Annotated in this window: 54 protein-coding genes, 2 tRNA genes and 1 other annotated feature (2 of these 57 only partly in view); of the genes, 26 read left to right on the top strand and 30 right to left on the bottom strand. The window is 56.9% G+C overall.

Annotated elements, in window-relative coordinates; all coding sequences use genetic code 11:
* Positions 1 to 391, bottom strand: partial view of an ABC transporter ATP-binding protein gene (locus DOP62_RS12325; RefSeq protein WP_208674432.1) — the 5' end (the start) only. 1,376 nt of this gene lie to the left of the window's left edge; the window shows 391 of its 1,767 coding nt (coding positions 1-391); it begins with the start codon at positions 389 to 391; its stop codon lies beyond the left edge, outside the window.
* A gap of 242 nt (positions 392 to 633) precedes the next feature.
* On the bottom strand, positions 634 to 1,926 hold the full coding sequence (gene eno, locus DOP62_RS12320) for a phosphopyruvate hydratase (protein ID WP_208674434.1): 1,293 nt from the start codon (positions 1,924 to 1,926) through the stop codon (positions 634 to 636).
* A gap of 209 nt (positions 1,927 to 2,135) precedes the next feature.
* Between eno and gloA the strand changes: the two genes are divergently transcribed.
* From gloA to rplL, 8 genes are all read left to right on the top strand, one after another.
* Positions 2,136 to 2,549, top strand: a complete 414-nt coding sequence (gene gloA, locus DOP62_RS12315; RefSeq protein ID WP_222610298.1) for a lactoylglutathione lyase — start codon at positions 2,136 to 2,138, stop codon at positions 2,547 to 2,549.
* An 87-nt stretch (positions 2,550 to 2,636) separates the two neighbouring features.
* Positions 2,637 to 5,324, top strand: coding sequence for an ATP-dependent chaperone ClpB (gene clpB, locus DOP62_RS12310; protein WP_208674442.1), 2,688 nt, complete (start codon positions 2,637 to 2,639; stop codon positions 5,322 to 5,324).
* A gap of 104 nt (positions 5,325 to 5,428) precedes the next feature.
* Entirely contained in the window at positions 5,429 to 5,674 is a 246-nt protein-coding gene (secE, locus tag DOP62_RS12305) for a preprotein translocase subunit SecE (protein WP_208674443.1), read from the top strand.
* Between the two features lie 32 nt (positions 5,675 to 5,706).
* Positions 5,707 to 6,300 carry a transcription termination/antitermination protein NusG gene (gene nusG / locus DOP62_RS12300; protein ID WP_222610299.1) on the top strand — a complete coding sequence of 198 codons (594 nt, stop codon included), beginning with the start codon at positions 5,707 to 5,709 and terminating at the stop codon, positions 6,298 to 6,300.
* 7 nt (positions 6,301 to 6,307) lie between these two features.
* Positions 6,308 to 6,733: a 50S ribosomal protein L11 gene (rplK, locus tag DOP62_RS12295; RefSeq protein ID WP_011377656.1), complete on the top strand. Its 426-nt coding sequence runs from the start codon at positions 6,308 to 6,310 to the stop codon at positions 6,731 to 6,733.
* Positions 6,734 to 6,804: 71 nt separating this feature from the next.
* Entirely contained in the window at positions 6,805 to 7,518 is a 714-nt protein-coding gene (rplA, locus tag DOP62_RS12290) for a 50S ribosomal protein L1 (protein WP_208674448.1), read from the top strand.
* Between the two features lie 46 nt (positions 7,519 to 7,564).
* Positions 7,565 to 7,704, top strand: a sequence feature (ribosomal protein L10 leader region).
* A 42-nt stretch (positions 7,705 to 7,746) separates the two neighbouring features.
* Positions 7,747 to 8,274 carry a 50S ribosomal protein L10 gene (rplJ, locus tag DOP62_RS12285; protein WP_208674449.1) on the top strand — a complete coding sequence of 176 codons (528 nt, stop codon included), beginning with the start codon at positions 7,747 to 7,749 and terminating at the stop codon, positions 8,272 to 8,274.
* Positions 8,275 to 8,334: 60 nt separating this feature from the next.
* Positions 8,335 to 8,721, top strand: a complete 387-nt coding sequence (gene rplL, locus DOP62_RS12280; protein ID WP_338430097.1) for a 50S ribosomal protein L7/L12 — start codon at positions 8,335 to 8,337, stop codon at positions 8,719 to 8,721.
* Between the two features lie 281 nt (positions 8,722 to 9,002).
* Here rplL and DOP62_RS12275 read toward each other — a convergent pair whose 3' ends face one another.
* Positions 9,003 to 10,139, bottom strand: coding sequence for a DUF3747 domain-containing protein (locus DOP62_RS12275; RefSeq protein ID WP_208674450.1), 1,137 nt, complete (start codon positions 10,137 to 10,139; stop codon positions 9,003 to 9,005).
* A gap of 91 nt (positions 10,140 to 10,230) precedes the next feature.
* Here DOP62_RS12275 and DOP62_RS12270 point away from each other — a divergent pair, with 91 nt between their 5' ends.
* Positions 10,231 to 10,434, top strand: coding sequence for a hypothetical protein (locus DOP62_RS12270; protein ID WP_222610253.1), 204 nt, complete (start codon positions 10,231 to 10,233; stop codon positions 10,432 to 10,434).
* Positions 10,435 to 10,438: 4 nt separating this feature from the next.
* Here the strand turns inward: DOP62_RS12270 and speE are convergent, their stop codons facing one another.
* The 12 genes from speE to ahcY all read right to left on the bottom strand — a co-directional run bounded on the left by speE (position 10,439) and on the right by ahcY (position 24,744).
* The gene (gene speE / locus DOP62_RS12265) at positions 10,439 to 11,299 is read right to left on the bottom strand and encodes a polyamine aminopropyltransferase (RefSeq protein ID WP_208674451.1); all 861 of its coding nucleotides are present in this window, start codon (positions 11,297 to 11,299) and stop codon (positions 10,439 to 10,441) included.
* Between the two features lie 74 nt (positions 11,300 to 11,373).
* On the bottom strand, positions 11,374 to 12,114 hold the full coding sequence (locus DOP62_RS12260; RefSeq protein ID WP_208674452.1) for an HAD family hydrolase: 741 nt from the start codon (positions 12,112 to 12,114) through the stop codon (positions 11,374 to 11,376).
* An 18-nt stretch (positions 12,115 to 12,132) separates the two neighbouring features.
* A tRNA-Gln gene (locus tag DOP62_RS12255) sits at positions 12,133 to 12,204 on the bottom strand.
* 149 nt (positions 12,205 to 12,353) lie between these two features.
* Positions 12,354 to 14,213: a dihydroxy-acid dehydratase gene (gene ilvD, locus DOP62_RS12250; protein ID WP_208677105.1), complete on the bottom strand. Its 1,860-nt coding sequence runs from the start codon at positions 14,211 to 14,213 to the stop codon at positions 12,354 to 12,356.
* A 175-nt stretch (positions 14,214 to 14,388) separates the two neighbouring features.
* The gene (locus tag DOP62_RS12245; protein ID WP_208674453.1) at positions 14,389 to 16,155 is read right to left on the bottom strand and encodes a R3H domain-containing nucleic acid-binding protein; all 1,767 of its coding nucleotides are present in this window, start codon (positions 16,153 to 16,155) and stop codon (positions 14,389 to 14,391) included.
* Entirely contained in the window at positions 16,155 to 17,213 is a 1,059-nt protein-coding gene (gene ldpA / locus DOP62_RS12240; protein ID WP_208674454.1) for a circadian clock protein LdpA, read from the bottom strand. The genes DOP62_RS12245 and ldpA overlap by 1 nt, the downstream gene beginning before the upstream one ends.
* A 25-nt stretch (positions 17,214 to 17,238) precedes the next feature.
* Positions 17,239 to 18,600, bottom strand: coding sequence for a thioredoxin-disulfide reductase (trxB, locus tag DOP62_RS12235; protein ID WP_208674456.1), 1,362 nt, complete (start codon positions 18,598 to 18,600; stop codon positions 17,239 to 17,241).
* Between the two features lie 59 nt (positions 18,601 to 18,659).
* Complete coding sequence (locus DOP62_RS12230) at positions 18,660 to 20,657, bottom strand: ABC transporter ATP-binding protein/permease (protein ID WP_208674458.1); 1,998 nt, start codon at positions 20,655 to 20,657, stop codon at positions 18,660 to 18,662.
* A 21-nt stretch (positions 20,658 to 20,678) separates the two neighbouring features.
* Complete coding sequence (locus DOP62_RS12225; protein ID WP_208677106.1) at positions 20,679 to 21,857, bottom strand: hypothetical protein; 1,179 nt, start codon at positions 21,855 to 21,857, stop codon at positions 20,679 to 20,681.
* A 135-nt stretch (positions 21,858 to 21,992) separates the two neighbouring features.
* Complete coding sequence (locus tag DOP62_RS12220) at positions 21,993 to 22,697, bottom strand: SIMPL domain-containing protein (protein WP_208674463.1); 705 nt, start codon at positions 22,695 to 22,697, stop codon at positions 21,993 to 21,995.
* A gap of 78 nt (positions 22,698 to 22,775) precedes the next feature.
* Complete coding sequence (locus DOP62_RS12215) at positions 22,776 to 23,411, bottom strand: DedA family protein (RefSeq protein WP_208674465.1); 636 nt, start codon at positions 23,409 to 23,411, stop codon at positions 22,776 to 22,778.
* A gap of 52 nt (positions 23,412 to 23,463) precedes the next feature.
* Positions 23,464 to 24,744 (bottom strand): adenosylhomocysteinase, encoded by a 1,281-nt coding sequence (gene ahcY, locus DOP62_RS12210; RefSeq protein ID WP_208674467.1) that lies wholly within the window; start codon positions 24,742 to 24,744, stop codon positions 23,464 to 23,466.
* 132 nt (positions 24,745 to 24,876) lie between these two features.
* Between ahcY and DOP62_RS12205 the strand changes: the two genes are divergently transcribed.
* Positions 24,877 to 25,254, top strand: coding sequence for a hypothetical protein (locus DOP62_RS12205; protein WP_208674469.1), 378 nt, complete (start codon positions 24,877 to 24,879; stop codon positions 25,252 to 25,254).
* A gap of 11 nt (positions 25,255 to 25,265) precedes the next feature.
* Here DOP62_RS12205 and hrcA read toward each other — a convergent pair whose 3' ends face one another.
* Together hrcA and DOP62_RS12195 are read right to left on the bottom strand one after the other, a co-directional pair.
* Positions 25,266 to 26,327, bottom strand: a complete 1,062-nt coding sequence (hrcA, locus tag DOP62_RS12200; RefSeq protein ID WP_208674471.1) for a heat-inducible transcriptional repressor HrcA — start codon at positions 26,325 to 26,327, stop codon at positions 25,266 to 25,268.
* Between the two features lie 57 nt (positions 26,328 to 26,384).
* Positions 26,385 to 26,729 (bottom strand): rhodanese-like domain-containing protein, encoded by a 345-nt coding sequence (locus DOP62_RS12195; RefSeq protein ID WP_208674473.1) that lies wholly within the window; start codon positions 26,727 to 26,729, stop codon positions 26,385 to 26,387.
* A 162-nt stretch (positions 26,730 to 26,891) separates the two neighbouring features.
* Here DOP62_RS12195 and DOP62_RS12190 point away from each other — a divergent pair, with 162 nt between their 5' ends.
* The 3 genes from DOP62_RS12190 to DOP62_RS12180 all read left to right on the top strand — a co-directional run bounded on the left by DOP62_RS12190 (position 26,892) and on the right by DOP62_RS12180 (position 30,356).
* The gene (locus tag DOP62_RS12190) at positions 26,892 to 28,571 is read left to right on the top strand and encodes a DUF3352 domain-containing protein (RefSeq protein WP_208674475.1); all 1,680 of its coding nucleotides are present in this window, start codon (positions 26,892 to 26,894) and stop codon (positions 28,569 to 28,571) included.
* A gap of 3 nt (positions 28,572 to 28,574) precedes the next feature.
* Positions 28,575 to 29,063, top strand: a complete 489-nt coding sequence (gene sixA / locus DOP62_RS12185) for a phosphohistidine phosphatase SixA (protein ID WP_208674477.1) — start codon at positions 28,575 to 28,577, stop codon at positions 29,061 to 29,063.
* Positions 29,064 to 29,198: 135 nt separating this feature from the next.
* The gene (locus tag DOP62_RS12180; RefSeq protein ID WP_208674488.1) at positions 29,199 to 30,356 is read left to right on the top strand and encodes a citrate synthase; all 1,158 of its coding nucleotides are present in this window, start codon (positions 29,199 to 29,201) and stop codon (positions 30,354 to 30,356) included.
* Positions 30,357 to 30,367: 11 nt separating this feature from the next.
* Here DOP62_RS12180 and DOP62_RS12175 read toward each other — a convergent pair whose 3' ends face one another.
* From DOP62_RS12175 to DOP62_RS12155, 5 genes are all read right to left on the bottom strand, one after another.
* A complete protein-coding gene (locus tag DOP62_RS12175) occupies positions 30,368 to 32,758 on the bottom strand; it encodes an endonuclease MutS2 (protein WP_208674490.1) in 2,391 nt (796 codons plus the stop codon).
* A 38-nt stretch (positions 32,759 to 32,796) separates the two neighbouring features.
* Positions 32,797 to 34,578 (bottom strand): mechanosensitive ion channel family protein, encoded by a 1,782-nt coding sequence (locus tag DOP62_RS12170; protein WP_261789889.1) that lies wholly within the window; start codon positions 34,576 to 34,578, stop codon positions 32,797 to 32,799.
* Between the two features lie 136 nt (positions 34,579 to 34,714).
* Positions 34,715 to 36,205, bottom strand: coding sequence for an NADH-quinone oxidoreductase subunit M (locus tag DOP62_RS12165; RefSeq protein WP_208674494.1), 1,491 nt, complete (start codon positions 36,203 to 36,205; stop codon positions 34,715 to 34,717).
* A gap of 83 nt (positions 36,206 to 36,288) precedes the next feature.
* Positions 36,289 to 36,831 carry a 1,2-dihydroxy-3-keto-5-methylthiopentene dioxygenase gene (locus tag DOP62_RS12160; protein WP_208674496.1) on the bottom strand — a complete coding sequence of 181 codons (543 nt, stop codon included), beginning with the start codon at positions 36,829 to 36,831 and terminating at the stop codon, positions 36,289 to 36,291.
* 48 nt (positions 36,832 to 36,879) lie between these two features.
* Complete coding sequence (locus tag DOP62_RS12155; protein WP_208674498.1) at positions 36,880 to 37,194, bottom strand: hypothetical protein; 315 nt, start codon at positions 37,192 to 37,194, stop codon at positions 36,880 to 36,882.
* A 25-nt stretch (positions 37,195 to 37,219) separates the two neighbouring features.
* Between DOP62_RS12155 and aat the strand changes: the two genes are divergently transcribed.
* Together aat and DOP62_RS12145 are read left to right on the top strand one after the other, a co-directional pair.
* Positions 37,220 to 37,900: a leucyl/phenylalanyl-tRNA--protein transferase gene (aat, locus tag DOP62_RS12150; RefSeq protein WP_208674500.1), complete on the top strand. Its 681-nt coding sequence runs from the start codon at positions 37,220 to 37,222 to the stop codon at positions 37,898 to 37,900.
* Positions 37,893 to 38,876, top strand: coding sequence for a bestrophin family protein (locus tag DOP62_RS12145; RefSeq protein WP_208674501.1), 984 nt, complete (start codon positions 37,893 to 37,895; stop codon positions 38,874 to 38,876). The genes aat and DOP62_RS12145 overlap by 8 nt, the downstream gene beginning before the upstream one ends.
* Positions 38,877 to 38,959: 83 nt before the next feature.
* Here DOP62_RS12145 and rpe read toward each other — a convergent pair whose 3' ends face one another.
* Entirely contained in the window at positions 38,960 to 39,643 is a 684-nt protein-coding gene (gene rpe, locus DOP62_RS12140; RefSeq protein WP_208677107.1) for a ribulose-phosphate 3-epimerase, read from the bottom strand.
* 201 nt (positions 39,644 to 39,844) lie between these two features.
* Here rpe and DOP62_RS12135 point away from each other — a divergent pair, with 201 nt between their 5' ends.
* The 4 genes from DOP62_RS12135 (at position 39,845) to DOP62_RS12120 (ending at position 44,080) form a co-directional block, all read left to right on the top strand.
* Entirely contained in the window at positions 39,845 to 41,137 is a 1,293-nt protein-coding gene (locus DOP62_RS12135) for a glucose-1-phosphate adenylyltransferase (RefSeq protein WP_208674502.1), read from the top strand.
* A 4-nt stretch (positions 41,138 to 41,141) separates the two neighbouring features.
* Entirely contained in the window at positions 41,142 to 41,750 is a 609-nt protein-coding gene (locus DOP62_RS12130) for a hypothetical protein (RefSeq protein WP_208674503.1), read from the top strand.
* Between the two features lie 74 nt (positions 41,751 to 41,824).
* Positions 41,825 to 43,357, top strand: coding sequence for a serine/threonine-protein kinase (locus tag DOP62_RS12125; RefSeq protein WP_208674504.1), 1,533 nt, complete (start codon positions 41,825 to 41,827; stop codon positions 43,355 to 43,357).
* A gap of 123 nt (positions 43,358 to 43,480) precedes the next feature.
* The gene (locus DOP62_RS12120; RefSeq protein WP_208674505.1) at positions 43,481 to 44,080 is read left to right on the top strand and encodes a TetR/AcrR family transcriptional regulator; all 600 of its coding nucleotides are present in this window, start codon (positions 43,481 to 43,483) and stop codon (positions 44,078 to 44,080) included.
* 14 nt (positions 44,081 to 44,094) lie between these two features.
* Here DOP62_RS12120 and DOP62_RS12115 read toward each other — a convergent pair.
* Together DOP62_RS12115 and DOP62_RS12110 are read right to left on the bottom strand one after the other, a co-directional pair.
* Positions 44,095 to 44,166, bottom strand: a tRNA-Met gene (locus DOP62_RS12115).
* A gap of 175 nt (positions 44,167 to 44,341) precedes the next feature.
* A complete protein-coding gene (locus tag DOP62_RS12110; RefSeq protein ID WP_261789890.1) occupies positions 44,342 to 45,931 on the bottom strand; it encodes a peptidoglycan DD-metalloendopeptidase family protein in 1,590 nt (529 codons plus the stop codon).
* Between the two features lie 603 nt (positions 45,932 to 46,534).
* On the opposite strand from DOP62_RS12110, the gene menB reads away from it, so the two are divergent.
* Complete coding sequence (menB, locus tag DOP62_RS12105) at positions 46,535 to 47,392, top strand: 1,4-dihydroxy-2-naphthoyl-CoA synthase (protein ID WP_208677108.1); 858 nt, start codon at positions 46,535 to 46,537, stop codon at positions 47,390 to 47,392.
* Here menB and DOP62_RS12100 read toward each other — a convergent pair.
* Positions 47,389 to 48,321 (bottom strand): methyltransferase domain-containing protein, encoded by a 933-nt coding sequence (locus tag DOP62_RS12100; protein WP_208674509.1) that lies wholly within the window; start codon positions 48,319 to 48,321, stop codon positions 47,389 to 47,391. The genes menB and DOP62_RS12100 overlap by 4 nt on opposite strands.
* A gap of 97 nt (positions 48,322 to 48,418) precedes the next feature.
* Here DOP62_RS12100 and DOP62_RS12095 point away from each other — a divergent pair, with 97 nt between their 5' ends.
* The 4 genes from DOP62_RS12095 to DOP62_RS12080 are packed head-to-tail and all read left to right on the top strand — an operon-like array spanning position 48,419 to position 52,508.
* Positions 48,419 to 48,967 carry a DUF2808 domain-containing protein gene (locus DOP62_RS12095; protein WP_208674512.1) on the top strand — a complete coding sequence of 183 codons (549 nt, stop codon included), beginning with the start codon at positions 48,419 to 48,421 and terminating at the stop codon, positions 48,965 to 48,967.
* Positions 48,936 to 50,612, top strand: coding sequence for a CocE/NonD family hydrolase (locus DOP62_RS12090; RefSeq protein ID WP_208674514.1), 1,677 nt, complete (start codon positions 48,936 to 48,938; stop codon positions 50,610 to 50,612). The genes DOP62_RS12095 and DOP62_RS12090 overlap by 32 nt, the downstream gene beginning before the upstream one ends.
* A gap of 30 nt (positions 50,613 to 50,642) precedes the next feature.
* On the top strand, positions 50,643 to 51,398 hold the full coding sequence (locus tag DOP62_RS12085) for a DUF3887 domain-containing protein (protein ID WP_208674516.1): 756 nt from the start codon (positions 50,643 to 50,645) through the stop codon (positions 51,396 to 51,398).
* 27 nt (positions 51,399 to 51,425) lie between these two features.
* Complete coding sequence (locus DOP62_RS12080) at positions 51,426 to 52,508, top strand: ATP-dependent 6-phosphofructokinase (RefSeq protein WP_208674518.1); 1,083 nt, start codon at positions 51,426 to 51,428, stop codon at positions 52,506 to 52,508.
* 13 nt (positions 52,509 to 52,521) lie between these two features.
* Here the strand turns inward: DOP62_RS12080 and DOP62_RS12075 are convergent, their stop codons facing one another.
* The 3 genes from DOP62_RS12075 to DOP62_RS12065 are packed head-to-tail and all read right to left on the bottom strand — an operon-like array spanning position 52,522 to position 53,614.
* The gene (locus tag DOP62_RS12075) at positions 52,522 to 52,848 is read right to left on the bottom strand and encodes a TMEM165/GDT1 family protein (RefSeq protein ID WP_208674520.1); all 327 of its coding nucleotides are present in this window, start codon (positions 52,846 to 52,848) and stop codon (positions 52,522 to 52,524) included.
* 5 nt (positions 52,849 to 52,853) lie between these two features.
* Positions 52,854 to 53,201 (bottom strand): TMEM165/GDT1 family protein, encoded by a 348-nt coding sequence (locus DOP62_RS12070; protein ID WP_208674522.1) that lies wholly within the window; start codon positions 53,199 to 53,201, stop codon positions 52,854 to 52,856.
* A 47-nt stretch (positions 53,202 to 53,248) separates the two neighbouring features.
* Positions 53,249 to 53,614 (bottom strand): YkgJ family cysteine cluster protein, encoded by a 366-nt coding sequence (locus DOP62_RS12065; protein ID WP_208674524.1) that lies wholly within the window; start codon positions 53,612 to 53,614, stop codon positions 53,249 to 53,251.
* 259 nt (positions 53,615 to 53,873) lie between these two features.
* On the opposite strand from DOP62_RS12065, the gene psb30 reads away from it, so the two are divergent.
* A complete protein-coding gene (gene psb30, locus DOP62_RS12060; RefSeq protein WP_208674526.1) occupies positions 53,874 to 53,993 on the top strand; it encodes a photosystem II reaction center protein Ycf12/Psb30 in 120 nt (39 codons plus the stop codon).
* 96 nt (positions 53,994 to 54,089) lie between these two features.
* Positions 54,090 to 55,265 carry a formate-dependent phosphoribosylglycinamide formyltransferase gene (purT, locus tag DOP62_RS12055; RefSeq protein ID WP_208674528.1) on the top strand — a complete coding sequence of 392 codons (1,176 nt, stop codon included), beginning with the start codon at positions 54,090 to 54,092 and terminating at the stop codon, positions 55,263 to 55,265.
* A gap of 77 nt (positions 55,266 to 55,342) precedes the next feature.
* On the opposite strand, the gene DOP62_RS12050 is transcribed toward purT, so the two are convergent.
* Positions 55,343 to 57,212, bottom strand: the 3' portion of a protein-coding gene (locus DOP62_RS12050; RefSeq protein ID WP_208674530.1) for a valine--tRNA ligase. It continues 860 nt past the right edge of the window; only the last 1,870 of its 2,730 coding nucleotides appear in the window; its start codon lies off the right edge, out of view — the gene reads right to left on this strand; it ends in the stop codon at positions 55,343 to 55,345.

Here is a 57,212-nt window from a genome sequence, read left to right as displayed (position 1 = left end):
CGACATCGCTGGTGGCACGGTTGATCAAATCCCCCAGCGGCATGTTGGCAAAATAAGTGGGTTCTAAACGCAGCAAATGCTCAAATAAGCGCTGCTTCAGATCGAACTCAACCTTACGCCCCACACCAAACAGCAAGATCCGCGAGGCCATGCGGATCAGCCACATCACCGACGCTAAGCCCAAGATGAGGCTGCTGTACTTGATGACATCGCCAAAACCGAGGCCGTCTTGCACGTCATCCACGCAAGTCCGAATGAGCAAGGGCAGGACGACACCCACGCCATTGACGGCCAACAACGCCACCACCCCCAGCAGAGCAGGCCGCCAGTAAGGACGGATGTACTGCCCCAAGATGGCGAGGCGCTGGCGCGAAGAATACGAAACGGACATCCACAGCTCGGTGACGGCAACCTGTTGATCCTAGCGATCGCCAGCAGGGATGTTCCGAAATTGTGCCTCAGCACACTCGACAAAGCGCAAAAAATGCTATCAGAGCTACGTCAAGGCAGGGCAGTGACTTACTTGCGATCGCAGCGCCAAATGCCGTAGCAGGAAATCAACAGCAGGATGAATAGCGGAGCGACCCCCAAGAGATCGCTCCAGTTGCCATCCGTCACCGCAAGAAGCAGCACCTAGCGGCCTTTCGGTCCTAGCCCGATCGCGCCTGCGTAGACTGCGTTTTCACCTAGTGCCGCTTCGATGCGCAGCAAGCGGTTGTACTTGGCGATCCGTTCGCTACGGCTGAGCGAACCAGTCTTGATCTGCCCTGCACGAGTTGCCACCGCCAGATCCGCGATTGTGGTGTCTTCGGTTTCGCCAGAGCGGTGGCTGATCACCGAGCTGTAGCCGTTACGGGTTGCAAGGTCGATCGTGCGCAGCGTTTCGGTCAGGGTACCAATTTGGTTGAGCTTGATCAGCACAGAGTTACCAATGCCTTGATCAATACCCGACTGCAGGCGATCGGGGTTGGTCACAAACAGGTCATCGCCAACCAATTGGATGCCACTGCCGAGCTGCTGGGTCAGGGTTTTCCAGTTGCTCCAGTCATCTTCTTGCAGGCCATCTTCAATCGAGACGATCGGATATTGGCTGACCAGATCGGCCAGGATGCCGATCATGCCAGCAGGCTCGTGGCTGACGCCGTCGCAGGTGTAGAGGCCGTTTTTATAGAACTCGCTGGAAGCGACGTCCATCGCCAAGGCAACCTGCTCGCCGGGCTTGTAGCCTGCAGCTTCGATCGCGGTCAGCAGTAGTTCCAAAGCTTCTTTGTTGGAGCCGAGGTTCGGCGCAAAACCGCCCTCATCACCAACCCCCGTCGCTAAGCCTTTGTCCTTCAGAACTTTGGCGAGAGCATGGAAAACTTCCGCGCCCCAGCGTAGCGCTTCTTTGAACGTTGGCGCACCGACCGGCATGATCATGAACTCTTGGAAGTCCACGTTGTTATCGGCGTGGGCACCGCCATTGATCACGTTCATCATTGGCACGGGCAGCACGTTGGCCAGCGGGCCACCCAAGTAGCGATAGAGCGGCAGATTCAGGCTGGTCGCCGCCGCATGAGCCGTGGCCAAGGAAACGGCCAGAATTGCGTTGGCACCCAGATTTCTCTTATTAGGAGTGCCGTCCAGCGCGATCATGGCCTTGTCGATGCCTTCTTGATCCAGCGCGCTAAAACCGATCAGCGCGTCTTCGATCGCGGTGACATTGTCAACGGCTTTTTGAACGCCTTTGCCGCCATAGCGACTGGGATCGTCGTCCCGCAATTCATGGGCTTCGAAAGTCCCTGTTGAAGCACCACTGGGAACTTGGGCTAAACCGACGGAGCCATCTTCGAGTTGGACTTCTGCTTCAACCGTAGGGCGACCCCGCGAGTCGAGAATTTCGCGGGCTGTGATCGCGGCGATCTGCGTCCCGTAATCGTCTAGCATCGGCGGCAGTCTTCCTTGGCTATGTGACAGTCGAAGCAACAGGGGCACTACAAAAAGCGCATCCCGGAAGTGTGGCGATCGCCGACGTTAAGGACATCAACGAGGCCGTTACAAATCATACCGGCTTGCCTTTCAGGGTTTTGCGTCGCAGCGATCGCGGCGCACTTCCTTCCACAATGGGAAACGAATCTCAGCCGGAGGAACACCTGATGCGATTACTGCATACGATGCTGCGAGTCGGGAATCTGGAGCGATCGCTACAGTTCTACTGCGAGGTCTTGGGCATGCGATTGCTGCGCCGTAAGGACTATCCCGGTGGGGAATTTACCCTGGCTTTTGTCGGCTATGGCGATGAAGCCGATCACACCGTTCTTGAACTCACTTACAACTGGGGCAAGGATCAGTATGAGCTCGGGGATGCCTACGGTCACATTGCGATCGGGGTGGATAATATCTACGCCACTTGCGAAGCCATTCGAGCCCAGGGCGGGAAAATTAGCCGCGAACCGGGTCCGATGAAACACGGCAGTACTGTGATTGCCTTTGTTGAAGATCCCGACGGCTACAAGGTTGAGTTAATTCAAACCGGGACTTCTGGCGCCACTACCCAGCCAGCCGCCTAAGCTTTGAGTCGCGATCGCCAGTCTCAGCCAGCCTGAGATAGTGGAAGTAGGGCGATCGCTTGCCCATCCGTCAGTTTTAGAGCCTCCATGCAGCCCACCGACCCCAATCGTTTTACAGACCAAGCCTGGGATGCGATCGTCGAATCGCAAACTGTGGCTCGCCAACTGCGGCAGCAGCAGTTGGAGGTTGAGCACGTCCTGCTGGCCTTGCTCGATCAGGAGTCGGGGGTTGCGGCGGAAATTTTGGCGAAAGCAGGGGTAGCCGTTGCGAATCTGCGGCAGCCACTTGAGGATTTTGCGCGGCGACAACCTCGTAATGCCACAGGGACTCAGCTCTACCTCGGGCGCGGCCTCGATCGCCTGCTGGATTTAGCGGAACGGGCGCGAGAACTCTGGCAAGACGAGTTCATCGGCGTTGAACATTTGCTGATGGGCTTTGTCGAGGACGATCGGATTGGCCGCCGCCTCTGCCAAGGCTTCAAGCTCGATGCCAAAACGCTGGAGACAACCATTCAGGAGCTGCGATCGCCCGCTGCCGATGAGGCCGAAGCGGAAGAAAGCGAGCCCAGCTATCCTTTCCTCAACAAGTATGGTCGTGATCTGACGGCGCTGGCCGAGCAAGAAAAACTCGATCCGGTGATCGGCCGCGATCTAGAAATTCGTCGCGTCATTCAAGTGCTGTCGCGGCGCAGCAAGAACAATCCCGTGCTGATCGGTGAACCGGGAGTGGGTAAAACTGCGATCGCGGAAGGCTTAGCCCAGCGGATTGTCGCCGGTGAAGTACCGGATTCGCTCAAGCAACGGCGGCTGATCAGCCTCGACATGGGCTCGCTGATTGCTGGCGCGAAATATCGCGGTGAATTCGAGGAGCGGTTGCGGGCAGTTCTGCACGAAGTCACCCACTCCGATGGCCAGATGGTGCTGTTCATCGACGAGTTGCACACCGTCGTCGGAGCTGGCGCGGGTCAGCAAGGCAGCGCCATGGATGCGGGCAACCTGCTCAAGCCGATGCTGGCACGGGGTGAACTGCGCTGTATCGGGGCCACAACGACCGACGAGTATCGCCGCACGATCGAGAAGGATCCGGCCCTAGAACGCCGCTTCCAACAGGTCTACGTCAGCCAGCCCAGCGTCGAAGACACGATCGCGATTCTGCGTGGTCTCAAAGAACGGTACGAAGGCCACCACGGGGTCAAGATTACCGACGGTGCTCTGATGGCCGCAGCCAAACTCTCGCATCGCTACATCAGCGATCGCTTCTTGCCGGACAAGGCGATCGACCTAATCGACGAAGCTTCGGCCCAACTGAAGATGGAGATCACCTCTAAGCCCAGTGAGCTGGAGGATTTGGAACGACGGCTCCTGCAACTGGAAATGGAGCAGCTTTCCCTCAGCGGAGAGAACGGGCAGGCAACAGTTCACAGCGATCGCCTTCAGCAAATCCAAACAGAACTACAGACACTCCAGGAACAACAAGCCCGACTCAATCAGCAGTGGCAGCAGGAAAAACAACTGCTAGAAGAACTGGGCCATCTGCAGGAGGAAGAAGAAACTCTGCGTCAGCAGGTCAATCAGGCCGAGCGCGAACATGACCTCAACAAAGGCGCTGAGCTGAAATTTGGGCAACTGGAAGCCCTGCAACATCAGCGGCAGGCGATCGAGGAACAGATTCAAGCCCTGCACGCCAATGGTCAAACCTTGCTGCGCGAGCAAGTGGAAGAGGCTGATATTGCCGAAATTGTGGCGCGCTGGACCAACATTCCCGTGCAGCGCCTGCTGGAATCGGAACGCCAGAAGCTACTCCAGCTCGAAAGCTTCTTGCACCAACGGGTGATTGGCCAAGATGAAGCGGTCGTCGCTGTCGCTGCCGCGATTCGCCGTGCCCGCGCTGGCATGAAAGATCCCAGCCGCCCGATCGGTTCTTTCCTCTTCCTCGGGCCAACGGGCGTCGGTAAAACCGAACTGGCTCGCGCCCTCGCCAACTGTCTGTTTGATGCGGAAGATGCACTGATCCGCTTCGACATGTCGGAGTACATGGAGAAGAATTCCATCTCGCGGCTAATTGGTGCGCCCCCCGGCTACATCGGCTACGAAGAGGGCGGTCAGCTCTCAGAAGCCATCCGCCGCCATCCCTACGCGGTAGTGCTGTTCGATGAAGTCGAGAAGGCGCACCCCGATGTCTTCAACCTGTTGCTGCAGGTTCTGGATGATGGCCGGATTACCGACTCACAAGGCCGCACCATCGACTTCTGCAACGCCGTGATTGTGATGACTAGCAACATCGGCAGCCAGTTCATTCTGGAAATGGGCGAAGAAGACACCAGCCTCGAAGCTGTGGAGCTGAGAGTACTAGGGGCGCTAAGGCAGCACTTCCGTCCGGAATTTCTCAACCGAATTGACGACACAATCCTGTTCCAGCCACTCTCGCGCAGCCAGCTCCAGCAAATTGTTGACATCCAGTTACAGCGACTGAAACGGCTACTGGCAGAACAGGCGATCGCCCTCACGGTTACACCAGCAGCGGCGGCCAATCTCGCCGATCGTGGCTACGACCCGGTCTACGGGGCACGCCCACTCAAACGAGCAATCCAGCGTTTGGTCGAAAATCCGGTGGCTTCGTTGATTCTCGAGCAGCAGTTTGAAGCCGGCGACTCGCTAATTGTCGATGTGGATGCCGAAGGACAGTTGCAATTTCAAGTCAGTAAACCTGTTGCAGCGACTGTCGTTGAGCCGGATGATAGCCCCGCGATCGAAGTCGAAGCCATTCCCTCCTAGGGGATTTTCCGTTACTCTAGATCCTCGGGTGTTTGTCGGTTTTACCGGCATCCTCGCCGCTGAACTGCCAGCCGGATGCCGTTGCATCCGCAAGAGGACCTTCTGTGAGCAAAAACAACGCAGCCGAAAAAGTACGGAAGAGCAACGTCTCTGACGAGCCCTCTTCTGGTCTCAATCTGGTGAGTTTCCTACAAGAAACTCGGGCCGAACTGAGTAAAGTCGTCTGGCCATCGCGACAGCAACTCATCAGTGAGTCTGCTGCCGTTCTGCTAATGGTCAGTCTCTCGGCCACGTTGATCTACCTGATCAACGAACTGTTCAGTTGGGCGTCTAGTCGCGTATTTGGGTGAACTTCACTGTGACCGACCAATACGAAGAGCATTTGCTCTCCGAAGATGACAGCGTTGCCAGTGAGAAGGCTCGCTGGTACGCCGTTCAAGTGGCCTCAGGTTGCGAAAAACGCGTCAAAGCCACGCTTGAGCAACGGGTACAGACCTTAGATGCGGCTAATCGCATTCTCCAGGTGGAAATTCCCGAAACGCCAATCGTCAAGCTCAAGAAGGATGGCAGTCGTCAATCGGCTGAAGAAAAAGTCTTTCCAGGCTATGTGCTGGTGCGCATGATCCTAGATGACGACGCTTGGCAGATTGTCAGAAACACTCCCCATGTGATCAACTTCGTGGGCGCTGAGCAGAAGCGTCCCTATGGGCGGGGGCGCGGCCACGTCAAGCCGATGCCACTGAGCCCAGGCGAGGTCAGTCGCATTTTCAAGCGTGCTCAAGAGCAAAAACCCACAGTCAAAATCGACCTTGCCGAAGGCGATCAGATTTTGGTGCTCTCCGGGCCCTTCAAAGACTTCGAGGGCACTGTGATCGAGGTCAGTCCAGAACGCAGCAAGCTCAAGGCTCTGCTGTCGATTTTTGGTCGCGACACGCCAGTGGAATTGGAGTTTAACCAGGTTCAGAAGCAGAACTAGTTCTCAGATGGCAAAAAAAGTCGTTGCACTGATTAAGTTGGCTTTGCCCGCTGGCAAGGCTAACCCGGCGCCTCCCGTGGGTCCTGCCCTCGGCCAACATGGCGTCAACATCATGGCCTTCTGTAAGGAGTACAACGCCCGGACCCAAGACAAAGTTGGCTTGGTCATCCCGGTCGAAATCTCCGTTTTTGAAGACCGCAGTTTCACCTTCATCCTCAAAACCCCGCCTGCTTCGGTGTTGATCGCCAAAGCTGCTGGAATTGAGCGTGGTTCGGGTAACCCCAACAAAACCAAAGTCGGCAAAATCACGACCGCGCAACTGCGTGAGATCGCTGAAACCAAACTGCCGGACCTCAACACCAAAAATGTTGAAGCCGCCATGCGCATCGTCGAAGGCACCGCCCGCAACATGGGTGTCACGATCGCCGACTAGGGTCGGGTTCACTGTCGTTCATTCACAAGGAGTGGGGAGAGGCAAGGCCTCGCTAGTACCCCGAAAACACCATGACTCGTAAAGTTTCTCGTCGTCTGCAAGACCTGCAGAAGAAAGTTGAAAAGCGGGCCTACGAGCCCCTCGAAGCGCTGAATTTGCTGAAGGAAACGGCAACCGCCAAGTTTCCTGAATCGGCTGAAGCGCACATCCGTCTTGGCATCGATCCTAAGTACACCGACCAACAACTCCGGACGACCGTTGCGTTGCCCAAAGGCACCGGTCAAACCATCCGTGTTGCTGTCATTGCCCGGGGTGAAAAGGTCGCTGAAGCCAAGGCTGCAGGTGCTGACATTGCCGGTTCTGAAGAACTGATCGAAGAAATCAGCAAAGGCTTCTTGGACTTTGACCTGCTGATTGCGACGCCTGACGTGATGCCGCAAGTGGCAAAACTGGGTCGTCAGCTAGGTCCTCGCGGCTTGATGCCTTCGCCCAAGGGTGGCACGGTCACGTTTGACCTTGAGCAAGCGATCAATGAGTTCAAAGCTGGTAAGCTAGAATTTCGTGCCGATCGCACCGGGATTGTGCACGTCCTGTTCGGTAAAGCTGCCTTTTCGGCCGATGACCTCTTGGCTAACCTCAAAGCCTTGCAGGAAACCATCGATCGGAACCGTCCTTCGGGCGCCAAAGGCCGTTACTGGCGGAGCGTTTATATTTCGGCAACCATGGGACCCGCCATTGAAGTCGACATCAACGCCCTGCGCGACCTGAAGCTGGCTGAAGCCTAAACAGGGTTTAACACTCATTTCTGAGTTAAGAGTATTGCTCAACCGTTGTAACTGAATAGCATTGCCAGAGACAGCAGGTGTTGCCATGCAACTTAAATGTCCTGCCGAGGTAGTCCCCACAGTGTGAGCACTGTTGATCTATTCCGCTCTGGCAACCGAATTTGCCGGAGCTTTTTTGTTGCAAGAGCAAGATTCCATTCCGATTCCCGCCCAGGAGGTGAGATAAAGATGGGAAGAACGCTAGCCAATAAGCAAGACATCGTCACTGAGCTCAAAGGGCTCGTCGATGAAGCGCAAATGGCGTTTGTCGTCGACTACCAAGGTCTGACGGTCGCTGAGATCACTGATCTCCGCAATCGTCTCGAAGCCAGCAACTCTGTCTGCAAGGTGACCAAAAACACCTTGATGCGTCGCGCGATCGCTGATGCCGACGAATGGCAGCCTCTAACCGAATTGCTCAAAGGCACCAATGCCTTTGTGCTGGTCAAAGATGATCCCGGTAGTGCCATCAAGGCCTACCAAGCATTCCAGAAAGACACCAAGAAGACTGAACTTCGGGGTGGTCTGCTGGAAGGCCGTCTGCTCAGCAGCGACGAGCTGAAAGCCATTGGCGATCTGCCGTCCAAGGAAGTTCTGATTGCGCAAATTGCAGGCGCAATCAACGGTGTGGCCACCAAGCTCGCCGTGGGCATCAAAGAAGTCCCGAATTCTTTGGCACGCGGTATCAAAGCCGTTTCCGAACAAACCGACGCGTAATTTCTGCGCTGGTTTGTCTCTGATTGTTGTCCAAACTTAATTCCAACGGAGTGCGAAAGCATGTCTGCTAAAACCGACGAAATTCTTGAATCTTTGAAAACCCTGACCCTGCTGGAAGCAGCAGAACTGGTCAAGCAAATTGAAGAAGCCTTCGGCGTGAGCGCTGCTGCTCCTGTCGGTGGTGTAGTGGTGGCTGCCGCTGCTGGCGGTGCTGCTGAAGCCGTTGAAGAGAAGACCGAATTTGACGTTGTCCTGGAAGAAGTTCCGGCTGACAAGAAAATTGCTGTTTTGAAAGTCGTCCGCGGCATCACCGGCTTGGGTCTGAAAGAAGCCAAAGACTTGGTGGAAGCAGCTCCCAAACCGATCAAAGAAGGCGTTTCCAAAGATGACGCCGAAGCTGCCAAGAAAGAGCTGGAAGAAGCTGGCGCCAAAGTCAGCGTCAAGTAGTTTGGCTGGCTTGAGGTCGGCGATCGCTGGCCTCAGGCTTTCCGGATTAACTGCAATAAAAGAGGGACATGGTTTTCCATGTCCCTCTTTTATTGGTCGATTCGCTGTTAGCAGGAAACTGCGCTAGCGAATTAAAAACCTATACCTAGGAAAAACCTCCGGGCGTCTTTCCGTGTTTCGACTCCGGAGGCTTATTCCTTTCACTCCTCACCTGCGCTAATACTAGCGGGGAGATGACAGCTTGGCAAGTTTTTGCTGTGCCGGTTCACTGATTGGCCTACTTAACGACCAAATTCAACTCTGCCATTGAGTCCGCCCTGCTGACTGAGGTGACTTTGCCACTGTTCCGCTAAACTGCGGTTGCGGAAGGGGCCGAGAGCAACCTCGCGGGAGCCGCGCTCAAAGATATTGCTGGCAGGAACACCGAGCTGTTGAATCCGCTGGATCAGCTCTTGGGGGCTCCCTGAAGCCACCGGCACAATCACCAAAAAAGCATCACTGCTCAGCTGCCCTGTCCGACTAATGGTGAAGCGATCGGGAGTGCTGGGGTTGTTGCTGGGAGCTGGGCTAGTTGGAGCCAATGTGGTTGGGCGAAGAGGCCGCAGAGAAGGCGTAGAGGGTGTTGGTCGCAGCATTGCAGGAGAACTGGGCGATCGCAACGGGCTAGCTGCGGCAGGGGCAGGCGTGATCGGAATCGTAGGACTGGTTGTTGGGCTGGGGCTGAGATTCGGTTGGTCGAGGCGAACAACAGGAATCGGGATGGGTTGCTGATCACCAGAACTGGGCAGCAGCGACGGCGTTGCTGGTCGTAGGGAGGCTGACGGCGTCCGTTGCGGGGCGATCGCCACCAGACTAGGATTGCTGGCACTGTAGGCTGCCAGCGTCTGCTCAGCTGCGAAGTAATAGTGTCCGAGGGGTTGCCCTTGGTAGGTCCGGCGCGCCAGCTTCCAGTTGGGTAGTAAATCGACTTTGAGGAAATCTCGCGTCAAGCTGCGGGTGGTGCCTAGCGGAATGGTTGGACCGCGGCCATCGAAAGGCACTGCCACTAGCAGCGCTTGGCTCTCTTGCGTCCGAACTTCAAGCCGATAGCGTAAGCCGAGATCTTCACCCCCCATGCGCAGGGAATAGCCGTTGCTATCGGTGGCGCGATCGCAAATTCCTGTGAAATCAAAATTGAGCAGCAGCGGCTCCACTATGCCATTACCGCGATCGCGCCAACAGCGTTGACTTCCGACCTGTTTTTCTTCAATCACCAAAACGTCATAGCGACTGGAGCCCAGTGGACGCAGGACAACCACAGCTTGCTGATCAGCAATCGACTGCTGGCCGAACAACACGGCTTGGGCAGGTGGTATGGGTGTGGCAAGTAACCCTCCGGTGGTGAGGAGGGCAGCGGTGATGAGTGGATGACAACGCATTGGAAGAGCCTCCGGGCTATTCGCAGACAAGTTTTAGCAGATTGCCGAGGCGGACTGCTAGGATACGCCTGCAGAAAAGACGGAGTTGCGCGTGGACTGGATTCAGGCTGCTTGGCCGAACCCCCTCCTGGGGATTTTGATTGCTGCAGCAATCGTCCATTGCGTTGCTGGACTCTGGGCCACCGCGATCGCGACCCAGAAAGGCTACAGCACCCCTCAGTGGCTGGTGATTGGTCTCATTGGCGGCAGTTTTGCCGTGCTCTGGAGCCGACGACTCAGCGATCGCAACAGCTAGCCTTTTACCCCTGACGAGCGGCTAGGCCGCGACGCACAAAGTTCGGCTGGGCAAAGGCAGCCTGATGAATGTCGCGGTTATAGATTTCGACTTGCGGTTCAATCGCAGCGAGGCGATCGCTCTGGGGCTTTTGGAACTGTCCCAGCGCATCACTGGCGTAAAGCCAACTCCACCAACCACTCGGATACATTGGTACCCAGCCGTAGTAAGGCTTCGCCTCAGCAAAGACAGCTGAGAGGGTTTCAATCATTTCAAGGTGTACCGAGAGGAAGCTGTCCGGCGACTCCGCTTGGCTGGCAAAGACACCACCCGGCTTGAGCACGCGTCGGCAGTTTTCATAAAACTCGCGGTTGAATAATCCTGCCGCTGGACCTGCCGGATCGGAGCCATCAACAAGAATGACGTCGTAGCTTGCATCCAGTGCAGTTTGGACAAAGGCAATGCCGTCGCCAATTTTGACGTTGAGGCGCGGGTCAGCCCAAGCTGTGCCGATCGCCCCTAGGTATTGCTGAGACAATTCGACGACACGGCCATCGATTTCTACCAGATCGACCTGCTCGACCTCGGCATAGCGCAAGACCTCACGCACCGTACCGCCGTCGCCACCACCAATCACGAGCACACGGGTAATGCTCGCTGCTGTCGTCAGAGGCGGGTGGACGAGATATTCGTGATAGCAGACCTCACAGCGTTCGGCGGTCATCCAGCAGTCATCGAGCAGTAGACCCCGTCCGTAATGTTCGGTGTCAACGATCGTGATCTTTTGAAAGGAACTCGTCTCTTCCCAGAGGATCTGGCCGCGCAGACCGTAGCGAACGCGATCTTCAAAGACTTCGTCGATCCAAACAGGGGCGTCGGCGCTCACAGCAGTCCCTCAGGGCGGCAATAGGTCAGCCCTTGATTATACGAGGCACATCAGAGTGTGACGGGTGATGCCGCCTACGCTGGTGCCCTACCGCTGCTAAAGTCGGCCAAACTAAGCAACTGGATGCGATCGCTCTCCCTAGCCTGTTGGCGATCGCGATCGGTGTTATAGCCCCAGTCCGCGAGGTAGAGATCGATGCTGTCCAGATGGGCAGCCGCTTCTAGCGCTGGTAGACGATCTTCAACAAAGGCAATCTGGTCAAATTCTGCTTGCAGTTGAATCAAGGTTTGGGTCTTAGGGACGCCGACTTCCTTGCCGTAGATCGCGAGTGGTGGACACAGATTAGGGATCTGTTCCAGCAACTCTGCAATAAAGCGGCCGTCTTTGGTGGAGATGATCACCCAAGGCGCAGTCTGCTGGGCTAAACGCTCGGCCACGCCAGGATAAAAGCGTTGCAGTTGTAGCCACCCTTGGCGATCGCACTCAATCCAGCGATCGCGAACCCGATCCATTGCTTGCGCGAGTTCAGCAGACGTCAGCCTCCAATCTTGCAAGACGCGATCGCGATGCTTCTGCCATTCTGCAAGTAAGACCACGTCACTGTAGCCCGATCGCAAGGCTTGTAGCAGCACCGGCATTTCCCAGCCTTGCTCAATCACGGGGCGCAGCAACCGGAATCGATTTTCTAGGTCGGACTCAGGCGATTCAGACCAACTGGGATCGCGATCGTGGCCTGCTTGCCACGCTGACAAAAAATATTCGTGCAGGCCATCACAGATAACGCCGTCGAAGTCTAGGGCGAGGAGTGATGCCATAACCGACTGGAGTTAGAACTGGGGCGCTAGGATTCGAACCTAGGAATGGCGGAACCAAAATCCGCTGCCTTACCGCTTGGCGACGCCCCAATGGCTTTGCCTTAACTAAGTTAAAAGTCTAAAAATACTTTGTCAAGTTTTTTCTCAAGATTTGCTGTCAGTGTTCGAGTCTCTAGTGACATGCGGTTGAAGAAGCCATGACCCTGACCCCTCCAACCGCGTTGAGTCCCTAGCGATCGCTAGCGAGATCCAAGGATTTGGCTGAGATCGCGGACGCCACCTCGTGCGGCTGAAGTCGTCATTGCCGCGTAGGCTTGCAGTGCTTGGGAAATCGGGCGGTGTCGGTCTACCGGAGTCCAAGCCTTGTCGCCCCGCGCTTCCATGGCAGCCCGACGCTTCGCCAGTTCTTCCTCCGAGACGGCTAGATGAATGCGGCGATTCGGGATGTCGATTTCGATGCGATCGCCCTGTTCTACCAACGCAATCAGGCCGCCTTCCGCTGCCTCAGGTGAAACGTGGCCGATCGAGAGGCCAGACGTACCGCCGGAGAAGCGACCGTCGGTAACCAAGGCACAAGCCTTACCCAAACCTTTCGACTTCAGGTAACTGGTGGGATAGAGCATTTCTTGCATGCCGGGGCCACCGCGCGGACCTTCGTAGCGAATCAGGACGACATCGCCTTCTTTGACTCGCCCATTCAGAATCCAGTTGACCGCTTCATCTTGGCTCTCACAGACCACGGCTGGCCCCGAGAACACAAGGATGTTTTCATCGACACCGGCCGTTTTGACGATGCAGCCCTGTTCGGCGAGGTTGCCGTAGAGCACGGCTAGACCACCATCTTGCGAGTAGGCGTGTTCAACCTTGCGAATACAGCCGTTCTCGCGATCGAGATCCAAAGCTGTCCAGCGTTTCGACTGACTAAAGGCTTCTTGGGTTGGCACGCCACCCGGTGCGGCCAGATAGCGTGACTTCGCTTCCTCAGTTGCTGTCTCGCGGCCGATATCCCACTGATCGAGGGCTGCCCCGAGACTGGGGCTATGGACGGTTGGGACTTCGCGATGCAGTAGTCCAGCGCGATCGAGTTCCCCGAGGATGGCGATCACGCCGCCCGCCCGATGCACATCCTCCATGTGGTATTTCTGCGTCGAGGGCGCAACCTTGCAGAGGTTAGGGATGGTGCGCGAGAGGCGATCGATATCCTTCATTGTGAAGTTCACGCCAGCCTCGTGAGCGGCAGCCAATAGGTGCAAGACCGTGTTGGTCGAGCCGCCCATAGCAATGTCGAGGCAGATCGCGTTTTCAAAGGCTTTGAAGCTAGCGATGCTGCGAGGCAACACCGACTCGTCATCCTGTTCGTAGTACTGTTTCGCCAGTTTGACCGCTAAGCGGCCCGCTTCGAGGAACAGATCCTTGCGATCGCCGTGGGTCGCCAGTAGCGAGCCATTCCCCGGCAGGCTCAGACCCAATGCTTCCGTCAGACAGTTCATCGAGTTAGCCGTGAACATGCCGGAGCAAGAGCCGCAGGTAGGGCAAGCCGATCGCTCGATCGCGGCCACATCTTCATCGGATTCGCGATCGTCGGCTGCCACGACCATGGCATCCACCAAGTCGAGGTGGCGCTCTTCGCCGTTCAGCAACACTTTGCCCGCTTCCATCGGGCCACCGGAGACAAACACCGCTGGAATGTTCAGCCGCAGCGCTGCCATCAACATGCCGGGTGTGATCTTGTCGCAGTTGGAAATGCAAACCAACGCATCGGCGCAGTGGGCATTGACCATGTACTCGACCGAGTCGGCGATCAAGTCCCGTGAGGGCAGCGAATAGAGCATGCCGCCGTGGCCCATGGCGATGCCGTCATCCACCGCGATCGTGTTGAATTCCTTGGCGACGCCGCCAGCCCGCTCAATCTCCCGCGCTACCAGTTGCCCCAAGTCCTTGAGGTGGACATGGCCCGGCACAAACTGGGTGAAGGAGTTGGCGACCGCAATGATCGGCTTTTCAAAGTCTTCATCCTTCATGCCCGTGGCGCGCCAAAGGGCGCGGGCGCCAGCCATGTTGCGGCCGTAGGTGGTGGTGCGCGATCGGTACTGAGGCATGGTGAGTGTTTCGGCGTCGTCTAATAACCGAATTATCTGAGCAAATGCCCCCGGCTGGGTCAGCACTCAGCTTCAGCGATCGCAATTGCGACAATAGACAAATGGCAAAACCCCAGAAGCTGCAATGCGTTTGAAGGCGATCGCAGTCATTCGGGGTCTTCGTTGCGATGGATCTCTAAGCAGGAAAAATCCGCAGACGACGGTTCGGCTCTTCGCCAAAGCTGGTGGATTTAAGGCGGTAATGCTCCACCAGTTCGTGCTGCATTTTGCGCACGATCGCCGATCGCGGCAGCAGCTCCACTGGCTGGCCCTTGGGCAGCACGATTTGCTCCACCGCTAGCCGCGCTTCTTCCAAGGCCTCGATCTCATCGTTTTTGCCTGCCTGTGTGAACAGGTCCAAGTTGACCGTTTCCGGCTCATCCAACTGCTCTTGATTGAGCAAGCGGCGTAGCGCCCGCACAATCTGCGGCATCGTGTTTGACTTGATCACGTGGATCGGTACGTGGTGATTGCGAGCTACATGGCGCAGTTTCGACTGGCCTTTGAGGTTACCGCGCAGTGCTAGCACCACATCTGCATCGGCCAGATCCTTGGTCAGCAAGACCGGTAGTTGCAGCGTGTCGATCACCTGCTCGAGGTAGTGACGACTGACTGCGTAGGGATAGACGTGCAACGGCAGTTCTTCACCATTCGGCCCGACTGGACGCGTCACATCTTTAGCCAAGGCTTGCTCAAAGGCTACCTCTGGATCGCGCAGATCTTCCCGCGTCGGTGGCACATCCAGCACAGGCGGCAGGGGGCGCATCCGTCCAGACGATCGCCAGCCGCGATCGCTGGTGTGGCTCCAAGTTTGCTGGGTGACTGTCGCCGGCGGCTTGGGCGCATCTTTGAAGGCGGGCGCAATCAACACGCGGCCATCTTCAGAGAGTGTCCGCACCTGCGGATTCGGTTGGCCTTGGCGCAGCAACAGATCGACGGTGTTTGCCACATCTTCATGCACCACCCAGCGGTAGCGCTCCAGCATTTCCACCGCGATTTCAAAGGTCGGCGGGGCTTTGCGCTCCAGCACGGTTTTCTGGCTACCGCGGCGGCGAGCTTCGTCATCACCGAGCGTCACTGATTGAATGCCACCGACTAAATCTGACAGCGTCGGGTTTTTGATCAGGTTCTCGATCTGGTTGCCGTGAGCCGTCCCCACAAGTTGAACGCCGCGTTCGGCGATCGTCCGTGCTGCCAGTGCCTCTAGTTCTGTGCCGATCTCATCGATGATGATCACCTCGGGCATGTGGTTTTCCACCGCCTCGATCATCACTTGGTGTTGCAGTTCGGGCCGCGCTACTTGCAGACGCCGCGCCCGCCCAATCGCCGGATGGGGAATATCGCCATCACCAGCAATTTCATTGGAGGTGTCGATGATCACGACGCGTTTGAGTAGGTCATCGGCCAGCACCCGTGCCACTTCCCGCAGTGCCGTGGTTTTACCAACGCCGGGACGACCTAGGAACAGCAGCGATTGCCCTGTTTCCACCAAGTCGCGGATCATGCCGACGGTGCCGAAGACGGCACGACCAACCCGACAGGTTAGGCCGATCACTTCGCCTTTGCGGTTGCGGATAGCACTGATCCGGTGCAAGGTGCGCTCGATCCCCGCTCGGTTATCCGCGCCGAAATCCCCAACGCGAGCCGCACAGTAGGCCAAATCTTCGCGGCTGACCGGCGTTTCTGACAGGTATTCCGCACCCTCAGGAAAACGAGCTTCAGGGAAGCGTCCAAGGTCGAGCACCACCTCAACTAAGCGGTCTTTCTGGGCATGGCGCAGCAGCTGATCACGGAGCTGGGGCGGCAAAATTTCTAACAGTTCGTCGAGGTTGTCGACCACTGTCTTTTCGCGCACGGCTGCGAGTTCAGGCGTCAGTGTCTCGGAGGCAAGCGTCTCAGACATCAGGGGGTTTGTAGGAGGAAGGCCGGAATCGATCGCGTTGCACCACTCACCGCTTGTTTGAGCGGTCCCACTAAGGCGATCGCCGTTATCACTGCGGATTGCAGAACTTCGGGATGCGCTTCGAGGGATCGCTGCTGTTCAGCCAGAGGCTCTAGCAGATCAGCCAACGGTGTGCGCGCTGCTCCACCGCAGGCGATCCCCGCAACAGAACGGGTAGCCTGAGGCGCTAACAGCTGTAGCTCTTGCAGCTTAGCGACAGTGTGGGCATTGGTGCCGCCCGCTAGCTGCACGTGCCCCGGTGGGCCATCAGTCAGCATGGTTTGGGCAAAACGGACTGCCGCATGGGTGGTACCGGCTCCAATATCGCCACTCATGGGACGTCCGTCCGTCTGCCAAATCACCGTTTTGACCGATCCATTGATCAAGCGGTGCAGATCCCAGAGATAGGCGATCGCCTCGGGATGGGCAGGACAGCTAATCGCGATCGCCTGGAGTTGCGGCAGCCAAGGGTGCAGTTGTTGCCAGAGCTGTTGAAACTCTTGTTGATGCCCAACTTGGGTATGGATCTCGATCGCCTCGATCCCCAGATCCAGCAATTCCGGCAGGAGGGCGGCGGCATCGACTTGCCAAGCCTGGGCTTCAATCAGGCCGATCGGACAGATTGGTAGGCAGCGACCACAGCCATAACAGCGATCACGTTGAACGCCAGTAGAGTTGATTGCATCCGTGGGACAGACCCGCTCGCAGGGTCGGGGGCAATCAGTGGGGCAGCGATCGGGGTCAAACCAAGCGCGGCGGAAGTGCAGATCCTCGCCATCGTTGAGGCTGACCATCAGCCAAGGGCGATCGCGTCCGGTCAGTTGTTGATAGGTTTTCAGACCCGCCAAAGCTGAACGAACAACCGCTGGCTCAGCGGCGACATCGACGCAATCCGCACCCGCAAGAGCATAGGTCAGAGCGAGGTTACGGATCACTGGTAGATGCTGGTAGCTTGCGCCACAGATCAGCTTGAACCAGTGACCCGCTTGTAGAGCTTCGAGGGGGAATGAGGCACTCACTCTCCCATGCTATCGATTTCCCAGCCTAGAGATGTTGCTCAAAGCGAGCGCGGTAATCGCTCTTCATTTTGACACCGCGGATCTCATCGACTTTGGCCTTGTCTTTGAACAGCTGCAGGGTTGGTGTCCCGACCACACCCGCAGCTTGGGCAATCTCCGGATCGGCATCAATGTCGATCAAGACATAGTGCAAGCGATCGGAGAACTCTTCTGCCACCTTTCGCAAGATCGGCTTTAGCGTCCGGCAAGGGCCGCAGGTCGGCGCCGTGTAGAGCACCGCCAAGAGGCGATCGGACTCGTGGTAGAGCTTGCGCAGGGCGTAGCTGCCTTCGTGGTAAACCGCTGTTGGGTCAAACTCAGGGGCTTCAGCTGTCTTGGCAGGAGCCGCTTCTGATTTGGCTTCTGGTTCCGACGCCGCTGCTTCCTGTTTGTATTCCTGCAGCAAGCCAGCCGCTGACAGGTAACGTTCCGCTAGCAGAGCAGCTGCACAACCTGTTCCCGCAGCCGTAATCGCTTGGCGATATTCGTGATCCTGCACGTCGCCTGCCGCAAACACGCCTTCCAGCGAAGTTTCAACCGAATTGGGCTTGGTGCGAATGTAGCCAACTGAATCCAGTTCGATCTGGCCTTCAAACAGCTGTGTGTTCGGGGTGTGGCCGATCGCATAGAACAACCCTTGAGCCGCGATCGCCTTTTCCTCGCCGGTTTGGTTGTTGCGAACGCGCACCGCTTCCAGCAGCGTATTGCCCACGGTTTCGATCGCTTCGGTATGCCAATGAACCGTGACGTTGGGATGCGCCAGCACACGATCCTGCATGGCTTTACTCGCCCGCATGCGATCGCTGCGCACCAACAGATGAACATGCTTGGCGTATTTGGTCAGATAGACTGCTTCTTCGGCTGCCGTGTCACCGCCGCCAATCACCACCAATTCGCCATTGCGGAAGATCGGCGCAGCACCGTCACAGATCGCACAGGCCGAGATGCCATTGTTCCAGAGCCGATCTTCGCCGGGCAGATTGAGGCGGCGCGCAGTTGCCCCCGTCGCAATGATGATGCTATTCGCCAGAACTTCCCGCTCTTGAGAACGAATCCGGAACGGACGCTGGCTGAGGTCAGCGCTAATGACGTCTTCGGTGTAGAGTTCAGCACCCCAACGCACAGCCTGAGCACGCATCCGTTCCATCAGCTCAGGGCCAGTGATGCCATCGGGGAAACCCGGAAAGTTCTCCACCTCCGTCGTCGTCATCAACTGGCCACCGGGCAGGCCGCCCATCTGATAGCCCTCAAACATCAAGGGCTTGAGATTGGCCCGAGCTGCATAGATCGCTGCAGTCAAACCAGCGGGACCCGAACCAATAATGACGACGTTTTCAACGCCAGCCATGACATCTCCCCAAAGTCATAATGACTACATATTAGAGGATTGTTCAGGCCCGCGGGGGCTTATTGTTGGGCGCGATACTCATCAGAGCTCAGAACTCGCCACTGGGACTCGGGCAGGATTTCTAGAACGGTTTCATGGAAATCGCAGAGCGTGGGGCGGTGACCGACACTGACGTAGCTGATCCCGAGGTCACGGAGCAGCGAATAGACACGGTGCTCGTTGGCGACATCAAGGGCGCTGGTGCCTTCGTCGAGGATGGCGAACTTAGGACGGCTGAGCACGATCCGGGCAAAGGCTAGGCGCTGCTGTTCCCCAAGCGAGAAAACACTGCTCCAGTCTTCGAGAGCATCAAAGCCTTCGGGGCGATCGTCGAGGATGTAACTGAGGTTGACCCGTTCCAGCGCATCCAGTAATTCCGCATCACTGAATCGACCTGGAGCATGGGGATAGACCAACTGCGATCGCAGGTCACCCAGCAGCATGTAGGGACGCTGGGGCAGGAAGAGAATATCCTGAGTGGCAGGTCGCTCAATCCGACCTTGTCCACTGTTCCATAACCCCGCGATCGCCCGCAGCAGCGAGGTTTTGCCAAAGCCACTGGGACCGACGATCAGCAATGCTTCCTGATCCGCCAAACTGACATTCAAATCCTTGACCAAGACTTTGCGATAGTCCGGCGTTTCCAAGGTGACATCGACGAGCCGCAGCAGCGGGCCGTACTCGGTACTAATACGAGGGCGATCGCGATCGGTTTCAGTGCGCTCCACCGTCCGCATCACTTGTTCAAAGGAGCCTAAACGGTTGATCCCAGCCGCAAAGCGCGAAATCTCTTGAATTTGATAGGTGATGATCGACAGGGCGCCGAGGATTTGCGAGAAGGCCAGAATCGACTGGGAAATCACCCCGAAATCTTGCTGACCACTGAAATAGAGCGGTACGACAATCAGGTAGGGCGGAATCCGCGAGAAGTAGTCGTAGAAGCGCTGATAGACCGAAAGGATCGTGTTCCAAATAATCAGGCGATCGAAGTTTTGCAGCGCTTGACCAAAGCGATCGCGGACTTGGCGACGCTCTTGAGTTTCCCCTTGGTAAAAGGCGATCGTTTCGGCGTTGTCCCGCACGTGAACCATGCCGTAGCGGAAGTTCGCTTCTAGCCGCAGTTGGTCAAAGTTGATCCGAATCAGCTTGGTACCAGCCAGCACCGAGATGGCCGTCCCAATCACGGCGTAGGCCAACAGTCCTAGCGTCAGCTGTTTGGAAATCGTCCAAAGAATCGCCGTAAAGCTAATCAGGGTCAGAACCGCATCGAAGACCTGAATCAGAAATGAGAGGGTGGTATCGGTAAAGGCTTTGACGTCTTCCGTGATCCGTTGGTCTGGGTTGTCAACCGCCGTATCAGCCGAGTTGGAGTCCAGCCGGTAGTAGACCCGATTGCCAAAGTAGCGGCGCAGGAAATCATCGGTTAGCCATTCCCGCCAGAGCAGCCCCAGTTTGAGCGGCAAGTAACTGAGTGAGCCCCGTACTGGCAGAGCAATCACCAGCGTCAGAACATAGATGCCGAGGAACTGCCAAAAGCTGGCCTGCTCTTTAGCGACGAGGCTGTTGTCTAGCACTCGCGCAATGTAGGTGATCCCAACGTTGATGCCATTAATGGCAAACAGCAGGAAGATCAGTCCGCCCAGCATCAACCAGGGCAGCCAGCGGTGGCGAATCTTGCGCCAAAAAGCTGCAAAGACACCCGCGCCAACGAGGAAGATCAGCGCGCAGATGCCGAGAAAGGGGGACTGTAACCAGGTATTCACCTGCTGGACGAGTCCCTTGGCCACCAGTTCGACAAACTGCGCTGGTAAAACGACTTCCCCGAGCTTGGTGACCCCGACCAGGGCAAAGAAGGTCAGGCTGACCACCACCATTAGCAGGGCAACAAGTAGCCCAAAGAAGGCCCAGAGACTGTTTTTCTCCAGTGGATAGAAATAGGGCTGAGCAATCTGGATAAAGCTATCCCAAAGCTTTTTATCAAAGCGAAAGCGATTGATTTCAGGAGGAGAAGCCGTCATATCAAGCCAAGTTGAGCAGGATTACGAACAGACCGTGACGAACAGTTGGAGTAGCCAAGCCTGCTCACCATCATCCGCCCACTCCAGCATTAATTCCTCGTTGGGGCTGAGCGATCGCTGTAGCGGTTCGAACCGGGCTACTAGGCGATCAAGGACGGTGCGCGGCAGGTCGGCGCTGGAGCCTGAGACCGGCGTGAACTTTTGACCCTCCCAACGATAGTGATCGCGGGGTCGCGAGCTGCGATGCAGGTTTTGACGATCGCCGGGCAACCCCAGAATCTCTGCGCTCTGCGATCGCAGCATCACCCAACCGGCATAGCGAGCTAGAGGCGATCGCTGCAAGATGATCGCCACACCGCTACCAACCGGTTGACGCTGATAGTCAGCCAGTACGGCGTAGATAGCCTGACGCAACTCCACTAAATCACGGACGATCTGGCAGTCTTCGGCCTGCAAGCTTCCGCCTACCGGTGACGACAAGACGGCCAACGGCTCCTCAGGCGTCACATCCGCTACCTGCAGCAACCACTCGGGATCATCCCCTGGCTGCAACACCCAAGCTTGGGGGGTGGCCCCACTCTGCTGATGTAACTGCACCAGATTGTGGGCGCGATGGCCAACGGGCGCTTGGGTGCCGACCAAGCTCGACAAGTCCCGCACGCCGCGTTCCGGTCGCGAAAACACCTGATCCAGAGCAGGAGTGGTAGGGGTACTGACCATCACCAACCAGAGCGCCAGCAACACCGTCAGCGCGACTCGCAGACCATCTTGGCTGTGCATCAGGGCGGTCACGATTGGAAACGCGGCGATCGCGATCGCCCAACTCCAGCGGCTGTTTTGCACCACGATGATGCTGACTACACCCAGCAACAGCGCGATTGTGGCCGTCGGCCAGTCCGACCAGACAAACGCCACCGCGATCGCCGCCAGCAGCGGTTGCCGCTGAGTGAGATAGCCCCCAATGCTTAACGCCAGCAGCGCTAAGAGATAGAGGGGCGATCGCGCGAGGTCTAAGCTAGCCGCGATCGCAAACACCGCACTCCCCTGCAGCAGAGCAATCAGCGATCGCTGCCACGGCCAAGTCTGGAGGTCGAGCTGGAGAGACCCCGCCAGCCTGATCGTTTTTTGTAGGGGCAGCGCCCCGATCGCAAGGGCGAGCAGCACGAGCACTAACTGCGAGAAAGGAGGGCTTATGCCCATGGGAATCGTCCAGCAGAAGAACATCAGCCGCCAAAGCAGCTCCTCTCCAGCCTAAAGCCGCGGGTTTGTAGAGCTAGTCATTAGACAGACTTTTCCCCAGATCGAAGCAAAAGCCTAGTAGCAGGAGCGGAAGGCTCAGTAGCGAATTTGCAACGTCACGGCTGCATTCACCTCCTGATCGCCCCCAACGATCGGGACTGCAGGCGCACTATCTGCTACCGCACCCCGGAACTGAGCCACAGGGGTTGGAGTCGCGGCGTTATTGATCTGGATCGACTGAATGTCCTGGGCACTCAAACCCAGCGATCGCAAGACAATGTCAGCTTTTTGGCGAGCATCGGCCGCTGCTTCCCGCAGTGCAGCTGCTTGAGCTATGGCGACCTCAGCATCTGTGGCCACAAAGCGAATGCTATCGATGCGCGTACTGCCCGACTTGACTGCTGCATCAATGACTGAGCCAGCAGCAGTGCTGGGACTGCGGAAGCGCAGGCTGTAGGTTGCTGTAAAACCGTCAGGAATTTGCTGATTATCGCGATAGCGGTAGCGCGGACTGAGGTTAAGCCCTGTGGTTTCCAACTGTTCCACACGGCGATCGCGCAGCAGCTTGACCAGTGCATCAGCCCGTCGTGACACTTCGGCCTGGGCGGCTTCTGCCGTCGCAGCCTGAACTTCAACGCCCAAATTCACTTCTAATAGCTTGGCCGGAGCCGACTCTTGGCCCTGACCTGTCACCGTAATCAAGCGTTGGGGCGGGGGCTCTGTCAAAGCAGGGCTAGGGAAGACCAGCAAAGCTGCGGTGGTCAAGACTACCCATTGCCAAGGCCGTTGTTGACTCAACACCGATCTGAATTCCTACAGCGGTACAACCGTGATCTTGACGCTGACCAAGGAACAAACGTGCCAATGTATCCCAAGAATTTAGCGATCGCGCCGCGCCTCAACCGTTGCCCGTTGCCGTGCCAGCCACCAGCGACGGCCTAACCAGACCAACAGCAGAACTAAGAGCAGGGCAGCAACCCCTTTGGAGACGGGAGCAAGCCACTGCTCTACGAGGGCAAAGTTACGCCGTAGCTTGTAACCAGCCAGCGTCAGCAACAGGACCCAAATCGTGGTGCCGAGGGTGGAGTAGATCAAAAACTCTCGCAGCCGCATCCGCTCGAAGCCAGCAGGCAACGAGATCAAAGTACGAATGCCAGGAATCAACCGCCCCCAAAACACAATCTTGCGACCATGGCGGTTAAACCAACGCCGCGATCGCTGCAGTTCGTGAGGTCGAATGCCCAACCAGCGGCCATGGCGCTCAAGCCAGAGCAAAATCCGGTCTTCACCAAGCCAGCGGCCGAGGTAGTACCAAGGCAAGGCTCCAACCATCGTGCCGACAACGCCCGCCACGATCGCAGGTAGCAAAGCAATCTGCCCTTGCGCTGCGGAATACCCCGCCAAGGGCATGATTAGCTCCGAGGGAATCGGGGGAAAGAGGTTTTCCAGGAACATCAGTAGACCAATGCCCCAGTACCCCAAGCTGTCCATCGTCATATCGATCCAGCGATCCACGATGTTTCCCCCGATTAGATGGCCACAGGCTTAAACAGATATCGAACTCAGTCTAGGTGCCCGAGGTCCAGGAGTTGATATAGGTGGTTTGGTCGTCCGTCAGGCTATCGATCACAATGCCCATGGCCTGCAGCTTCAGCGTGGCAATCTGGCGATCGAGGTCTTCGGGAATCGAGTGGATACCCGGCTCCAACTGACCGCGATTACTCACCAAATGCTCAACCGCCAGCGCTTGGTTGGCAAAGCTCATATCCATGACCGCACTGGGGTGGCCCTCAGCGGCAGCCAAGTTGACCAGACGACCTTCACCCAGAACGATCACCGACTTGCCCGAAGCAAGGCGATATTCTTCAGTGAACGGACGCACCGTGCGCACGTCGCTCGACAGGGTTTTCAGACCAGCGATGTCGATTTCGATATCGAAGTGACCGCTGTTGCAAACGATCGCGCCATCTTTCATGGCAGCAAAATGCTCTTTGCGGATCACGTGCTTGTTACCGGTGACAGTCACAAACAAATCACCGAGGGGAGCTGCTTCTGCCATCGGCAGCACACGGAAGCCATCCATCACCGCTTCGATCGCTTTGACCGGATCGATTTCGGTAACGATCACATTGGCACCCATGCCAGCAGCTCGCATCGCCGTGCCTTTGCCGCACCAGCCATAGCCAGCCACCACGATCGTTTTGCCCGCCAACAGGATGTTGGTGGCACGAATGATGCCATCCAAGGTCGATTGGCCGGTGCCGTAGCGGTTGTCAAAGAAATGCTTGGTTTCCGCGTCGTTGACGTTCATAGCAGGGAAGGTCAACACACCGTCGCGCAGCATGGCACGCAGGCGCACAATTCCCGTCGTTGTCTCTTCGGTGGTGCCGATCACATCCGGTAGCTGTTGCGGCCGCTCTTGCACGAGGGTCGCCACCACATCGCAACCGTCGTCGATGATCACCTGCGGTTTGTGATCAAGGGCGATTTGCACGTGGCGGTGGTAGGTCTCGTTGTCTTCCCCTTTGATTGCAAAGACAGGAATGCCGTAGTCAGCTACCAAGCTGGCCGCCACATCGTCTTGGGTGGAGAGCGGGTTGCTGGCGATCAAGATTGCATCAGCGCCACCAGCCTTGAGGGCGATCGCCAAGTTGGCGGTTTCCGTGGTGACGTGGCAGCAGGCAACCAGCCGAATGCCGTCCAGAGGCTTCTCAGCCGCGAAGCGATCGCGGATCAGGCGGATGACGGGCATTTCCCGAGCCGCCCATTCAATCCGTTGCTTGCCCAACGGGGCAAGGCTTAAATCCTTGACTTCGTAACTAATGGGGGCGATCGTTGCTGCGGTCATACGTCCTGCAATCCTAGTGCGCGGCGACGCTCGGCACGGAGGCCAAGATCTCAATATCCCTTACACCTTATCAGCTCGGTTTCCGCGGGCTAGGCAGAGCTGCCAGAATCGGATTTAGTGAGAGGCCCTTCTATGCTGATTCTCGATCTGCAAGCAATTACAGACCTTCAATCTCAGCTCGCGGATTGGCCCGCTGCGGTGCGCGCACTGCAAGAGATTGCTGACTGTGATGGAGCAATTGAGGATGCAGCAATCAATCTCGCCCTACAGGCAGGATTGGAACCGAACACCAGCGATCGCTGGCTGGACGGTTTAACAAAACGCTATCGAGCCCAAATCTGCCGGAAATGGACCTCCGACCAGTCCCCTGCCCCGGAGGACCTGCGCTGGATTTTGGCCGCGCTGGAAGAAAGTAGTTGTCCCGACTTGTTGCGACTGCCTGTGGCTCTCTGGGTGCGATCGCAGGGACTCCACGACTTTTGTGACCCGCTGACTGAAAAGCTGCAATAGCACCTAGCAGCTCAGGAGGCGATCGCCTCACTCAGGTAGCTGGCTGTCGCTTCCACGGCCGCCACCGCGTTTTCGTAAAGCATTCGGGTTGGCCCGATCAGACTGACACTCCCGACGGGTTGCTGCTCGCGACAGTAGAACGCTGAGACCAGGCTACAGCCCCGAATTGGAGCCAGGGGTAGCTCTGAACCAATTCGCACCCGCACTTGATCCGCAGCTGGATCCGCCAGCATTAGGGGCAGCAACTGGGTTTGTTCCCCTTCCAGCAACTCCAACAGCGCCTGCACCTGCTGCAGTTCGTTGAATTCTGGCTGACGCAACAAATCAGCTAAGCCACAGACCAAGAGAGAGGTTGCTGGAGTCGGCTGCCAGCGCTTTTCCAGATCGTGCAAGCCCTGCTGCAGAATCAACGCCAGACTTTGCAGATCAGCCCCCAAGGCGTACCAATCCAAGCTGGCCAATGCTTGCAGCGATCGCCCTTGCAGTTCTTGGTTCAGGAAATTACTGAGCAGCAACAGTTGCCGTTCTAGTTGATCGGGGTCAAATTCCGGATCCAGTTCCGGCAGATGCAACACCGCCGACTGGGTTTCATAGTTATCGTTGACCACAATCAGCAAAACCTGACGCGGCGCGATCGCCACCAGTTGCAGATAGCGCACCTGAAATTCCAGCGCCAAGGGAAAGGTAATCAAGCTGAGATAGCCGCTAAGACTGGCCAAAATTTGGGCAGCCCCGCGCAGCAGGGCTTCGAGGCTTTGCCGACGATCGGGCAATTGCTGACTCAGTTGCTGCTCTGTTTGGCGTTGTAGGGCGCGATCGGGCTCCATCAACTGATCAACGTAGAGCCGATAGCCGCCTTCAGAAGGAACACGACCCGCTGAAGTGTGAGGTTGATAGAGCAACCCAGCTCGCTCCAAGACCCCCATCGCATTCCGAATCGTCGCAGCACTGACACTGAGGTCATACTGTTCTGCCAAAGCCTTGGATCCGACTGGCTCCGCCGTCCGCACATAGTGCCGCACCGTGGCGCTGAGGATGGTTTGTTGGCGAGCCGTAAGCCGAGAGACAAGCATGAAAGGCGATCGCAGAAGAACTCGGACGGAGTCGGAAAAAGCTAACTAGTGATCGATTTAGTAGAGCGGCACCCGTGCGTCGACCAGCCGACTGTAGGCATCAATGCCTCCCCGCAGGTTAACAACGTGCTCAAAGCCTTGGGTTAGCAACCACTGACACATCTGGGCCGAGCGCATCCCATGGTGGCAAAGCACGATCGTTTCTTTGCTGCGATCGAGTTCTTGACCAATGCGGTCGACCCATTCTGCATGGCGACTGAGGGAATAGACGCGGAATCCGGGCAACGACGCTAGCTCCACTTCTGCGGGCTCGCGCACATCAATCAGCTGCCAGTCCGGCGTTGGTTGGGCAGCCTGACGCTCCGCGAAGGTCTGGGGATCAATTTCAGTGAAGTCAGCCATGGCTTGTGCTCAGGAGCGGTCCAAAACAGGGACAAGAACCGGCGCGATCGCCCTGCCAGCGATATTCGAGGTTCGGTAACGAAGCGCTAGCACTCGTCGTAGTTTACCGAGAAGCCGGAGCCGGTCTGAAATAATTGAGGGCGACCTGCCGCCGCCGACCCTATGAAGCTGCGTACCTTCTACTTGGCGCTCACAGCCGTTGCCCTCAGTCTGCTGGCCAGTGGGCTAGGGCTGTTTGTCTGGCTGTGGAACGGTAGCCCCCTGCGTCTGCTCAATGGCAGCCGGATCAGCGAACCGGCAGCAGCGATGTTTGTGCCCAAGCAAGCACCGTTAATGACCTCGCTGCTGGTGGCACCCCAACGATTGCAGGCTCTCAGCCAAGTAGTGACGCCGACGCGCCAGCGATCGCAGGTCGATCAGGAATGGCAACAGCTTCAAGACGCCTTGCTGACTGGTTTCAAGGTCGATTTCGCCAACGACATTACCCCTTGGTTGGGCGACGAAGTCACCTTTGCCGTCACCAGTCTCGATCGCGATCGAGACAGCAGCAATGGCCGCCAACCCGGCTATCTGGTCGCCTTTTCAACAGAGGACAGTGAACTGGCGCGGCAAGCCCTGCAGCGCTTCTGGCAGGATCGGGCCGCCACGGGCACGCAACTGGTGTTCGAAAGCTACAAGGGCGTCAAGCTGATCTACGGCGACTCGGCCTTGGTGGGGCGACGGGTCAAACCCTTGGCTACCGCTGTCTTTGGCGATCGCTTTCTGTTAGCTGCCAACGATCCCAAGGTGCTGCGGGAAGCCATCAACAACGCCCAAGTGCCGGACCTCAACCTGCAGCGCTCCGAGTCCTATCAGCGCGCCCTCCAGAGCTTGCATCCCCGGCGGCTGGGTCTGCTCTATGCCGACCTCGACAACCTTGGGGACTGGCTAAATGAACGGGGGCTTAGCCGTAAGGCAGAAGACAGCGATCGCCCCAACCAATTCCAAGGGCTGACCCTGTCGCTGGCTCTCAACAAAGCTGGCATTTTGGCCGACACAGCCTTGATAGCCAAGGAGCCACTACCCAGCAGCACGCTTACCCAAGGCAATCGCCCGTCGGCTGCTCTGCGCTACCTACCGGCAGACAGTCGCTTTGCCCTCGGTTCCCATAACCTCGCGGGCGTCTGGCAAGAACTGCAACAGCGGTTTGGCGACTATCCGGCTTGGCAGGAACTGCAGCAACAACTGCTGGCCACGGTTCAGCAACAGCTGGGGTTAAACCTCCAAACTGACGTCATTGACTGGATTGACGGCGACTACGCCCTTGGCCAGAGCGGTGACGACTGGATCTTTGCGGTCGATCGCCGCCAGACTGCGGCCAGCAGCGGTATCGAACAGTTGGATGCGATCGCCAGCGATCGCGGCTACACCCCCACCAATATCGATCTCGACGGCCATGAAATTACGGCTTGGACACAACTGCGCACCGGCAGCAAGCGCCGGAACTTACAGATTCAAGCCACAGTACGGGGGGGACACGGTCGCGATGGGAACTTTGAAGTATTCGCCACCTCCATCGATCGCTTGGCCTCTGCCCTTGAGGGACGAGACAGTCTCCTGACTAGTCCTGAGTTTCGCCAAGCACAACAACAACTGCCCCAGCCCAACCAAGGCGTGCTCTACCTCGACTGGCAGGCCAGTGCCCTGCCCCTGACGCAACGATGGCCAGTGCTACAGCTGATTGCCTTGCCGCTGCAACCCCTGCTGGAGCATGTGCAGGCGATCGCGATCGCCAGTCCCACCCCGCCGGAAGACAGCTCTGACCTGCAACGGCTCTCAATCGAACTCCTGTTGCGGAGCTAAGAGATGGAACTGTACCTGATCCGCCATGGCATCGCCGCCGAACGGGGCACCTATGCCGACGATGACCAACGTCCTCTGACAGCAACGGGAGAACGTCGGAGTCAGCGCGTCGCGCAGCGACTGTTAGCCTTGGGGCTGCACTTCGATTTACTCCAAAGCAGTCCCTTGGTCCGGGCCCGGCAAACCGCCGTCATTCTTCAACAGGAGGGGCTGGCTTCCCAAGTCGCGATCGCCCCAGAGCTAGCTCCCGAGGGCAGCCTGACAGACTGGCTCCAGCGCTTACCCTCGTCTCTCCCATCCGATCAGCAATGGGCGATCGTGGGACATCAACCTGACCTCGGACTCTGGGCTGAACAGTTGGTCTGGGGTACAGCGCAGGACAAGCTGATCCTCAAGAAAGCCGGTCTGATCGGCCTGCAATTTGCCAGCAATCGCCCCACGATCGGGGCAGGGTCACTGTTTTGGCTAACGCCACCTCGGCTACTGCTCTAGCCACTTTTTTCACCAACTAGTCGACTGTCTCCGCCGACAAGAGAGGGCGGTTTCGTGCCTGTTGCGACGAAGATGCGCCGGTCGGGCTGATAGGGTATTCGGAAGAAAGACTGCATGGGGAAGCCCAGGATTGCTATGACTGCCGTCAGCGAGTTTCGGCCTGGCCTAGAAGGCGTGCCCGCCACACTCTCGAGCATTAGCTTTGTCGATGGCCAGCGTGGCGTCTTGGAATATCGCGGCATCAGCATTGAGCAGTTGGCACAGCAGGGTAGTTTTCTGGAAACGGCCTATCTGCTGATTTGGGGACATCTGCCTACCCAGCAGGAATTGACCGAGTTTGAGCACGAAATTCGCTACCACCGCCGCATCAAGTTCCGCATCCGGGACATGATGAAATGCTTCCCTGATAGCGGCCACCCGATGGATGCGCTGCAGGCCAGCGCCGCTGCTTTGGGACTGTTTTATTCACGGCGGGCTTTGGATGACCCCGAGTACATTCGCGCAGCGGTTGTACGTCTACTGGCCAAGATTCCGACGATGGTGGCGGCCTTCCAGCTGATCCGCAAAGGTAACGACCCCATTCAGCCCCGCGACGAGCTGGACTACGCCGCGAACTTCCTCTACATGCTGACGGAACGCGAGCCCGATCCCGTCGCTGCCCGCATTTTTGATATTTGTCTGACGCTCCATGCCGAGCACACCATCAACGCCTCGACCTTTTCAGCAATGGTCACGGCCTCGACCCTGACCGATCCCTACGCTGTAGTCGCTTCGGCTGTTGGCACCTTAGCCGGCCCACTCCATGGCGGGGCAAACGAAGAAGTGCTGGACATGCTGGAGGCGATCGGCTCTGTCGAGAATGTTGAGCCCTATCTTGACCACTGCATTGCCACCAAAACCCGAATCATGGGCTTTGGCCACCGCGTTTATAAAGTCAAAGATCCACGGGCAGTGATTCTGCAAAACCTAGCCGAGCAGCTGTTTGACCTGTTTGGCCACGACCCCTACTACGAAATCGCGGTCGCGGTCGAAAAAGCAGCAGCCGAGCGACTTAGCCACAAGGGCATTTACCCCAACGTCGATTTCTACTCCGGCTTGGTCTACCGCAAACTCGGCATTCCCAGCGACCTGTTCACGCCGGTCTTTGCGATCGCTCGGGTCGCTGGCTGGCTGGCGCACTGGAAAGAGCAGCTCAACGAAAACCGGATCTTCCGCCCCACTCAGATCTACACGGGTAGCCACAGCCTTGACTACACGCCAATTGAGGATCGCAGCAGCGATCCAGGCAGCTAGATCCTTCGCACCTAGGGCTTGAGATAGGCGACGGTCACACCGTTGCCACCATCGGCCTGGTCTGCAGCTTCAAACTTTGCGACGAGCGGATGTTCACGCAAAAACTGGTGAACACCGTGGCGCAACTTGCCCGTGCCATGGCCATGGATGATCCAGATCGGCCCGATCGCTTGGCGAAGTGCATCTTCGATCACGACTTCAGCTTCAGCGACCCGACTGCCCCGTACATCGAAGGTATTGCGATCGGTTCGAATCGCCGGCGCATCCTTGGGCGCGGGCGGCGGAGTCGTGGACTTGGGCGGTGGCGGGGGCAGGTCCACCTTTTCGCCTTGGAGCGATTCCACATCGCCGTAATGGACTGTCAGCTTGAGAATGCCGCAACGCACGGTCAATTCCTGCCGGTCCGGCGCGATCGCTAGGACTTCTCCGACTTTACCGAGCCGCGGAATCCGCAGGCGATCGCCCAACTGGGGCTGGAAACCGGGCGGCGGTGCAACGACGGTTGTCGTCGGTTGCGACAGCGACTTCAATGTTTCACTGGCCTGCCGCGCCCGCTCAGCTTTCGTTGATTTCGGGCCTTGTTGGAGGCGGCGCACCACCTTGGCAACCCGTTGCCGCGCCTGCTCAATTTCCGATTGGATTGCCACTTCCTGCTGCTGGCGTAGGCTTTGTTCCCGTTCCCGTAATTCTGCAGTCTTGGCTTGCAGTTCGGCGTGTAGCTTTTCGGTTTGTCGCAATAACTGGGCGGCGGCGGCAGCCTTCTCCTCTTGATCGCGCCGTTGCGCTTCCAGCCCTGCAATTACCGCATCAACATCGCGATCGCGGCCGCCTTCCAGTTGCGATCGCGCCTCAGCTACGACTGCTGATGATAGACCCAGTCGCTCGGCAATGATCAGCGCATTCGATCGCCCAGGGATGCCCCAGAGCAAGCGATAGGTGGGGGAAAGACTGCGATCGTCAAATTCGACTGAAGCATTTTCAAAGCGATCGTCCTGATACTTCAGCGCCTTCAGTTCGCCATAGTGCGTTGTGGCAATCGTTAGAGTCGCGTGATCGGCCAAGTAGCGCAGCAGCGCGATCGCCAGCGCACTGCCCTCGGAAGGATCAGTGCCTGCCCCAACTTCATCCAGCAGGACTAAACTAGCCCCTGCCGTCGGCAGCGCCTCCAGAATTCGGCCAATCCGCCGGATATGGCCTGAAAAGGTCGAAAGGCTTTGCTGGAGCGACTGCTCATCGCCAATATCGGTGAGGATGCGCTCAAACCAGGGCAACTCCACTGGCTCACGAGCAGGGACAAACAAGCCTGCCCGCGCCATCAAGCCCGCCAGACCTAAGCTCTTCAGCGTCACGGTTTTACCGCCGGTATTTGGCCCCGTGATCGCCACCACTTTAAGCGACGATTGCAACTGGAAATTGACGGGCACCACCGAACATTCGGGATCTTGGCGCTGTTGCCAGAGCAGCAAGGGATGGCGCAGTTGCCGCAGACAAATCGGCTCTCCACTGGCTGTAAAACGCGGTCGATTTGCTTCTAAATGCAGGCCGTAACGTGCCCGTGCCACTGCCAAATCCAAGGCTGTCGCGATCGCCAAAAGGGTCTCTAAATCAGCACTGACCGCTGCGATCGCTTCACTCAGACGCCGCCGCACCGCCTCCGACTCAACTTCCTCACGGCGCTGCAGTTGACGCAGTTGGTTATTCAGTTCAATGACACTGCGCGGCTCAATGTAGAGTGTTGAACCGCTGCTGGAGCTGTCGTGAACAATGCCGGGTACCGCCTCTTTCTGCCCCGCTTTGACCGGCAGCACATAGCGATCGCTGCGGCGGCTGATCACCAGCTCCTGAAAGAGATTGGACTGGTTGCGCAGCAGACGATTCAGGCGATCGAGAATTTGACTACGGACTTGGCGTTGCTGTTGGCGAATCCCCAGCAGCGCATCACTGGCGCGATCGGCAACTTCTCCCGAATCTTCAATGCAGAAATGAATCTGCTGCTCCAGCTCTGGATAGGTGCGTAGATCAGCAACGATCGCCTGCAGGGTGGGGGCCGCTTCTGCCGCATCGATCAGGCGGCGCAATTGCCGCATTGCAGCGAGGGTGGAGGCGATTTGCAGCAGCTCCTCTCCACTGAGCACTGCCTGTCGCTCCACGCGGGCGAGGGCTTCGCCAATATCAAACACCCCAGCAAAAGGCAGACCTTGGGGCAGCGTCAACTCCAACGCTTGGGCTTCCGCAGTCTGGGCTAACAGGTATTCACTCTCCGCCTGGCTGCTGGCCAACGGCAGCGATCGCGCTGCCCGCCGTGCCAAGGCTGTCGCCGCAAAACTGGCGACTTGGCTGCAGAGCAGCGGCCATTCAAGGAGGTCGAGCGCTTCCTGTTCAACGGGGAGCAAAGGAGCCACAGGTAACCGGAGAGATACCGACAAATTCTAGAACTTTGTCAGCGTTGACCTCGGGCGATCGCCTCTGCAGACGGCTTCTGTCCCTCCAGTTCGGGCCAGTAACAAACGGTTTGAGGACGGCCGATGCTGATGTTGGCGGCTTGTAGTGCCTGGTGGACGCGCCGCCGCAATTCACGCCCCACTTTCCACTGCATGAGCGGTTGAGTTTTGATCCAGACCTTAATCAGCAAACCTTGATGGGTGATGGCATCCACGCCAAGCACTTCTGGCGGCTCACAGATCAGAGCTTGCCACTCTGGCTCGGCATAAAGCTGCTCTGTAACCTGTTGCAGACAGGCCAAAACGCGATCGACATTATTTTCCCAACCCACTTCTAGATTGAAATCGACCCGAGACCAGGTGCGCGAAAGATTGCGGACTTGGGAAATGGTGCTGTTAGGAATCGTGATCAGCCCCCCTTCGGCATCGCGAATTTGGGTGACGCGCAGGTTCAGGGTTTCGACTAAGCCACCCTGACCATTGAGGTTAATCACGTCACCAACAGCGAATTGATCTTCGACCAAAATCAAACAACCGTTGACCAGGTCTTTGACCAAGCTCTGGGAGCCAAAGGAAATCGCCAAACCCAAAATGGCACTACCGGCGAGAACTGAGCTTGCGGGCAAGCCCAAGGTATTGAGCACAGCTAGCAGCACGGCAAACACGATCAGCACCGTCGCCAGCCCCTTGGAGGCACGAACAATCGTGGTAATCCGCAGATCGCGCCGCCGTTGATCGCCCTCAACAGCCAAAAGATTCGTGCGATCCCAAGCCTTGGCCGATCGCTCGATCAGCAAATGGGCAATGCGAATGGCGATACCGCTCGCAAACCAAAGACCCATTAGCCGAATCGGCACATTCAACCATTCGTCACGGAACTGGTCGAGTATCGGCGTGACGGTGATAATCCGGAAACTTGCCCAGTACCAAATCGCAATCAGCAGCCAGAACAGCAGCCAGCGCAAGCCTTGGTTCCAGCTCAACTGGCCTTCCAAACTGCCCGAATGACGCAAGCGATTGAGCAGCCGCGATCGCTGCAGCAGGAGCCGACTCACTGGCTCCGATTCAGCAGGCTCGGGGGGAGCTTCAGACTCGATCGCAGCAGCGGCAGCGGCCCGTTGCTGTGCTTCAAGTTGAGCAGCACGATAGTTTAACTCCCGCTGAATACCCCAAAAGATCAGGGTCGCGATCGCCGCAATCAGCAGAATCCGAGCCACCTCCCGAAGGGTCACAAACCACTGGCGCGGTGAGAGAACTTGGCGCGATCGTTCAATTGCCGCTTGGATCTGCGATCGCCATTGTTCAGCCAGCTCCGCTTGGCTCAAACCGTTGTATTCCGCATCCAAACTTGTGACCGTCACCAAACGGATCGGCTGGGACTGCCCATCGCTTAACAACAGAATCGGCTCACCATTGAGCTGCGACACCACGACCTGAATCCGGCCAGCATCCCGAAAGCGATCGAGGCCGCGATTGAGATTGGCACTGACTTGAGCGGCCCGTTGTTCAACACTGGCCTGCTGCTGGGCCGGATCGCTACGGTCATAGACGGTTGGGGCCGTCACCTCCACCAGCGGCGTTTGCAACAGCGGGAGCCGGACCGGTGCCACCTCAACATTGCCAAAACGCTTCACTTGAGACGGTGGATTGCTGGTAGATGGCAGGGTTGGGGCTATCTGGGCAGCCGTGGGCCAAGCGATCGCCAGCATGAGCCCCAAAGCACATAACCAGGCCCAGCGCACTCGTCGTCCCGTTCGATAGGGATACCCCTGCAAACTCACTGCTCTCCCTCGTAAAACAGACTCCATTCTGCAAGGGCAACCACTCAACCTGCAGCGGCAGGATAGATCAACCTTGCTTAAATGCTGGGTTAAAGCATCCAGGGATCAGGAGAAATCAGCGCGATCACCCAAGCCTCTAGGTCATCCAATCCAAGGCTCGGCTGGCAATCACTGCCAAATTGCCCAAGGCAGCAGTTGCTGGTTCTGTCCAAACCACCAGCCACTGGGGCTGCACGCCAAAGATCACAATCAGGGTGGCCAAGATTAACGCAGGGATATGCTCTCGCAGCGCCACATTCGGCAGGGTTTCCATCTGCTCCGGTAGTCGTCCAAAGAAGGCTCGGTTGACTAGGAGTAGGAAGTAGACCGAGGTCAAGCCCGTACCGACCATGCAGAACAGCGTCTGCACCGTAAAGATCGAGAAGCTGCCTCGAAAAATCATGAACTCTGCAATAAAGCCGACCATCCCCGGCAAACCACCGCTGGCCATCACAGCCAGAATCATCAAGCTACCAACGATGGGCAGACCCCGCTCAGGGGTTAGCAAACCCTGCAGCACCCGTAGATCGCGCGTACCAGTACGGCTGTAAACAAACCCCACCTCCAAAAAGAGCAAGGCTGAGATCAAGCCATGGCTGACCATTTGGCAAACTGCGCCGAGCAGGCTGAGAGGCGTTGCCGCGGCTGCCGCCAACAGGATGTAGCCCATGTGGCCAATCGAGCTGTAGGCCACCATCTTCTTCATGTCCTGCTGCACAATCGCACTCAAGGAGCCATAGAGGGTGCTGATCACCGCCAGCCCAGCCAGCCAGGGTGCAACGAGGGGCCAAACTTGGGGAAAGAGGCCAAGGCCAAAGCGCAAGATGCCATAGGTTCCAAGTTTCAGCAGCACCCCTGCCAAAATCATTGAGACTGGCGTTGAGGCTTCGACGTGGGCATCGGGCAACCACGTGTGGAAGGGCACGATCGGAGTTTTGATCCCAAAGGCCACCAAAATCAGCACCAGCAGCGTCACTTGCTGGGCAATAGGCAAGACCGCAGCCAGATTGGGGTTATAGGCAAAGCTACCCGCCCCACTGAGAATCGTCAGAGCCAGGAAGCCAATCAGCAGCAGCGCCCCCGAAAGCGCAGTGTAGATCAGGAATTTCGTGGCCGCATAGCCGCGACGCGCCCCGCCCCAAATCGAGATCAGCAGGTAGAGCGGGATCAGCTCCACTTCGTAGAAGACGAAGAACAGCAGTAGGTCTTGAGCGAGAAATGCCCCAGACACCGCGCCGCTGAGCAACAACATCAAGCCGTAATAGAGGCGCGATCGCTGTTCTTGGCGATCGAGTCCCGCAATGATCAAAAAGGTAAGCAGGGCATTCAAGCCCACTAAAGGCAGCGACAGGCCATCGACCCCGAGGCGATAGCCCAGCCCCAGCTGCTCAATCCAAGGCAGTTGCTCCAGAAGTTGCCAGTCGTGGATTTGGGGATCGAATTGGAAAAAGAGTGCGATCGCGATCGCCAACGCTGCCCCAGCCGCGATCGCTGCAGACCGCTGTGCCCACACTGCTGTTAGTGTTCCTGGCCAGCAGAGCAGCACTGTTGCCGCCACGATTGGCAGCCAAATCAGGGCACTGAGCATCGTGCGATCGCCTCTAGTTGACACTCGCCCTCAGCAGGCGAGGGCCAGAATCAGTATAAAGTTGTCGCGTTCACTGCCAGAATTCAGGGCAGAAGCGGGAACTGGCTGGCAATTTCACTGCCGGTAAACTGGGCGACCCAGCCTTCGGGATTGTTAAAGAAACGCAGAGCCGTGAAGTAGGGCTGACTGCCCATGTCGAACCAGTGGCGTGTACCCGCCGGAACACTGATCCAGTCATTTTGCGTGCAGAGCAGCGCATAGACACGATCGCCCAGATGCAGCGAGAACAAGCCTTGTCCCGCGACAAAAAAGCGGACTTCGTCTTCGCTGTGGATATGTTCTGCTAGAAACTTTTGCCGGAGAGCAGCGCGATCGGGATGATCAGGTCGCAGGCTAATCGCATCGACGGTGATGTAGCCGCCTTCAGTTTTGACGCGATCGATTTCGGGGGCGTAGGCCGTCAGAATCTGCTCCGGCGTGGCATCATCGGCCAGCTCCGCCTGAGCGGGCCAACGTTCAAACCGCAATCCTTGTTGGGCAAGCAGGGCAGCGATCTCAGCCGCATCTGTGGTGTGGGTCAGGGGTTGCTCGGGTAGATCTTCGCGATAGATCGTTAAAACAGTCATCGAAACCCAGTTCGCACAGCTTCTCAATTATGCCAACCGCTTTTGGTGCTAAGGGATACCCATCTGGCGAAGCAGCAACTCACTGACCGCGTTGGCGACGGCAAACTCACTAAAGAAACTTTGGGAAAAGTCAAAGCCCCGCATCTCTAGCAAAATCGCGAGCAAGAGACAACCGACATCTGTTTCACCTTCCATGCGTTGTCGTTCATAGATCTGGGCAACACGCTGAGCAATATCCGAATTCACCGCTTCGGGGATGAACTCGTGATCCAACCAGTCCTGCAATGCCGCACGAAGCCACCGTCCTTCTGCCGTTGCATCCTGCGCAGGGGGAAGCGTAATGGGGGCCAGAGGCTCAGTCACAACAACAAGCACCCAAGAATCGGCGATGATTGCCACAACTATAGCGACGGACTTCTGCAGGACTGTGACGCCGTCAGAAATCGCAACGGTGATTGACTATTACTCTCGCGGCTGGTTCCTGATGGCGGATGAGGAGTGCGGCGATTTGGGCTGGTATCGCAGTCGCGATCGCTGTCTGATGCCGTTGGATCAGCGCTTTCGCTACCCGCGATCGCTGCAGCGGGTATTGAACCAACAGCGGTTTGAGTTTGCCATCAGCCGTGACTTTCAGGGCACGATCGCCGGCTGTGCCGATCGCCCCAGCACTTGGATTTCCGATGACTTGGCAGAGATTTACCAACAGCTCCAGCAGCACGGTTGGGCTTTGAGCTGGGAAGCTTGGCAGGGCGATCGCTTGGTAGGCGGCATCTTAGGCATTGCGATCGGCTCCCTATTCATCGGCGAGTCGATGTTTTACCGCGAACCCGAGGCCTCCAAAGCGGCCCTTGTGACGCTCGTTCAGTCCTTGCGTCAAGGCGGCTGGCAAGTGTTTGACGTACAGCTGACCAATCCTCACCTCGAACGGTTTGGCAGTTTTTGCATTAGCGATCGCGGGTACTGCCAGCAGATCCAAACAGCTGTGGCTCAACCCGCTCAGTTGCTGACTCCCACAGGCGATCGCTTCTCTAGCCACTCTCACTCACCTGCAGCATCTAACCATGGCTGAAATCCCCCAGACCGAAGCCTATAGCTGGATTCGGAGCTCTCTGCGACTCCGTGGCTCGGTGGTGCCCATCATCTTGCCGCAGGTGATCTATAGCAGCCTCTTTGGAGTGGTGGTCGCTTGGGTTCACACCAACGGCTTCTCCTTGGACTTACCAGCGCTGAGTAGCCTCATTCCCAACATCGTCTTGGGTCTGCTGTTGGTCTTTCGCACCAACACTGCCTACGAGCGCTTTTGGGAAGGACGGCGGATTTGGGGCACACAAATTAATTTGACGCGGAATTTAGCACGGTTGATGTGGGTTGAAATTCCCCACAGCGATCGCGCTGCTGAGCAGCAACTCCGGCAAGCCACGGGCTGGCTAGTCGCCTTAAGCATCGTCATGAAGCAGTGGTTACGGCGCCAGCCCCTTGAAGCCGAGGAACTGAATGATCTCGTCAGTCCCGCTGAATATCAGCAGCTCCTGCGATCGCCCCATCCAGTCCTAGAAGTGGCGCTATGGATTGATCGCTACCTGCAACAGCAGCTGCAGCGCGGGCTTGCGGTTTATCAACTCAATGAGCAAAAGCGGCTGTTAAACGGCCTGATCGACTGTCTCGGAGGCTGCGAACGCATCCGCAATACCCCCATGCCTTTGGCTTACAGCGTTCACCTCAAGCAGCTGATGCTGATCTACTGCTTCACCATGCCGCTGCAGTTGGTGGGCAGTTTGGGCTGGCGTATGCCGTTGGTGGTGGGCATCATCAGCTTTGCCCTGCTGGGAATTGAGGCAATCGGCCATGAAATCGAAAATCCCTTCGGGATGGATGCCAACGACCTCCGGCTTGAGCAGTTTTGCAACACCCTGCGCAGTAACCTCCAGCCTTTTTTGCCAGACGGCACGATTGAGCGATCGCCGCTCCAACAACTGCCAAACCCAGCACCAACAGGAACGCTACTGCCTGCAGTGATTCCACCCAACCGCGATCGCCCTTCCTAAAGCAAAACCCTCCAGCGGACTGATCCACTGAAGGGCTGAAAGTTCACAACCCGGCTGAGTCGCGGGCGATCAGTGAAAAAGGCTTAGGCAGTGACCAGTTCTGGACGCTTGCTGTTGCGGATCGCTGCGATCGCTTCTGCATAGTCCGGCGCATTGAAGACAGCCGAGCCCGCCACGATCGCGTTGGCACCAGCTTCCAGCACTTGCCAGGTGTTATTCGCTTTCAAACCGCCATCGACTTCGATCCAGGGATCGAGGCCACGCTCATCGCACATGGCGCGCAGCTTACGGATTTTTGGCAGCACGGCCGGAATGAAGCTTTGGCCGCCGAAGCCGGGGTTGACGCTCATGATCAGGATTAGATCGCACAGCTCCAGGACATATTCCAGCGTTTCCACTGGTGTGGAGGGATTGAGGACCACACCCGCTTGCTTGCCCAGGTCTTTGATCTGCGCCAAGTTGCGGTGCAGGTGGGGGCAAGCTTCTGCTTGCACAGAGATGATGTCAGCACCTGCTTTTGCAAAGTTGGGGACGTATTTTTCCGGCTCGACAATCATCAGGTGAACGTCGAGGGGCTTTTGAGTCACGGGGCGCAGCGCTTCCACAATCAGCGGGCCAATCGTGATGTTAGGGACAAAGCGACCATCCATCACGTCAACGTGGATCCAGTCAGCGCCAGCCTGATCAACAGCGCGGACATCGTCGCCCAAGCGGCTGAAATCCGCTGACAGAATGGACGGAGCAATAACAACGGATTTTTGCGACATGGCCTTGGGACTGAAGCGGCGATCGCTCCTCAGTTTACCAACAGCTGGCGATCGCACGATTGTCCGTAGTCTCGGTTACCTCCAATCGATCCCGGAGCTGCGTAGGGTAAGGAATCGCGAAGACACTGTGTCTAGCTTGCCAAGACTGACTCACCGGCAGACACTGAGTCTCAGCGCCGCTTGACTTGGGGGAGATCGATTGTGAAAAACGTCCTGGCGATCATTCTCGGTGGAGGCGCTGGCAGCCGCCTCTATCCACTGACCAAACAGCGGGCTAAACCGGCGGTGCCCTTGGCTGGCAAATACCGCCTGATCGACATTCCCGTCAGCAACTGCATCAACGCTGATATCAATAAGATCTATGTGCTGACGCAGTTCAACTCTGCCTCGCTGAACCGTCACCTCAGCCAGACCTACAACCTTTCCAGTGGCTTTGGCAATGGCTTTGTCGAGGTCCTAGCTGCTCAAATTACGCCTGAAAACCCCAATTGGTTCCAAGGCACTGCTGATGCAGTACGTCAGTACCTCTGGCTGATTAAAGAGTGGGAAGTGGATGAGTATCTGATCCTGTCCGGGGATCACCTCTACCGCATGGACTATAGCCAGTTCATCCAACGGCACCGCGATACCAACGCCGACATCACGCTCTCGGTCTTGCCGATCGATGAAAAACGCGCCTCTGATTTTGGCTTGATGAAGCTGGATGGCAGCGGTCGTGTAGTTGAGTTCAGCGAAAAACCGAAAGGGGATGAACTCAAGGCCATGCAAGTCGATACCACGATCCTCGGCCTCGATCCCGTCGCAGCAGCGTCCCAGCCCTACATCGCTTCGATGGGCATTTACGTCTTCAAGCGCGAAGTCCTGATTGACCTGCTCAGTCAGCATCCCGAGCAGACGGACTTTGGCAAGGAAGTGATTCCCGCCGCGGCAACGCGCTACAACACCCAAGCCTTCTTGTTCAACGACTACTGGGAGGACATCGGTACGATCGCCTCGTTCTACGAAGCCAACCTAGCGCTGACCCAGCAACCCAGCCCTCCCTTCAGCTTCTACGACGAGCAAGCACCGATCTACACCCGTGCCCGCTATCTGCCGCCCACCAAGCTGCTTGATTGCCAAGTCACTCAGTCGATCATTGGCGAGGGTTGCATCCTCAAACAGTGCACCGTTCAAAACTCGGTGTTGGGCATCCGTTCACGGATTGAGGCGGACTGCGTGATCCAAGACGCCTTGCTGATGGGCGCAGACTTCTACGAAACGTCGGAGCTCCGCCATCAAAATCGCGCCAACGGCAAAGTACCGATGGGTATTGGCAGTGGCACCACGATTCGTCGCGCCATCATCGACAAAAATGCCCACATTGGCCAGAACGTCCAGATCGTCAACAAAGACCATGTGGAAGAAGCCGATCGCGAAGACCTTGGCTTCATGATCCGTAGCGGCATTGTTGTTGTCGTTAAAGGGGCATTCATTCCCGACAACACGGTGATCTAGGCTCATGCGACTCGGCAAAGTTGTCAAATCCAACTCCCATTTCGACTACGTCGTTCAAGTCGATGACGGCATGGATGTCCCCAATCCACCCGATGCCGAGAGCTATGGGTTTGGCAGCTTTGTTCGTTTAGAAGGCGATCGCCATTGGGCAGTAGGGATCGTCTACAACTCCCAGCTTTTTAATCCCCTCTTTCTGAACAACGGGCCACGACTGTCCAGCGAGCCCGACCCACTCTTTACGCCCGATCTAATCAACGAAACCCGCACCCTGCTTTCGACGGTATTGATCGGTAGCTTGGCCGAAACCGCTAGTGGCGATCGCTATGGCGAGCAGGGAATTCCGCGGGCGATCGTGCCCGTCAATACGCCGGTCTATTGCCTCAGCGAAGCAGAGATTGCCGCTTTTCACCGCGATCGCAGTGGCCAGCCGCAGTTTCGTTACTACAGTCTGTTGCTGCGCTATGCCGGCAACTTCGCTAGCCACCTCACCCAACAAGTCCTGCAAGAGCTAGCCGATCTGCAACTGTTTGCGCCTCGTGAACAACGTGCCCTAGAAATGCTTTGCCGGGAACTGGCCTGGCGCAACACTTTAGGGCCACTCCAAGCAAAATAGAAAGGGCAATCGCGTGGCAGCAACCCTAAATGCGGTAGCAGCCCAGACGCAAAAATCCGGACAGGACTGCCCCCATGTCACCTGCAGATCCCAATTTGGGACGCCTGCTCGACCAACGCTATCAACTCTTGGCCCTGATTGGACAAGGGGCCATGGGCCGCGTCTATCAAGCGCGCCACATCGTTTTGGAAGGGATTGTTGCGATCAAGCTGCTGAGCCGCAGTATTGCCGACCCACGCCAGCAGGAGCGCTTTGCCGAAGAGGCGCGCATCTGTGCTCAGCTCAGTCAGGCTAGCCCAACGATCGTGCGGGTAACTGACTACGGCTTAGCCGAGCAACAGCCCTACTTCGTCATGGAGTATCTCGAGGGCGACACCCTCAAGGACTTACTCTTGCGAGGGCCAATTCCCTTGGCGCAATTTCTGAAGATCACCTTGGCAGTCGCCGACAGTTTGGTACAAGCCCACTACGGGGTCGAAAGCCACGGACAGCGGATTCCGATCATTCATCGCGACATCAAACCCAGCAATATTTTCATCACCAAAGAAGGACAGATTAAACTCCTCGATTTTGGAATTGCCCAGCGCTGGCAAGAGGCTGGTGATGCCGAAAAGCAACCCTTCCTTGGCACCCTCTCCTATGCTTCGCCTGAGCAACTCAATCGCCAAGAACTCGATCCCCGCACCGACATCTATAGCTTGGGCGTGGTGATGTACCAGATGCTGACGGGACAGTTGCCCGTACAGGCTGAGACCTTGATGAACCTCAATAGCTGGGTTGAAGCGCATAATCGTCCGATTCGACCTTTGCGAGAGGCCGCACCGCTCCTCAACATCCCGCGATCGCTGCAACGGCTGATTGAGACTTGTCTCGCCCGCGATCGCAACGATCGCCCCCAGACTGCCGCCGAGATGGTGCGGGTACTGGCCCCCCTCGAAGAGCGCTATCAACTCGCCGATGTCCTCAGCGATCGCCTCGAAGGCTACCTCCAAAAACTACCCACGGCTAGCAACGATACCGACACGGAACCCGCGGTCTCTGCCGAAGCCCTCTGCCGGCTGCAGAGCTGGCCAGCGGATAAACCCTGCGCTCAAATTGTCTTTCCCCAGATGATTCGAGCCGGCAAACTGGTGGTGCCCAGTCTCTGGGCAATGTTTCCCGCTGCAGAAATCGATGCTTGGCGGCTCAATCGTCTCTATCTCCGCACCTATCGCACCTTCTTCTGTACCCTCGTTCCTCGACCCATGCTGCTCTGGGTCACGGCGATTCAAGGCAATCGGGATCAACGCTTGCGCTGGCTGAAAAGCTATTTGGAACTCCAGCAGACGGGCAATCAGGAGCTGTTGCAAGCGATCGCCCTCCAACGGCACTATCGCATTCTCTTTTTTGCCCTCGAACAACCCCAGCGCTGTGCCCACGTTTTAGATCTCAAGATTGATGAGCATCAAGCCGAGCAACTACGGCAGTGGATTCTGCAATCAAGCCAGCTGCCCCGACAGGGTTCGGTCAGTGCGAGTCGCCAGCAGTTGCAAGAGGAATTTGAACGGAAACGCCCCGGTTTAGAAGCCCTGCTCCAAGGCAGCACCGGCACCCTGCGCTCGCAATAGCGTCGGTTTGCCAGCTCGTTCGCCCCATGCCAACAGACGCAATTTGGAAATCCTTCTAAGGTCTCTGGCAGATCTCCCAACCTCCGCGCCCACAATAGCGATGACAGCCCCGGAGAAGCCCGTATGGCGATCGCCCCAATTCCGTCGCCTTCTGAGGTGGCTACGCGCAAACGTATCCTCGAAGCCGCCCAGCATCTCTTTGCTGCCCAAGGCTATGAAGCCACCACTACCCGCGACCTTGCACAAGCAGCAGGGGTGGCAGAAGGCACTTTATTTCGACACTTTGCAGCCAAGAAAGCCATTTTGATTGCCCTGATGCGTCAGGGCTGGCGACAGTTGCTCGAAGACCTCTTGGATGAGTTGAGTGGCCTCAGCGATCGCCGTGCCCTCAGCACTTGGCTCCAACACCACTGGCGAGCTTCGGGACAGCATCGGGAACTCCTGCGAATTTGTCTGCTCGAGCTGCAATTTCATCCCGAATTGCGATCGCTGTTCGAGACTGAAGTCCTAACCACCATGGAAGAGGTGCTCGAAGCCTTTTGTCAGACTGCGATCGCCCAAGGACTATATCGCAATCTTCCCTGCCGCACTTTGGCGCGGCTCCTGCTCAACCTCTTTTTACTGGTGGAAATTCTGCCGCTGAGTCCCTTGGCCAACGACGATTCAGAAGCACAAATTGCTTGTCTCGCCGAAGTCATTGAACACGGCTTGGTTCTGTCATGAGAGTGATTTAAAAATGGCTCAGGCGTGATTTGAACACGCGACCAAGGGCTTATGAGTCCCCTGCTCTACCGCTGAGCTACTGAGCCATAGCTGCTTGCTTGAACAAGCCTTAGCTAGTTTAACAAACTTTGCGGCTACTGCCAATCAATTGACGTCAAACGGCTATGAGAGGCAATCAGAGGGTCTGAATTTCTTATCCCTCAAAACGCAAAAGCGATCGCTGCTTTCAAGGGCGATCGCTTTTGAACTATCTAGCTCAAACTAACGAGCAGGGAGATAGGCGATCGGGTTGACAGCGCCATTACCACGGGGGTGCACCTCAAAATGCAAGTGAGGGCCGGTACTCCGACCGGTGCTGCCCATTTCCGCCACGATTTGACCCTGCTGAACCCGCTCACCCGGACGCACCAGAATGCGATTGTTGTGCGCATAGAGCGTCAGGCTGCCATTGGGGTGTTGAATTTCCACCAAGTTGCCATAGCCACCTGAGTTCCAACCAGCGGTGACTACCACACCAGCAGCAGCAGCCACAATCGGCGTGCCCACCGGCCCCGCAATGTCGATACCGCGGTGCATACGGCCCCAACGCCAGCCATAGCCAGAGGAGAGAATACCCCGTGCCGGCCAGATGTATCCCGCAAAGCGATCGCTACCACCCGGCAGTAGCTCATCGGAGTTGAGACTGGGCAGCTCGGGGGCAACAGCAGTCTTCAGCAGCGATGCCAGTAACGGCTCGTAAGTTTCTGAACCCAACGGAGCAACGGCTACTTTTTCAGGCTCCGGCTGCTGAGGTTTGAGGGCAGGAGCCGGCGAGACCACGGGCGAAAGCGATCGCAGCGATGACAGACCTTGGCTCGGGAAGGAGCTAGCGGCAGTGATATCCAGTCGATTTAGATTACTCGGTGGCGGTGACGACAGGCTCTCAATCGTCAATTCAGCATCCAGACCAGAGCTGAGATTGGCTGCAATCTGACTTGAGGTTTCTTCAGTGACCCGTTGCCGGAGCAGGGGGGGCAACGTCGTGGCTGCCAAGGTGGGTTGACCCGCCTGAGGAATGGTCAGGCGTTGACCCACGAAAATGAGATTGGGGTTATTGAGACGGTTGGCCTGCAAGAGGTCTTGCAAACTGAGTCCAAATTGAGCAGCAATCCGACTGAGAGAATCGCCGGACTTCACCGTGTAATCTTGCGAGCCTGTGGCTGGTTCCGGTACAGGGCTGAGGGGGCGAATTGCAACCGTCGTTGAGGTTAAGGGTTGCGGACGAATCACTGGAACGTTCGTCGCTGCCGACCGAGGCAGAATCGGTGCAGCTTGCGGCGGCAGGCTAGAAATCGGTTCAACCGAGCGCTCATCTGCAGCGGGCGCTGGCATCCGGCTATCTCCAGCCAGAGCCAAGAGGTGCTGTTGAACCGGATCCTGGACAATCGGGGCAGTGGTGGCTGTCGGAACGGGATCAGCAGTGGCTGGCTGCAATCTCAGCACTTGATCGATGCGCAGAACACTGCCTTCCGCGAGTTGGTTGTAGGACAGCAACTGAGCAACAGTCAGTCCATGCGATCGCGCGATCGACCAGAGGGTTTCTCCAGGCTGAACACGATGAGTTTCTTGAGCAGAAAGTGTTCTAGCCGGTGATTCGGCTTCGTTATCGAAAAGTTGGGGAAGGGCACTATTCGTTGCGGCAATAGCTGCCGACTGACGGAGAAGTAGCGATTCAGTGCCAGCAACCGTGAGGGCTAGGCCCACCATAGCGAGAGTTCTTTTGCGACCACCGCTGCTCCAAGCAGCACTGGCGGCTGTAGCAAGAGGCGCTTCAACAGTTTCCGGTTTCGGAACCGCACACTCCCGATCCATCCCGTCAGGCATTGAATCTAGGGTGTAGTAGGAAAGACCAGAAACTTTTTGTGGGAATCCTCTCTTCAAGGACCTACCTCCTAATCTGAACTCGGTCAGCCTGCCGAATGTCAACTGCTTGACTGCTGTGTTTAAGAGCTGGCAGAACTGCGACAGTCGATGAATGGGGGTACCCATTCGCCACAAACTACCTGGGAAGATTACCCCGCTTTCCCGAATTCGACAAGATCAGTACTCGACTACAGCAAAACTGAGGTATTTAATTCGCTACAATCCAGGCCCAGTCTTGTTTTTGGGCCTCACAGGCAAGCATTTTTTGAGGCATTTTTGAGATTTTGACAAATGTCAAGCAGGCTACAGACAGGACTTGACGTTATTTAAAATCGGCTCAAGTTGCCGAGAAAAATCCTGTCATTACCAGTCTTCTCAGGGCTGCAGTCTCCGGTAGAACAAATCCTGCTGACTCTTAAAATCCTCATCACTTTCAAAGGTATCAATCAAAAAAAGTAATCATTTTGGGGGGATTGACGAGCCGATCGCCCTCACAAGGCTGCCGTTCGAGGCACGATCGCGGCAGCTGAACTGCCTGAGAAAATGGGGCCAATGTTCAGAGGAAGTGGCGTGGCGCAGGTTCAATGGCAATCGGTGCGCGAGTACGAAGACATTCGCTACGAGAAATGTGCGGAAGGCATTGCCAAGATCACGATCAATCGCCCCCACAAGCGCAATGCCTTTCGGCCCAAGACGGTTGTTGAGCTGTACGACGCCTTTTCCGACGCCCGCGAAGATACGGCGATCGGGGTGATCCTACTGACAGGGGCAGGCCCCCACACAGACGGACGCTATGCCTTTTGTGCCGGTGGTGATCAGTCGGTACGCGGCGCTGGTGGCTACATCGATGAGGAAGGCTTACCACGCCTCAATGTCCTCGATCTGCAACGCTTAATCCGCACGATTCCCAAGGTGGTGATCGCGCTGGTGGCGGGTTATGCGATCGGGGGCGGTCATGTTCTGCATATCCTCTGTGACCTAACGATCGCGGCCGATAACGCTATCTTTGGCCAAACCGGCCCGAAGGTGGGCAGTTTTGATGGCGGCTTTGGTGCAAGCTACCTTGCCCGTTTAGTTGGCCAGAAAAAAGCGCGGGAAATTTGGTTCCTCTGCCGCCAGTACGGCGCCACCGAAGCGCTGCAAATGGGCTTGGTCAATACTGTGGTTCCTGTTGAGGAACTGGAAGCGGAAGGCATTCGCTGGGCGCTGGAGATTCTAGAGAAAAGCCCGATCGCGATTCGCTGTCTCAAAGCTGCTTTTAATGCTGAGCTGGACGGCATGGCCGGCATTCAAGAACTGGCAGGCCATGCAACACACCTCTACTACCTGACGGAAGAGGGCAGTGAGGGCAAACAGGCTTTCCTTGAGAAGCGATCGCCTGACTTCCGCTCCTACCCTTGGCTGCCCTAGGCGCGTGTGGCGCGGAACATCCCAAAGCGGCAGAGTCCTTGACCAAAGGCAATCCGCATCAGGATTAAGGTCGGGACTTCTCGCAGTGACTTGACCAAGCCCGACAGCCCAAAGCGCACGAGTCCAGTCGGGCGGAGAATCCCCTGCCAGATCGAGTCGAGCCAAGAGGGCAGTGTCTCCCGCGTCCAATCCGCTGTTGTCACGGTTCCGCCGACCCAGCCTGTGGCTTCCAGTAGTTCACTAAAGCCTTCGATGCTGGCAAATTCGGGGTGTGCCCACTGATCCAAAAGTTGGCGCATCACCCAGCGCTCCCACCCTTGGAGCGATCGCATGCGAGCATCTCGCTGATTCCAGTCAGCAACAACCAACGTGCCACCAGGCTTCAGCACCCGTAGCAGCTCTTTGGCAAACAGTGCCTTATCCGGCATATGAGGGCCGGCTTCGATGCACCAAACCACATCAAAGCTGGCATCAGGGAAAGAGAGATTGAGAGCGTCATCAACTTTGAATTGCGCTGTTACCCCGTCTGGCGTCAGCGATCGCGCCCGCTGAACTTGACCCGGACTAATCGTGATGCCGGTCACATCAAAGTGGTAATCCCGCGCCAGAATGCGGCTGCTGCCCCCGATACCGCAGCCCACATCCAAGACTGTCGTGCCAGCCGGCAGGCGATCGAGGCCTCCCCAGCGCACCATCTCATGGACAAAATCGGCTTTGGCTGCCCGAAAATCTTTGCGACGCGGTGGATTGCCGTAGTGCCCAAGGTGAATGTGCTCGCCCCAGTAGAACTCGAGAATGCCGTCCTGAGTCCAGCTGTCGTAGGCCTGCGCCACTGAATCAGACGACTGGTAGCGGCGAGGAGTCAGCAGGTAAATCGCTAGCAGGGAAACCGGCAGCGCCAGCAACAGCCAAAGAGGAGACATGAGCATCTTTAACGAATCTTCATGATCCTAGCTTTGTTGCGATCGCCTGCAGGTCACGAGATCCGCCTCTATCGTGGGGCTAGCGCCAGAAGGAGATGGCCCCATGCGACGGTTTTCCCTGCTACTCGCCGCCTGTTTGAGTATTGCTGCCCTGCCCAGTGAAGCAGTTGTCTTGCGGGGCCGAACCTACTTCGATCGCCCGCCTCGTTTGATCAAAATGGTGACGTTTTTCCAAAACGTTAACCAGTACAGCCCTGAATACTACGTTGTTCTCAATCTTTTACCAGACAGTGGCGAACCTCTGGGCTCAGTGACGCTGCAGCAAACCGAAGGAGTCGATCGCTTCTTCCTCTTCCGGTTGGATGCAACTCGGGCCTATGTCGGTGAACCACGCAGGTTTGGGGCCGAGATCCCAGTCGCAGAGACTACATTTGACAACAGCCGACGCCTGCTCACTGTCCGGTTTGCACAACCTGTAGCTCCCGGCCAGCAGATTACGATCGTTGTCAGGCCCCAAGTGAACCCCGATACCGCAGGGACCTATCTCTGGGGTATCACGGCCTATCCTGCAGGAGAGCAGCCCTCTGGGCAGTTCCTCGGCTTTGGGCGCATCAATATCTATGAACCCAGCAACTATCGCTCCAGCTTCTAATGCCGATCGCTTCCCGGTCCGCAAGGAGACGCTGAGCTTCTGGACCAGAGACGGCATCCGCTTGGATGCTGATCTGTACCGACCGCAGACTGATGAGCCGCTGCCGTTGTTGTTGATGCGCCAGCCCTACGGTCGAGCGATCGCCTCTACCGTGGTCTATGCCCATCCGCGCTGGTATGCCGAGCAAGGCTATCTGGTGCTGATTCAGGATGTGCGCGGCTGTGGCAGCTCTACGGGCAAGTTTGAGCTGTTTGCCCACGAAGCGGCAGACGGTGCTGAGACGATCGCTTGGGCGCAGCAGCTCCCAGGCTGTAATGGCCGAGTTGGACTCTACGGCTTTTCCTATCAGGGGATGACTCAGCTCTACGCGGCGAGTGTTGCAGTCGGTGCAGTTCAGGCGATCGCGCCTGCCATGTTGGGGCCGGATCTCTATCACCACTGGGCCACGGAAGGCGGTGCTTTTCGGCTGCAACTGAGTTTGGCTTGGGCCTTACAACTCGAAGGTCTGCAGGCACAGCGGCGGCAGGATCACGCATCTTGGCAACAGTTGCGGGCGGCTGGTCAGCAACTGCAATCAGAAGCAGGGATTCAGGCAGCTGAAACCTTGCTGCAGGAACTCGCTCCCAACTCGTTCTACTTCGATTGGCAGCGATCGCCCGAGGATGACTATTGGCACGCGATCGCACCGGATCTGAGTGCAATCGACATTCCTGCGCTGCATATCGGCGGCTGGTTTGACCCTTACCTCAATGGCACGATCGCGACTTACCAAACACTGAAGCAGCAAACCACGGCTCCCCAATGGCTACGGATTGGCCCTTGGGCGCATTTGCCTTGGGGACGGCGGGCTGGCGCGATCGATTTTGGCGCTGAGGCGATTAGTCCGATCGATGAACTGCAAGTGCGCTGGTTCGATGCTTGGTTGAAGGATCAACCTGAACGCCTCGCAGATGAACCGGCGATCGCAGTCTTTGAAATGGGCCGCAATCAGTGGCGATCGCTGCCCGACTGGCCGACCGGAACGCTGCAAGTCTGGTCGATCGCTAGCGATGGGCTAGCCGCTATGCGTAGCGATCGCGGTCGGCTTCAGCTCGGAGTGAGTCACAGTCCAACTGATGATTTGCTTGTGCATGACCCCTGGCGACCAGTACCCAATCTTGGCGGCCACAATGGCTTAGCAGCAGGGCCACAGGAACGCAACGCGATCGAGGAACGCAGCGACATCCTGAAATATCGGAGTGAGCCTTTCGCTTCAGGCTTGCTGATCTGCGGGCAACCGCGTCTTTACCTAATTTGCGAGAGCGATCGCCCCAGTTGGGATCTCTACGTGGTGCTATCGCGTCAAACGGCCACTGGCCTCTGGGACTTTAGCCAAGGGTTTCGACGGGTTAAGCAAGTGGAAGCTGGTGCAGGTTACTGGGTTGATCTGCAGCCAATCTGCCAGCGTCTCTCAGCAGGCGATCGCCTCTGTCTGAGTGTTGCTCTCGCTGCCTATCCTGCCTTTGCCGTCAATCCAGGCAATGGCGATCTGCCAACCGCAACAGTGCCCGTGAATGCACAGGTGATTACGATCCAAGTCCAGTCAGCAGGAAGCTTTTTGGAGTTACCAACCGTTGCGATCGCTGTCAGCGACGAATCGGCCTGATAAGCTACCGCTGATACCGCGGAAGTTGATATGAATCGCTCGTTGCGTCTGGGGTCACTTGGCTGTGCTGCTGCTGTGCTGCTCTCTGCACCGTGGCATGGGGGAACTGCGATCGCCTCTGCCCAAACCCCCTCAGCAGCCGAGACCATTCGTTCGTTCAGTCAACTGGCTCAACGGACTTTTACTTTTATGGAGGCGTTTCGGAACAGCAACACGGCATCTATTCTGCCGCTCCTAGAGCCACAACTGGCAAAAGCGCTTACACCCCAAGCTCTGCGCGCCCGTATACGCGAGGATCTCACCAAGGTTGGGGCGCTGCAGGGGTTCAGCATCAGCAGCATTGACCAAGGCCCTGGTCTCGATACCGTGACCGTGCTGCTGCAAACTCCCACGGGACAGACCGTGCTGCGGTTGCTCTTCAACCAAACCTTTCAAATCGTTGGCTATGACCTGCCGGATCTAACGGAGTCACCAGAGCAAGTTGCCGGCGACTTCGTGCAAGCCTTGGCAAACAAACAAGCCCTTGAAGCACGATCGCTGCTCAGTCCCTTCCTCAAAACTGAGATCTTTCCGCAGCAGATCGAGCAACGCTGGCAAGCCCTGCAACAGCGAACTGGCACCTTCCGGCAAATTATCCGCATTGAGAATGCTGGCTCGGAGAATGGGATTACCCTCCTCCTAGTCGAAATTCGCTTTAGCCAAGCGACGGATACACTCTTCATCTCCCTCGATAGCGACAATCGCATTACAAACGTCGATTTCCCTGAGAGTCCGCGCACAAACTAGAGACAAAGCCAAGCAAGAGGGTGAGCGATGGCGGTGCGCAAATTAGGCGTCCTCACCAGTGGTGGCGATTGTCCGGGGCTCAATGCTGTCATTCGAGCGATCGCCCACCACGCTGTCAGTAACTATGGCTGGGAGCTCTGGGGCATTGCCTACGCCACCCAGGGACTGCGTCAGCGCCAAGCGATCGCCATCTACCCCCACAGTTTTGATCGCCAGGGTCCAGACCCCCTGCTCTGCAGTGGCGGTACGATTCTCGGCTCGATCAATCGGGGTGACACCCTTGCCCAGCAGGCGGAAATTCTGGCGGGCTATGCCGATCTCGGTCTTGATGCCCTGATTGGCATTGGCGGTGACGGTAGCCTCGCAATTTTGCAGCAACTCGCGCGAGCCGGCGGCTGGCAGTTCATTGGTATTCCTAAGACGATCGACAACGACGTCGCCTTCACAGAGCGGGCGATCGGCTTTGATACCGCGATTCACACAGTCGCGGAGGCATTGCTGAACTTGGGCAGTACCGCCGCGAGTCACGATCGGATCATGATTGCCGAGGTCATGGGCCGCCAGTCGGGGCATCTTGCCCTCCACGGCGGCATCGCAGGGGGAGCGGATGTCATCCTTTTGCCTGAAATCCCCTATCGCTTGCCAGAACTCTGTCACTACCTTCAGCAACTGCGCGATCGCTGGCAACGCCGCTATGCGGTCATTGCGATCGCTGAGGGAACCCATCACCCTCCAGAGGTGGATCGCAGTCATGCCGGTTTGGGGGAACAACTCGCCCATGCGATCGCGGCGCACGATGCTCGATTGGAAGCCCGAGTTACTGTCCTTGGCCATGTGCAGCGCGGAGGACAACCCGTGGCAAGCGACCGCCTCTTAGCCGCACAAATGGGTTATGCCGCCGTCGAACGGATAGCCGCTGGAGCCAGTGGCGAAATGATGGCTTGGCAAGGCGGACGGGTTGTTGGGGTCGCGCTAGACAGCGTTTGCCTGCACAGCCCTACCCTTGTTGATCCGCACAGCGCACTCGTCGATACGGCTGCAGGACTTGGAATTTTCCTGGGCGATCGCAATCTTGCTCCCTGGCGTGGATCAGCTTGTCCCACCCATTGAACGACAGCAGTCTCTAGGTTTCAGGCGTAGATTGATTCGCTGGTGCTTCTAAATTCAAATCTTCCTGATCTGAGCCTTGCAAGAGCAAGCGCAGACCAATCACAACAAAACCAACGACAGCCGCAAGCTTTAGCCATTGCGGGGGAATGTAGTCTGCGATCTGGTCGCCCAACACCACACCGATCAAGCTGGCCAAAACCAAGGCGCTAGCCGTTCCTAGAAACACAGCACGGGGCGATCGCGAACTGCCACCGAGCGCAACTGCGGCCACCTGACTTTTATCGCCGAGTTCCGAAAGGAACACCGCCAGGAAACTCGCTCCGAGTAACTGCCAATCCATTGCCCTTAGCTCCAGTGTTGCCAGAGGTCCCAACCCAATGCCGCCGCAATCACCAACAGCGTGACACCGGCAGCAATATCCAAGGTGCGCGGGGCGATGTGCTGTGCCAACCAGCGCCCTAACAACACCCCCAGCAGACTCGTACTGATCAGTGCCGTGGCCGCACCGGTGAAGACAATCCACGGTCGATGCGATTCCACAGTCATCAGCAGCGTTGTGACTTGCGTCTTATCGCCCAGCTCCGCCAGAAAAATGGTCAGAAAGGTCGAGACAAAGACACTCCAAGCAGAAGACCGACCTGAACTCGCTGCCGGAGCTTGTGGGGTCTCAAGGTCAGGGGAAGGAGCGGCCACAGCAAAATTTCATAATCGTTTCATAAACCTAGCATTGGTCCCTAGGTTCAGAGCTCCTCTAGTGTCAGCCCTACGGCCTGCCGAAAGCGGATTTGTTCGAGACTGCGATCGCCATAGACGCCCTCAATCTGCTCTTCGCAGCAGGCGATCGCAAAATCGTTGAGGTCTTCCTTGGGCACACCAAACATCGTCTCAAAGGTTTCAGGCTGCACCCGGCAGAATCGGGGCCGATCCTCGTAGATGTTGCACAGCCTCGTACTGTGGTCGAAGTTGATGCACCAGCCATCCGGCCCAACCATGCTCAGGTAGAGCGCCATCTCGTCAGGTTGAAGATACTGATCAAGGTCGGGGCGATCGCGGGGGTCGAGGTGACAGCAGGCACCACACTGTCGCACACATTGCCATTGGGCCATAGAACTCGGATTCGGTGAGGGAAGGTCTCCCTCCAGCCTAGCCGCCCTGATTGATCAACTCGCACTCCTCCCCTGTGGTGCAATCGGGTTGACTGGTAGCTGCTCCGTGTTGGTCTGCCGCCGCTGATGACCAACCTAGGACCGTGTTTTGGCGATCGCCGTGATGGTGGAGTTTTGTAACGATGCTTAAAGCATCGGCGTCCTCTCGGTAGAATCGATTACCGAATCGACATAGGCCCGGTCGAGATCGGGGAGAGATATGGGTTTCCTGAGCAGCATCAATTTCGAAGTCATTTTTCAGCTGACGACGCTGGCATTGCTTGTGATTGCTGGCCCAGCGGTGATTGTTCTGCTGTACCTCCGTGGTGGCGACCTCTAGGTTCCAGCCCAACCGATCAAGAATCGAGATTTTGAGTGAGAGGGGCGGTATCGTCCCTCTCCTTGTTTGCGCCTGTCCTGCTTTGCGTAGCTGCCAATGACTTTTGCCGATCGCCTACCGCGTCGTCTCATGTTGCTGGGTTCTGGTGAGCTGGGCAAGGAATTTGCGATCGCCGCTCAACGGTTGGGCAATACCGTCATTGCCGTCGATCGTTATGCCCATGCACCAGCGATGCAGGTCGCTGATGCCAGCGCAGTAATTTCTATGCTAGATGGCGAGGCCCTGGAAGCGGTGGTTCAAGAGTTCCAGCCGGACTTGATCATTCCGGAAATTGAAGCGATCCGCACCGAGAAACTGCAGGAGTTTGAAGACCGTGGACTAACGGTGATTCCCACGGCGAGAGCCACTCACTTCACCATGAACCGCGATCGCATTCGCGATTTGGCAGCTCAGCAGCTCGGTCTCCGCACCGCCCGTTATGCCTATGCCAGCTGCTTCGAAGAACTGCAAGCCGCAGCAACAGCGATCGGCTACCCAAATGTGATCAAGCCGGTCATGTCTTCCTCGGGCAAGGGCCAGTCGATCGTCCAGCAACCCGATCAACTCCAAGCCGCTTGGGAGTATGCGATTGCGGGTTCTCGTGGCGATAGCCAAAAGGTCATCCTCGAAGAGTTCATTCCCTTTGAGCTGGAAATCACGCTGTTGACGATCCGCCAGTGGCAAGGTCCCACTCTTTTCTGTCCACCAATTGGCCACCGACAAGAACGAGGCGATTACCAAGAATCCTGGCAGCCCGCCCCTCTCAGCGCTGAGTTATTGGCGCAAGCCCAAGCGATCGCGGCTCAAGTTACGGAGGCGTTGGGCGGAGCTGGATTATTTGGAGTCGAGTTTTTTGTCACTCAAGATGAGGTGATCTTCTCGGAACTATCGCCCCGTCCCCACGACACAGGTATGGTCACGCTCATCTCACAAAATCTGAATGAGTTTGAGCTGCATCTGCGCGCTGTGCTCGGACTACCGATTCCGACCATTGAGCTGCTAGGGCCGTCAGCCAGTCGGGTGATTCTGGCGGAAGACAGTGGCGATCGCCCCAGTTATACCGGCGTGGCAACAGCACTCCAAGAGCCCTTGGTGGACCTCCGGCTGTTTGGCAAACCCGATATGCGACCTCAGCGACGGATGGGGGTTGCGCTGGCGAGAGACGCAAGTGTCGAAGCAGCCCGTGCAAAGGCCGATCGCGCTGCTGCGCAGGTCACAGTTCAGCCCAGCTAAGCCCTCAAATAGCAAGAAAAGCTGCCCTAGAAAATGATTTAAGGCAGCTTTCTTTTTTAGGGGGCGATCGTGTGGCTTTAGGCTTGCAGTCGCGTTAGGCGATCGCGTAAAAGTTCTGCTTGTTTTTCAGCCTCCAGCAGATTTTCGCGCGTTTCGGCAACAACTTCTGCAGGTGCTTTATCAACAAAGTTAGAGCTATTCAAGCGTCCCGAGAGAGACTTGATTTCCTTCTCAACTTTTTCCAAGTTACGAGTCAGTTTCGCTTGTAATGCTGCTAGATCGACAAGGCCCGCCAAGGGCAAGAGAACTTGCACCGTAGCAGTCACTCCAACAAGTGCTTGCGGTTCTTCAGCTAGCTGCTCCACAATCGTCAGCGCCTCAGTCTTAGTGAGATCCCGAATGTAGGCTTGAGACTGTTCTAAATTACGGCGCTCTGACTCACTATCGCTTTGAAGAATTGCCGTAATTTTTTGACTCGGCTTCAATCCCGCTTCAGCCCGTAAGTTACGCAGCGTTCGGATCACATCAATCATCAACTGAAACTCGCGATCGAGTTCAGGCTGAATTAACTCAGATTGCGGTTGTGGGAACGACTGGATCGCTAAGAACTGATCCTCCCCAACTTGATTGAGCGTGTGCCAAATTTCCTCAGTCAAGTGCGGCATGAAAGGATGTAAGAGTCGCAGAATTCCTTCGAGGACTTGGGCTAGAGTCTGCTGGGCTACTAAGCGGGAAGCAGCATTTTCGCCATAAAGTCGGGGTTTAACTAGTTCGATATACCAATCGCAGAAGTCGCCCCAAATAAACTCATAGAGTTGTTTAGCTGCTGCACCAAGGTCATACGCTTCAATCTGATTGATCAAAGCTTCTGTAGTAGCGTGGTAGCGACTCAGAATCCAGCGATCGGCCAATTCGAGATCATCTGAGGCAGAAACCCCTAGTTGCTCAGGTGTTTTGTCATCTAGATTGAGAATGACAAAGCGACTGGCATTCCAGACTTTATTGGCAAAATTTCGGCTCGTTTCAACTGTGGCTGACTCATCTGTCTTGCGGTTGTAGTCCAGACGAATATCCTGTCCAGCCCCAACCACTTCACGAATCAGGGCATAGCGGAGAGCATCCGTCCCATAACGATCAATCAAAATCAGCGGGTCAATCCCATTGCCTGCTGATTTTGACATTTTCTTATTGTTTTCATCTCGGACAAGACCATGGATATAGACATCCTTAAACGGCATCTTGCCTGTGAAGTGACCGGCCATCATCGTCATCCGAGCCACCCAGAAGAAGATGATGTCGAAACCAGTTACCAAGGTACTAGTAGGGTAAAACGTCTCCAGATCTTCCGTTTGGTTCGGCCAACCTAAGGTTGAAAAAGGCCACAAACCAGATGAGAACCATGTATCCAAAACGTCCTCATCCTGCTGCAGGACGACATCAGCACCAAATTGGGCGATCGCCTTCTGTTGCGCTTCTTCCGCAGAACGAGCCACCACAAAAGGTGTTGAGTCTGTCACAACACCATGCGTTTCACTCACCGCGTACCAAGCAGGAATTTGGTGCCCCCACCACAACTGCCGAGAGATGCACCAATCCCGTAGATTTTCCAACCAGTCCCGATAGACTTTAGTCCAACGTTCAGGTACAAAACGAGGGCCTTCTTCTCCATTCAAAGCTTCTAATGCTCGTTGAGCCAAGGGCTCAATTTTGACAAACCACTGAGTCGATAACAGCGGCTCAACTGGAACCTTGCCGCGATCGCTAATCGGAACACTGTGCCGATAGTCTTCTACTTTGACAAGGAAGCCGGCATTATCCAGTGCGGCAACAACAGCTTTACGAGCCTCAAAGCGATCGAGCCCTTCAAACTCGCCCGCATTTTCATTCATCGTGCCATCTTTGTTCATCACCGTAATCAGCGGTAATTGATGGCGTTGGCCCATCGCA

This window comes from Synechococcus elongatus PCC 11801 (assembly GCF_003846445.2).
Lineage (GTDB): Bacteria > Cyanobacteriota > Cyanobacteriia > Synechococcales > Synechococcaceae > Synechococcus > Synechococcus elongatus_A.
Note: the sequence above shows the minus strand (reverse complement) of the source record. Positions and strands in the feature narration are given on the sequence as shown.

Coding starts and splice junctions, on each gene's coding strand:
- rplL (WP_338430097.1), top strand. CDS start 8,335: ATGTCTGCTAAAACCGACGAAATTCTTGAATCTTTGAAAACCCTGACC.
- DOP62_RS12110 (WP_261789890.1), bottom strand. CDS start 45,931: ATGGATCGGGAGTGTGCGGTTCCGAAACCGGAAACTGTTGAAGCGCCT.
- DOP62_RS12230 (WP_208674458.1), bottom strand. CDS start 20,657: ATGACGGCTTCTCCTCCTGAAATCAATCGCTTTCGCTTTGATAAAAAG.
- DOP62_RS12225 (WP_208677106.1), bottom strand. CDS start 21,857: ATGGGCATAAGCCCTCCTTTCTCGCAGTTAGTGCTCGTGCTGCTCGCC.
- psb30 (WP_208674526.1), top strand. CDS start 53,874: ATGGGTTTCCTGAGCAGCATCAATTTCGAAGTCATTTTTCAGCTGACG.
- ahcY (WP_208674467.1), bottom strand. CDS start 24,744: ATGACCGCAGCAACGATCGCCCCCATTAGTTACGAAGTCAAGGATTTA.
- DOP62_RS12165 (WP_208674494.1), bottom strand. CDS start 36,205: ATGCTCAGTGCCCTGATTTGGCTGCCAATCGTGGCGGCAACAGTGCTG.
- DOP62_RS12180 (WP_208674488.1), top strand. CDS start 29,199: ATGACTGCCGTCAGCGAGTTTCGGCCTGGCCTAGAAGGCGTGCCCGCC.
- DOP62_RS12160 (WP_208674496.1), bottom strand. CDS start 36,831: ATGACTGTTTTAACGATCTATCGCGAAGATCTACCCGAGCAACCCCTG.
- menB (WP_208677108.1), top strand. CDS start 46,535: ATGTTCAGAGGAAGTGGCGTGGCGCAGGTTCAATGGCAATCGGTGCGC.
- DOP62_RS12195 (WP_208674473.1), bottom strand. CDS start 26,729: ATGGCTGACTTCACTGAAATTGATCCCCAGACCTTCGCGGAGCGTCAG.
- DOP62_RS12100 (WP_208674509.1), bottom strand. CDS start 48,321: ATGCTCATGTCTCCTCTTTGGCTGTTGCTGGCGCTGCCGGTTTCCCTG.
- sixA (WP_208674477.1), top strand. CDS start 28,575: ATGGAACTGTACCTGATCCGCCATGGCATCGCCGCCGAACGGGGCACC.
- DOP62_RS12245 (WP_208674453.1), bottom strand. CDS start 16,155: ATGTCTGAGACGCTTGCCTCCGAGACACTGACGCCTGAACTCGCAGCC.
- rplJ (WP_208674449.1), top strand. CDS start 7,747: ATGGGAAGAACGCTAGCCAATAAGCAAGACATCGTCACTGAGCTCAAA.
- eno (WP_208674434.1), bottom strand. CDS start 1,926: ATGCTAGACGATTACGGGACGCAGATCGCCGCGATCACAGCCCGCGAA.
- rplA (WP_208674448.1), top strand. CDS start 6,805: ATGACTCGTAAAGTTTCTCGTCGTCTGCAAGACCTGCAGAAGAAAGTT.
- DOP62_RS12275 (WP_208674450.1), bottom strand. CDS start 10,139: ATGCGTTGTCATCCACTCATCACCGCTGCCCTCCTCACCACCGGAGGG.
- purT (WP_208674528.1), top strand. CDS start 54,090: ATGACTTTTGCCGATCGCCTACCGCGTCGTCTCATGTTGCTGGGTTCT.
- DOP62_RS12205 (WP_208674469.1), top strand. CDS start 24,877: ATGCTGATTCTCGATCTGCAAGCAATTACAGACCTTCAATCTCAGCTC.
- DOP62_RS12125 (WP_208674504.1), top strand. CDS start 41,825: ATGTCACCTGCAGATCCCAATTTGGGACGCCTGCTCGACCAACGCTAT.
- DOP62_RS12085 (WP_208674516.1), top strand. CDS start 50,643: ATGAATCGCTCGTTGCGTCTGGGGTCACTTGGCTGTGCTGCTGCTGTG.
- DOP62_RS12145 (WP_208674501.1), top strand. CDS start 37,893: ATGGCTGAAATCCCCCAGACCGAAGCCTATAGCTGGATTCGGAGCTCT.
- trxB (WP_208674456.1), bottom strand. CDS start 18,600: ATGGCTGGCGTTGAAAACGTCGTCATTATTGGTTCGGGTCCCGCTGGT.
- gloA (WP_222610298.1), top strand. CDS start 2,136: ATGCGATTACTGCATACGATGCTGCGAGTCGGGAATCTGGAGCGATCG.
- DOP62_RS12065 (WP_208674524.1), bottom strand. CDS start 53,614: ATGGCCCAATGGCAATGTGTGCGACAGTGTGGTGCCTGCTGTCACCTC.
- DOP62_RS12120 (WP_208674505.1), top strand. CDS start 43,481: ATGGCGATCGCCCCAATTCCGTCGCCTTCTGAGGTGGCTACGCGCAAA.
- DOP62_RS12190 (WP_208674475.1), top strand. CDS start 26,892: ATGAAGCTGCGTACCTTCTACTTGGCGCTCACAGCCGTTGCCCTCAGT.
- DOP62_RS12080 (WP_208674518.1), top strand. CDS start 51,426: ATGGCGGTGCGCAAATTAGGCGTCCTCACCAGTGGTGGCGATTGTCCG.
- rplK (WP_011377656.1), top strand. CDS start 6,308: ATGGCAAAAAAAGTCGTTGCACTGATTAAGTTGGCTTTGCCCGCTGGC.
- DOP62_RS12130 (WP_208674503.1), top strand. CDS start 41,142: ATGCGACTCGGCAAAGTTGTCAAATCCAACTCCCATTTCGACTACGTC.
- ilvD (WP_208677105.1), bottom strand. CDS start 14,213: ATGCCTCAGTACCGATCGCGCACCACCACCTACGGCCGCAACATGGCT.
- DOP62_RS12090 (WP_208674514.1), top strand. CDS start 48,936: ATGAACCCAGCAACTATCGCTCCAGCTTCTAATGCCGATCGCTTCCCG.
- rpe (WP_208677107.1), bottom strand. CDS start 39,643: ATGTCGCAAAAATCCGTTGTTATTGCTCCGTCCATTCTGTCAGCGGAT.
- DOP62_RS12260 (WP_208674452.1), bottom strand. CDS start 12,114: ATGGCATCACTCCTCGCCCTAGACTTCGACGGCGTTATCTGTGATGGC.
- DOP62_RS12095 (WP_208674512.1), top strand. CDS start 48,419: ATGCGACGGTTTTCCCTGCTACTCGCCGCCTGTTTGAGTATTGCTGCC.
- aat (WP_208674500.1), top strand. CDS start 37,220: ATGATTGCCACAACTATAGCGACGGACTTCTGCAGGACTGTGACGCCG.
- clpB (WP_208674442.1), top strand. CDS start 2,637: ATGCAGCCCACCGACCCCAATCGTTTTACAGACCAAGCCTGGGATGCG.
- hrcA (WP_208674471.1), bottom strand. CDS start 26,327: ATGCTTGTCTCTCGGCTTACGGCTCGCCAACAAACCATCCTCAGCGCC.
- DOP62_RS12075 (WP_208674520.1), bottom strand. CDS start 52,848: ATGGATTGGCAGTTACTCGGAGCGAGTTTCCTGGCGGTGTTCCTTTCG.